Genomic DNA, 50,181 nt, shown 5'->3' on the forward strand with positions numbered 1-50,181 from the left:
CCGACCCGGACAGACCTCGCATGCTAACCCGCCGGGGCGAATTGCGCGGTCACCACTTGGCGGTGAGCTTCTTCAGCGCCTCGCGCGCCTGGGCCCGGCCCTCGAAGACCTGCCGCTCGGGGTCGACGTCGACGAACACCGACACGGTGACGGCACCCTTGCGGGCGATCACGTACGAGAACGGCCGCGGGTCGGTCCGGCCGCCGTCGGTGGTGTCGTACACGGCGAGGCCCTCCTCGGAGTACACCTCGTCGGCGCCGGCCACCTGCGGCGACTCGATGTCGTGGACGGTCTGGAAGGCGTCGTGGGTCTCGACGTCGGTGTAGTTCTCGCAGCGCTTGGTGTTGTCCCGGCGCTCGGCGACGTCCTTGGCGGCCGCGTCGGCGGTGCCGAACACGCTGGCCGCGGTGTTGGCGAAGGTGCTGTCCTTCTCGTGGTCCTGGCGCACGAACCGGTAGGTGTTGGCGACCAGGCCCTTGACGGCGGTGCCGTCGGACTTGAACTTGCAGGACTTGTCCATGACCTGGTTGCCCCGGTCGGTGTTGTCGTCGCCGTCGGCGACGAAGGCGTTGTCCCACTCCTTGGCGCTCAGCGCCAGCTTGTCGGCCTTGGCCTGCGCGGCGGCGTCGCCGCCCGCGGTGCTGCCGCTCGGACGGTTGCTGGGCTTGGCGGGCTCCTTGGCCTTGCCGCTGGCCGGTGCGGACGCCGGGCCGAGGCCGCCGCGCTGGGCGAAGTCCCGCCGGCCGCGCCGGTGGCGGCGTCGTCCTCGTTGCAGGCCGTCAGGACCAGGCCGGTCGCCATCAGCGCCGCGACCCGCAGACCCAGCGTGCGCGTACGTACTGTCATCCCCGTCAACTCCCCCGTGCAGTACTTGGCTTCGGCCCCCCTGGCCGCCGCCGATCGGTCGATCACCCTACCCAAGGGCTCGGACGCGCGCCCACCGGGGCGGCGGCGGCCGGGGCGACGGCCGACGGGCCGTCAGCCGCCCAGGGCGGTGCTGACGGTGTGGATGAGCAGGCCCGCCAGGGCGCCGACCACGGTGCCGTTGATCCGGATGAACTGCAGGTCACGGCCCACGTTGGCCTCGATCTTGCGGGAGGCGTCGTCGGCGTCCCAGCCGGCCACGGTGTCGGAGATCAGCGAGGTGATCTCCTGCCGGTAGGTGGAGACCACGTACTCGGCGGCGTCCAGCAGCCAGCCGTCGGTCTTGGCCTGGAGTTTGCCATCGGTGGCGAGGCGGCGGCCGAGCGAGCGCAGGCCCTCGGTGAGCCGGCGGCGCAGTTCGCTGTCCTGGTCCTCGGCCGCGTTCAGCACCAGGGTTCGCACCGCGGACCACGAGGAGGCGATCAGGTCCTGCACCTCGGGGCGGTCCAGCAGGTCGGACTTGGCGCGCTCGACCCGGGCGATGGTCTCCGGGTCGTGTTGGAGTTCCTGTGCGAAGTCCGCGAGGAAGTTGTCGAGGGCACCACGCGCGGGGTGCGCGGGGTCGTCGCGGACGTCGGTGACGAAGCGCAGCAGTTCCTTGTAGACGCGTTCGCCGACCTGCTGGTCGAGGAACCTGGGCGTCCAGCCGGGGGTCTTGGCGGTGACCCGGGCGATCACCTCGACGTGGTGCTCGACCAGCCAGTCGCGGGCCCGGACCGCGACCAGGTCGACCACGCCGCGGTGCCCTCCGTCGGCGACGATCTTGCCGAGCATCCGGCCGGCCGGTTCGGCGACCGAGGTGGCGGCGGCCCGCCGGGTGATCGCCTCGGCGACCACGGCCTGCACGTCCTCGTCGCGCAGCACCGCGAGCACGCCGCGCAGCGCGGCCGCGGCCTCGTGGGTGACGCGTTCGGCGCTGCCGGGCGCGGACAGCCACTCGCCGAGCCGCCGGGCCACCCCGATCCGGCCGAGCCGGGCCCGGACCACCGGCGCGGACAGGAAGTTGTCGCCGACGAAGTCGCCGAGCGAGCGCCCGAACGCGTCCTTCTTGGTGGGGATGATCGCGGTGTGCGGGATCGGCAGCCCGAACGGGCGGCGGAACAGCGCGGTGACGGCGAACCAGTCGGCGAGCGCGCCGACCATGCCGGCCTCGGCCGCGGCCGCCACGTAGCCCGCCCAACTGCCCGCGCCGGCCGCGCCCGCCCAGGTGGCGAGCGCGAAGACGACCGTGGCCAGGCCGAACAGGCCGGTGGCGATGGTCTTCATCCGCCGTACGCCCTGGCGCTTGGCCTCGTCGGCGGCGGTGAAGCTGACTCCTGGTGCCGTCTCGTCCACACTCACCCCGTCAGATTGGCACACCGGTCGCACGAAATGACCGCCGCCTCGCGAATCCACCGGCGGGACGCGCCGTTCACGGGTCGGAGCGGGCCGGTCAGCGGTCCGGTCAGCGGGCGGGTTCGGCGGCGCCCGCGTAGATCCGGGCGATCACGTCCTCGATGGCGGGTTCGCGCACCGACAGGTCGACCAGCGGGTAGCGCTCGGCGACGGCGGCGACCAGCGGCGCGGCGCTCTGCCGGGCCGGGAACGCCAGCCACTGCCGGGGGCCTTCGACCTTGACGGTGCGCACCCCGGGCAGCTCGATCGGCGGGTGCGCGGCGGCCAGGTCGACCACCAGGGTGCGTTCGCTCTCGCCGGCCGCGTGCAGCTGCTCCAGCGGGCCGTCCAGGACCAGCCGGCCGTGGTCGATCACCATCACCCGGCCGCACAACTGCTCGATGTCGGTGAGGTCGTGGGTGGTGAGCAGCACGGTGGTGCGCCGGTCCCGGTTGGTCTCGCGGAGGAACTCGCGGACCTTGGTCCTGCTGATCACGTCGAGTCCGATGGTCGGCTCGTCCAGGTAGAGCACGCTGGGGTCGTGCAGCAGGGCGGCGGCGAGGTCGCCGCGCATCCGCTGGCCGAGCGAGAGCTGGCGCACCGGGGTGTCCAGCAGCGCGCCCAGGTCGAGCAGTTCGACGCACCGGTCGAGGTTGGCCCGGTAGCGGGCGTCGGGGATCCGGTAGATCCGGCGGGCCAGTTCGTAGCTGTCGCGCAGCGGCAGGTCCCACCACAGGGTGGTGCGCTGGCCGAACACCACGCCGATCCGCCGGGCCAGCGCGGCCCGCCGCGCGGCGGGGTCGACGCCGGCCACCCGCAGGCGTCCGCCGCTGGGCACCAGGATGCCGGTGAGCATCTTGACGGTGGTGGACTTGCCGGCCCCGTTCGGGCCGATGTAGCCGACGCACTCGCCCTCCTCGACCTGGAAGGTGAGCCCGTCCACGGCCCGCACCTCGCGCTTCTCGCGCCGCCAACGGCCGTTCCCGGTCCGGACGGTGAAGCTCCGTCGGACGTCCTCGACCTCGATCACCGCCATGGGCTCCTCCTCCTTCGGTGTCAGCTGCCGGTGGAGCGGTAGGCGCGCAGCCCGGCCCGCCAGGCGACCGCCGCCGCCAGCATGCACAGCGCGGCCGCGAGCGGCGACGCGAACCGGAACGCGACGGGCAGCCCGAGCGGGTCGGGCCGGCCCAGGATGTGCAGCGCGGGCAGCCAGTTGACGAACGCCAGCGGCACCCCGAACACGGTGCCCGCGACGACCTCCTTGGCGAACACCGTCGGCGGGTACTGGAGCAGCGTGGAGCCGCCGTAGGTGACGGAGTTCTGGAGCTCGGCGGCGTCGCCCCACCAGAACTGCACGCAGGAGCAGCCCACGAAGACCGCGCAGAAGATGACGGAGCCGCAGAGCAGCAGCGCGGGCACCATCAGCACCCGGTCCCAGGTCCACCGCACGTCCAGCGCGGCGAGCGACCAGCCGAGCACCGCGAACGCCTGCACCAGCCGGCCCAGCCGCCGCAACGAGAAGCGCTCGGCGGCGAGTTGGGACAGCGCCGGGGCGGGCCGGATCAGCATGGTGTCGAGCGCCCCGGACCGCACCCGCTCCCCCAGCGCGCCGACCGAGCCGACCAGGAAGTTGGCCGTCCCGAGCGCCACCGAACTCGTCCCGTACAGGAACCCGGTCTCCGGCAGCGTCCAGCCGGCCAGTTGGCGGGTGTGCCGGAACATCAGGATCAGCACCGCGAAGTCCAGGAAGGTGATCAGCACGTTGGCGGCCAGGCTCAGCACGAACGACGCCCGGTAGGTCAGCATCGACCGGGCCCACATCGCGGCGATCAGCCACCAGGACCGCACCGCCCACCCGGCCCGGGCGGCGAGCGTCTCGTCCTCAACCACCCTGCACCACCACCTTGCGCACGGCCAGCGCCTGCACCGCCCGGCCCGCCGCCAACAGGACGGCCGCCCAGGCGAGTTGGAACGCGTACAGGTTCAGCAGGCTCTGCCCGGTGCGCCGTTGCAGCAGCACGTCGGCGGGCAGCTGCACCATCGCCGAGAACGGCAGCACCCGGGCCAACTCGCCCAGCAGGCCCGGGAACAGGGCCAGCGGCAGCAGCGTCCCGGAGAAGAACATCGACACCACCATCATGGCCGCCCGCACCCCTTCCGCGTCGTGCAGCCAGAACCCGGTCAGCGAGACCAGGAACCGCAGCCCGAAGCTCACCAGCAGCCCCAGCGCGACGGCGAGCAGGAACTCCGCCCACACCAGCGGCTGCCGGGGCAGCGTCAGGTCGAACGCCAGCGCCCCCACCGCCATCGGCACCGCGCCCCGGGTGACCAGCTGGAACGCGGCCCGCCCCACGTCCGACGCCAGCCACCACCCCTGGAAGTCCACCGGCCGGTACAGGTCGATCGCAATGTCCCCGCTCCGGAACCGCGCCTGCACGTCGTCCTGGAACCCGCCGCCCCACACCGCGACCGTCACCAGCAGCGCCTGGCTGATCCAGATGTACGTGACGGCCTGCCGCGCGTCGTACCCCCCGAGCCCGGGCCGCGCGTGCCACAGCGCCAGCATCGTCGAGGCCAGGATCCCCCCGAACACCGTGTTGGTGACCGCCCCCGCCACCGTCGCCGCCCGGTACGTCGAGTACCGCCGGAACGCACCTCCGGCGACGGCCGAGTAGACGCCGAGCACTTCACCGCCTCCTCGACGGGGCTACCGGACAGGGTGCGCGAAGCAGGGGCGCGGGGAACTGCGCGAAGCGGAAGGCACCCGACCGCGGGATCGCGGCACCGGACAGCGACTTGCACGTGCCCGCGACCTTACGGACGCTGTGCGCGCTTGTCGCGCGATTTCCCGCGCCCCGGCTGTCTCCCTTACAGGTACAGCCCCGTCGACCCCTCCAGGTCCCCGAAGCGGCCTGCGGCCACCGCGTGCAGGTCGCGCTCCCGGAGCAGCACGTACGTCGCCCCGCGGACCTCGACCTCCAGCTTGTCCTCGGGGTCGTAGAGCACCCGGTCGCCCGGTTCCACGGACCGGACGCTCTGGCCGACGGCCACCGCCTCGGCCCATGCGCAGCGGCGGGACAGTTCGGCGGTGGCGGGGATCAGGATGCCGCCGGTGGAGCGGCGTTCGCCTTCGCCGGTCTCGGTCCTGACCAGGACCCGGTCGTGCAGCATCCGGATCGGGAGCTTCTCCCCGAGCCGGTCGTGCCGTCCTTCGTCGCCGTGCCCGGCCGTGTCTCGCGCGTCGTTCTCACTCACGCCCCGACGGTACCGGACACCGAAAACGGCGGGGCCCCGGGCTCCCGGCCCGTGACCCCGCCGTCGCGGCGGTCGGTTCAGCCCTTGCGGCGCCGCTTCGCGGAGGCGATCAGCAGCACCACGCCGACGCCGACCAGCGCGACCGGCACGATCCGCTCGGGCCGGAGCCGGCCGTCCTCGTCCACGAACCTGGACTTGACCTGCTCGACGGCGCCGCTCGCGGCGACGTACGCCTTGCCGGCCTTCTGCTCGACCGTCGCGCGCAGCTTGGCCTTGGTCTGGGCGGCGACGGTGGCCGGGTGCACGCGCATGGCCAGCTCGTCGAGGGTCGCGGCGAGCCTGTCCCTGGTCCCGGCGATGTCCGCCTCGATCTGGGCCGTCGTGCGTGGTGCCGACGTGTCCTTGCTGCTCGCTGCCACTGGGGCCACCCCATCTCTGTCACCGCTGGGTACTTCTCTTCACCGACAGTCTGTCAGCTCCGTGTCGCGCTCGCGCAGCGCCACCCACCGACGGAGGTAGGTTGGCTGGCAGTACGACCACCCCCGTCCTGGCTCAGAGGAGAGAAGCACCATCGTGAGCGAGCGTCTGCAGGCGGGCGACACCGCCCCCGCCTTCACCCTGTCCGACGCCGACGGCAACCAGGTGTCGCTGGCCGACCACCTGGGCCGCAAGGTGATCGTGTACTTCTACCCGGCGGCGCTGACCCCGGGCTGCACCAAGCAGGCCTGCGACTTCACGGACAACCTGGAGGTGTTCGCGGGCGCGGGCTACGACGTGATCGGCATCTCGCCGGACAAGCCGGAGAAGCTCGGCAAGTTCCGCGAGAAGGAGGACCTGAAGGTCACGCTGCTGTCGGACCCGGAGCACGCGGTGCTGGAGGCGTACGGCGCGTACGGCGAGAAGATGAACTACGGCCGCACGTACCAGGGCGTGATCCGGTCGACGGTGATCGTGGACGAGCAGGGCAAGGTCGAGCGGGCGCTCTACAACGTCCGGGCGACCGGCCACGTGGCGAAGCTGCTGAAGGACCTGAAGGTCGGTCAGTAGGGCCCGGAGACGGCAGCGGTGGCGGCCGACCCCCCGACCGGGTCGACCGCCACCGCCGTTCATGGGCTCGGGATCAGCAGGCCCCGAGGTCCGTCCAGACGCCCCAGGCGCCGCTCAGCGACGGGTCCTCGCCCGCGGTCCACCACTTGTTCTGGTAGTAGTGGCCCTTCCACGACACCTTGGTGACGGTGGCGTAGGTGGTGCCGGCGCTCCAGCTCGGCGCGCCGGAGCAGTTCCCGGCGGACGCGGACGGCGAGGCCGACTGCGAGGCGGAGGCGCTGGCCGAGGCGGACGCCGACGGCGAGGCCGACTGCGAGGGCGAGGCCGACGCGGAGGCGGACGCCGAGGCCGAGGCCGAGGTGCTCGGCGACGGGGAGCCGGTGCCGGCCGTGGTGCCGCGGGTGTAGTCGCCGGCGATGCCGTACAGGGTGCCGCCGACGTTGACGGTCCAGTTGGCGGGGGTGGAGACCGGCAGGTAGTAGACGAAGGCGACGTCCACCGAGGCGCCGGGCGCCAGCGACTGCCAGGTCGGCAGCTTCAGCGAGACCCGGTTGTAGGTGCCCTTCAGACCGCCGACGTTGCTGCCGGTGTGGTCGGCGCGGATCACCTTGGAGCCGAAGCCGGACTGGTCGGCGGCGTTGCTGGGCGCGGAGTTCGCGTAGTCGAACTGGAACTCGGTGCCGCCCGGCAGGGTGACGGTCGAGTTGTTGACGATGTGGATCTTCGGGTTGATCGGGTAGTTGTTGTCGCCCAGCGCGAAGTTGGTGAACGACACGTCGATCGGCAGGGTCTGCTGCGGCAGCGCGACGGTGGAGCGGGTCGCGCCGTACGCCGCGGCCGACTTGAACTTGTCGTACAGCAGCGAGGTCATCGTGGAGCCCTGGACGTACTCGCCCTTGCCGCCGTTGGCGGTGGCGTCCCACTTGTAGTCGCCCGCGAGCTCCCAGATCATCGCGCCGCCGACGCCCTGGTTGACCAGGTAGTCGGCCTTGGCGCCGATGGACTGCTCGTCCTCGGTGGACAGGAACACCTTCTTGTCGGCGTTCCACAGCCACGGCGCGACCAGCGAGGAGCTGTAGTTGCGGGTGTAGGTGCCGTTCAGCGCGGTGTCCTTGACGCCGTACTTGGCGAGGTAGTCCGGCAGGACGCCCTTCTCCAGGTTCTTGGCGTGCCACATCGGGTTGGAGCCGGCCGGCGACTCCTTGCCGTTGTCGTCCAGGTCGTGCCAGATGTTGTCGATGCCGACGGCGCCGTCGCCACAGGTGGTCAGGCCGGAGCCGGCCGGACAGTTGGTGGTGGAGGCGGTGCCCCACAGGCCGTTGGTGCCGCCCTGCACGTTCTGGAAGCCGCGGGTGTAGTACGGCACGCCGAGGTTGATCCGGCCGGCCGGCATCGCGCCGCGGAAGTAGTGGTAGGCCCAGTCGCCGTTCAGGTAGCCGATGCCGCCGTACTGCGAGGTGCCGTACACGTTGGCGGCGGCGAGCTCGCCGTCCTTGCCGTCGTCGTACAGCGCGGCGTTCGGGCCGACGTACTTGTTCCAGGCGCCGTGCAGGTCGTACGACATGATGTTGACGTAGTCCAGGTACTGGGTGACCTGGAAGGTCTCCATGCCGCGCAGCAGGTAGCCCGAGGACGGGGCGGCGACCGACAGCAGGTAGTACTTGCCGTCGGCGGCGGAGGCCCGGTCGAGCTTCTCCCGCATGGTCTTCATCAGCGCCGCGTAGCCCTTCATCAGGGACGCTCGCTTGGCGTTGGAGATGGAGTAGTCGAGCGGGTTGCCCGCGTCCTTCATCGAGGTCGGGTACTCGTAGTCGAGGTCGACGCCGTTGAAGCCGTACTTCTTGATGAAGTTGACGGCGGAGTCCGCGAAGGTGTTGATGCCGGCCTGGTTGACCGACCCGTCCGCGTTGACGGTCATCGAGTAGAAGCCGCCGGAGTTGACCCGCTTGCCCGAGTCGTCGAAGTAGCCGCCGGTCTCGGCCCAGCCGCCCACCGAGACCATGGTCTTCACGTTCGGGTACTGCTTCTTGTACTTGGTCAGCAGGTTGAAGTGACCCTTGTACGGCAGCGACGGGTCCATCTCCGCGCCCGCCACGCCCGGGAAGGTCATCCCGGTCGAGGCGTTGTCCGCGCTGTCCGTGCCCACCGAGAGGGTGTTGTCACTGGCGACGTGCGCGAACGCGTAGTTGAGGTGGGTGACCTTGTCCCACGGGATGTTGTTCACCAGGTAGGCAAGCGTGCCGTCCTTGCCGGTGCGCCAGCTGGTGAAGTAGCCGATGACGCGGCGCTGGTGGTCGGCGCCCATCTGCTCGCGGCCGCTGGTGTCGTAGACGTTGCAGTAGGGGACGTCGACACCGGGCGTGGTGTACATGCCGTCGGGACGGCAGGCCTGGTTGTCGACGGCGGCGGCGGACGGCGCGACGCCGAGCGTGCCCATGAGCAGGCCCGCCAGCCCCGCCGCCGCGGTGGCGGCGAACGCCACCTTGCGGCCGGTCTTCTGACGGCCCGCAGCGGTGGGACGCTGCGCCGTCGTGTGTCGGATCAACACTCGGTCCTCCGGGAGAGAGTGTCGCGTGCACGCCTGTGGGAGGGCGTGCACATGTGGGGGAAAGTTCCGCCGAACTTAAAAGGTCTGGACCATCTACGTCAACAGGTCTGTACCAACTTGGCGAGAAAGGCCGCACCGTCCGCACTCGGACGATCCGGCCTTCCCCAGGGAGAGTTGACGCTACTTCACGCTTCCGGTCATCGCGTTGACCAGCGTTCCGGCCGGGTCGTCGCCCTCCAGCGAGTAGGCGAAGATGCCGCCCAGGCCCTTGCTCGTGGCGTACGCGCCGCGCGCCGCGATGGCCTGCGGGGTGTCGCCGGTCCACAGGCTGGTGCCGTCGTAGATCCACGAGCTCTGCGTGGTCGGGTCCCAGTGCACGGTGGAGCCGGTGGTCTTCCCGGCCGCCGCCAGCTCCTTCCAGAACGCCACGCCGGCGGTCTGGCTGGTGCTCTGCGCCCCGGCCGGGCCGGTCGCGGCCTGGTACAGGCCGTAGGTGGAGCCGGCCTGCACGCCGGTCCAGCCGCGGAAGTAGAACGGCACGCCGAGCGCCAGCTTCTTGGCCGGGAACCCGCCCTTGATCCCGTACGCGGGGGCGCCGTTCAGGTAGGCGTTGACCGCGTTGTCCACGGTGTACTTCTGGGTGCCGGGGGCGACCACGGTGCTCGGGTCGTTCGGGCTGTCGTACAGCGGGTCCTGGAGGTTCGTCGGACCGGTGGCGTCCCACGCGCCGTGCATGTCGTAGGACATCACGTTGCCGTAGTCCAGGTACGTGCCGATCTGGTCGGTCTGCAGCAGCGCGATCTTGTCCTGCCCGCTCGGCAGCGCCGCGGTGAGCAGGTACTTCTTGCCGACGGTCTGCCCGTAGGCGTCCAGCTGGTTGCGGAACTCGGCCAGCAGGGCGGTGAAGTTGGCGGTGTCGGCGGCCGTGTAGTGGTTGCCGGTGTGGCCGCCCGCGGAGGCCGGGTACTCCCAGTCGATGTCGATGCCGTCGAAGACGCCCATCGCCGCCGCCGCGCCGCCGGTGATGTCGCCCTGGATCGAAGGCAGGTTGCCCTTGATGAACATGTCGATGCAGGAGGAGACCAGCTTCTTGCGCGAGGCGTCGGTGGCCGCGGCGTCCGAGAAGTACTTCGAGTAGGTCCAGCCGCCCAGCGACATGGTGATCCGCAGGTTCGGGTACTTCGCCTTCAGCTCCCGCAGCTGGTTGAAGTTGCCCTTCAGCGGCTGGGTCCAGGCGTCGGTGGTGCCGTCCACCGAGATGTCCGAGGTGTAGCCCTTCTGGTAGTCCGCGAACGCGTCGCCCGCGCCGTCGCCGGCGCTCGGGTTGTTGTCGTTGGTGTCCGCGGCCTTGATGGTCTCGAAGCAGCTCAGCGTCGACGGGTTGATGTTGGCGAACGCGTACGTCATCGTGTTCAGTCCGCTCGCCGCGCCGGTCGCCGCCATGGTGGACGGGTAGTACTTGTTGCCGTAGATCCCCCACTGCGCGAAGTACGCGGACTTCAGCGGCCCGCTGGGCGCCGCGCCCGTGGTCACCGCGACCGGCGCCGAGTAGCCGCTGCTGTGCCCGTCCTTGTCGTAGCCCTGCACGGTGAAGGTGTACGCGGTGTTCGGCAGCAGCGAGGAGACGGTCACCGCGGTGCCCATCGAGGTCGCGGTCTGCACGCCGCCGGAGAAGATCCGGTAGACCGCGCTGTTGCCGTTCTGCGCGTTGTCGGTGGAGGCGTTCCACTTCAGCGTCACCGCGGTGCCCGCCACGCTCGCGCTCAGCCCGGTCGGCGTGGTCACCACCCCGTCCCCGCCCGGCGTCCCCGTCGCGGACGAACTGGCCGACGGCGAGGCGCTGTTGCTCGCGGACGCACTCGCGGACGCACTCGCCGAGGCGGAGGCGGACGCGCCGGTGCTCGCCGACGGGCTGGCGGAGCCGGAGCCGCCGGGGCCCGTCAGGGTCAGGTCGTCCGCGTAGTAGGCGCCCTGGCCGTACCAGCCGTGCGTGTAGACGGTCACCGAGGTGGTCGACGCGCCGGTGGTGAAGGTGGTGCTGCGGCTGGTCCAATCGGCGCTGGAGCCCCAGGAGTTGGTGTCGGTGGTCCCGGTCCCGGTGACGCCGAGGTAGGTGTAGTTGCCCTTCAGCCAGCCGCTCAGGCTGTACGTGGTGTTCGGGCTGACCGCGACGGTCTGCGAGCACTGCGCGGTGTCGGAGGCGGAGGCCGCCGCCTGCAGCGCCTTGGCGCCGCCGTGCGGGGCGGCGGCGGTGATCGAGCCGAGGCCGCCGGAGCAGCTCCAGCCGGACAGCGTGCCGGTCTCGAAGTCGCCGTTGGCCAGCAGGTTGACGGTGGCGGCCGAGGAGGCGCCGCCGATCACGGTGACCAGTCCGGCGGCTCCGGCCACCAGGGCGGTCGCGGTCGCCAGCGCGGTGCCGGCCTTCAGCGGGCGCCGGCCTGCGGGGCGCGCGGATGTGGCGCGTTCGGGCATGGTGTCGCTCCAATGTTCGCGCCCGGCAGGGGGACCGGACGCCGTGGGGGAGGAATGACGCGGCGCGAACGTACGTGGTCTGGACCACACTGGTCAATAGGTCTGTACCAATTCTCAGCCACCCCGGCGAGTGCCCGAACGCCGCCCGAAAGGGTGGTGCACGCCGAGGTGACGGACAAGTAGCATGACGGGGAAGTCGTTGCCTGCGGTCTTGGCGGAATTGGCAGACGCCCGGGTTTTAGGTGCCCGTGAGAGAGATCTCGTGAGGGTTCGAGTCCCTCAGGCCGCACCGGATTTCACACGCGCGAGGCCCGCCCGGAATGTTCCGGGCGGGCCTCGCGCGTGTGCGAACGCGGCGTCTCAGCCGAGCAGTTCGGCGACCACCGGGGCGAGCGAGCGGAACGCCTGGCCGCGGTGGCTGATCGCGTTCTTCTCCTCGGCGCTCAGCTCGGCGCAGGTCCGGCTCTCGCCGAGCGGCTGCAGGATCGGGTCGTAGCCGAAGCCGTTGGCACCGGCCGGCTCGGTGCGCAGCGTGCCGTGCAGCCGGCCCTCGACGACCCGCTCGGTGCCGTCCGGCAGGGCGAGCGCGGCGGCGCAGGCGAAGGAGGCGGCGCGGTGCTCGGGCGCGATGTCGCCGAGCTGGGCGAGCAGCAGGTCGAGGTTGGCCCTGTCGTCGCCGTGCCGGCCGGCCCAGCGGGCGGAGAAGATGCCGGGCGCCCCGCCGAGCACGTCCACGCACAGCCCGGAGTCGTCGGCGACGGCAGGGAGTCCGGTGGCCTTCGCCAGCGCGTGCGCCTTCAGCAGGGCGTTCTCGGCGAAGGTCACGCCGGTCTCCGGCACGTCGGGCACCTCGGGGAAGGCGTCGGCGCCGACCAGTTCGACCTCCAGTCCGGCCGCGCCGAGGATGTCGCGCAGTTCGGCGACCTTGTGCTGGTTGCGGGTGGCGAGAACGAGTCGCTTGGTCATGCCCGCAAGCCTAACCACCGGCCGGGGTCAGCCCGTGCACACCTTGCTGACCCGGCCCGCGGCGTCGCCGAGCGGCCCGAGGTCCGGCACCTGGTTGCTGTCGACGGCCGTCTGCACCTTGTCGACCTGGGCCTGCAGGTCGCCGACGGCCTTGGCGAGGTCGGCGTCACTGGAGTTGCGGCCGATCTTGTCCAGGTCGCCCTTGATCTTCTTCAGCGCCTCGCCGGCGGCGGCCGGGTCCTTGTCCGCGTTGTTGTACGCGGATCCCAGCTGCGCCACGTCGGTGGAGATCTGCACCGCGGTGTTGGCGCAGCTCACCGCCTTCTCCGCGGCGGAGCAGCTGACCGCACTCAGCGGCAGGATCAGCACCAGCGCGGCGACGGCGAGCGCGGTGGTGCGGTTGATGCTGAGCGGCTGCTGCATCGGCGAGTCCTCCAGGAGGGTGTGCGGGCTCACAGCGAACGTTAAGGGTCTTCCCGCGCGGCTGTACAGCACACGCGGGTCACCCTTCGGTTCTGACGGCCGTTCAGCCCACCGCGGTTCCCGGCGGGTTCAGAGTTCCAGGGCCTTGCGCTGGATCTCGTCCAGCTCGGCGCAGCCCAGGCTGCCGAGGTCGAGCAGCTGGTTGAGCAGCTCCCGGTCGAAGGGGGCGCCCTCGGCGGTGCCCTGAACCTCGACGAAGCGCCCGTCGGAGGTGCAGACGATGTTCATGTCGGTCTCGGCCCGCACGTCCTCCTCGTAGCGCAGGTCGAGCATCGGGACGCCGTCGATGATGCCGACGCTGACCGCGCTGACGCCGCCGGTGATCGGCTGGCCCTTGGCGCGCAGCAGCTTCTTGCCGCGGGCCCAGGAGACCGCGTCGACCAGCGCGACGTACGCGCCGGTGATCGCCGCGGTGCGGGTGCCGCCGTCGGCCTGGAGCACGTCGCAGTCGAGCACGATGGTGTTCTCGGCGAGCGCCCGGTGGTCGACCACGGCGCGCAGCGAGCGGCCGATCAGCCGGCTGATCTCGTGGGTGCGGCCGCCGATCTTGCCGCGCACCGACTCGCGGTCGCCGCGGGTGTTGGTGGCCCGGGGCAGCATGGCGTACTCGGCGGTGACCCAGCCCTCGCCGCTGCCCTTGCGCCAGCGCGGGACGCCCTCGGTGACGCTGGCGGTGCACAGCACCTTGGTGTCGCCGTAGGAGACCAGGACGGAGCCTTCGGCGTGCTTGCTCCAGCCCCGTTCGATGGTGATGGGGCGGAGCTGGTCGGGGGTGCGGCCGTCGATGCGTGACATGCGAACGAGCGTATCCCGTCCGGGTCCGGGCCCCGCGTCCGGACGTGCGAGGGCCCGCCGCCGGGAGTCCGGGGCGGGCCGTCGAGGTGGGGCGAGCCGGTGCGGGCTCAGCTCACATCATGTCCTCGATCTCGGCGGCGATCGGGTCGGCGTCGGTGCCGATGACGACCTGGATGGCCGTGCCCATCTTCACCACACCGTGCGCGCCGGCCGCCTTGAGCGCGGCCTCGTCGACCTTGGAGGCGTCGTGGACCTCGGTGCGCAGCCGGGTGATGCAGCCCTCGACCTCGTCGATGTTCTCGATACCGCCGAGACCGGCGACGATCTTCTCAGCCTTGCTGGCCATGGTCTTTCTCCCTCTGTCTCGGCGCTTCGGCGGTCGGTCGCCGGGTGCCGTACTGCGTGTGCGGTGGTGCCGGCCGGAAGTGACTCGGGATCAGTCTGCCGCGCCCTCCGACGGCGCGACCAGCATCACCCGATTCCGGCCGATATGCCACGTTAGTCCACTTTCGGACTAGCTCCGCGCGCGGCCCGCGTGCGGGCCGCCCGAGGATGACGATCATCGGGTCCTCGGACCCGGCGGACCGCGACCGGCCTCGAAAATGGTCTACACCAATCGTAGGTGTACTCCGGACAACGCCGGACGGTCCGCCGGTGTTCCTGGCCCCGGACACGGACGGACGAGACCGGGCACGGAACGCGGAGGGCCGACGAATGAGTTCAACAGGCGCCACGGCTCATCAGAGCACCTGGTGGCACACCTTCTACGGCGGCCTGCAGAAGATGGGCCGCAGCCTCCAGCTGCCGGTCGCCGTCCTGCCCGCCGCCGGCATCCTGAACCGGCTCGGCCAGCCCGACATCTTCGGCGCCGACGGCCTCGGCTGGGACAAGGTCGCCACCGCCATCGGCGCGGCCGGCGGCGCGCTGCTCAACTCGGCCCTCGGCCTGCCGCTGCTGTTCTGCATCGGCGTGGCGATCGGCATGGCCAAGAAGGCGGACGGTTCGACGGCGCTCGCCGCGGTGGCCGGCTTCCTGGTCTACTACACCGTCCTGCAGGCCTTCCCGGAGGGCTGCAAGGCCGGGGCGGTGCTCAAGGGCAACCAGTGCGTGGACTTCACCGCCGACGTGGCCGAGAACGCCGCCTTCCAGAATCCCGGCGTGCTCGGCGGCATCCTGATGGGCCTGTTCTCGGCCTGGCTGTGGGTGCGCTTCCACCGGGTCCGGCTGGTCGACTGGCTGGGCTTCTTCAACGGCCGCCGCCTGGTCCCGATGATCACCGCCCTGGTCGGCCTGGGCTTCGGCTCGCTGATGGTCTGGGTCTGGAAGCCGATCGGCACCGGCCTGAACGACTTCTCCCAGTGGCTCGCCGACCTCGGCTCCGGCGGCGCCGGCATCTTCGGCGTCGCCAACCGCGCGCTGCTGCTGATCGGCATGCACCAGCTGCTGAACACCTTCGTCTGGTTCCAGTTCGGCAGCTTCACCAAGCCGGACGGCCAGGTGGTCAACGGCGACATCAACCGCTTCCTGGCGGGCGACCCGACGGCCGGCCAGTTCACCTCCGGCTTCTTCCCGATCATGATGTTCGCGCTCCCCGCCGCCGCGATGGCCATCGCCGCCGCCGCCAAGCCGCACCGGCGCAAGGAGATCTACGGCCTGATGACCTCGGTCGCGCTGACCTCCTTCGTCACCGGCGTCACCGAACCCATCGAGTACTCCTTCGCCTACGTCGCCCCGCTGCTGTACGCGGTGCACGCCCTGCTCACCGGCGCCTCGATGGCGATCACCTGGGGGCTCGGCGTCCACGACGGCTTCAGCTTCTCGGCCGGACTGCTCGACTACGTCATCAACTGGGGCCTGGCGACGAAACCGTGGCTGATCATTCCGATCGGCCTCTGCTTCGCGGCCGTCTACTACGTGCTGTTCCGGTTCATCATCGTCAAATTCGATCTGAAGACGCCCGGCCGCGAGGACGACGACGAGGTGGAGGACGTCACCAAGGCCTGACGCATTCGCCTCCGGCGCCCCCGGTGGGAGACAATTCCCGTCCGGGGGCGCACTGCTGTCCCCGTGCTGACACGACGTCAACCACCGGAAGGTTTCGATTCCGCAGCGCTTGTCCTCGGCAAACCCCAAAAGGTTCCGGAGCCCGTTCGGCGCGTGCTAGAAACTGGACCGGGCCACCAGTGGTCTAGACCAGAATCGCGCTGCCGTGAGGAACCGTCCGCTATGAGTACGACCGCACCGAACTCGCAGGCGGCACCGGGCGGACGGGCCCTGCGCGCACGCGTCTTCCCCGCGCTCCAGAAGATCGGCCGCAGCCTCCAGCTCCCCATCGCGGTGCTGCCCGCCGCCGGCATCCTGCTGCGGCTCGGCCAGGACGACGTGTTCGGCCCCAAGGGCCTCGGCTGGACCAAGGTCGCCGAGGTCTTCGCCGCCTCCGGCCACGCCGTGTTCGACTGGATGCCGCTGCTGTTCTGCGTCGGCATCGCGATCGGCTACGCCAAGAAGGCCGACGGCTCCACCGCGCTCGCCGCACTGGTCGGCTTCCTGACCTACCACCAGGTGCTCACCGCCTTCCCCAAGACCGCGTACGTCCCGCTGCCCGGCAAGGACCTGCCGGCCACCTACCAGGACCCCGGCGTGCTCGGCGGCGTGGTCGTCGGGCTGCTCTCCGCGATCCTCTGGCAGCGGCTGCACCGCACCCGGTTGGTCGACTGGCTCGGCTTCTTCAACGGCCGCCGGCTGGTGCCCATCGTGATGGCCTTCGTCGGGACCGGCCTCGGCGTCCTGTTCGGCCTCTGCTGGGGCCCGATCGGCACCGCCGTCGACGACTTCAGCAACTGGGTGATCGGCCTCGGCGCCCTCGGCTCCGGCGTCTTCGGCCTGATCAACCGGGCGCTGCTGCCGTTCGGCCTGCACCAGATAGCCAACACCTTCTTCTGGCAGCAGGCCGGCACCTACACCGTCGGCGACCGCACCTTCCAGGGCGACCAGACCCGCTTCTTCCAACTCGACCCCGACGCGGGCCAGTTCATGTCCGGCTTCTTCCCCGTCATGATGTTCGGCCTGCCCGCCGCCGCCCTCGCCATCGCCCACTGCGCCCGCCCCGAACGCCGCCGCGCCGTCCTCGGCATGATGGTCTCGCTGGCCCTGACCTCCTTCGTCACCGGCATCACCGAACCCATCGAGTTCGCCTTCGTCTTCATCGCCCCCGCGCTGTACGCCGCCCACGCCGTCCTCACCGGGCTCTCGATGGCCGTCACCTGGGGCCTCGGCGTCCACCACGGCTTCACCTTCTCCGCCGGGGTCATCGACTACGTCCTCAACTGGGGCTACGCCACCAGACCTTGGCTGATCGTCCCGATCGGACTGGTGATCGCGGCGGTCTACTACACGACCTTCCGCTTCGTCATCCTCCGCTTCGACCTGAAGACCCCGGGGCGCGAGGACGACGACTTCGAATGACGCCGGGCCGACCGAGGGCGCTTCAGATCCAGCCCAGCCTGGTCGCGTGCACCCCCGCCTGGAAGCGGGACTGCGCACCCAGGGCCGTGGTGAGGTCGGCGACCAGGCGGCGCACCGTCCGGTCCGAGATCTCCAGCTTCCGCCCGATCGCCTGGTCCGTCAGGCCGGCGGCGAGCAGCCGCAGCACCTCGCGGTGCCGGTCGTCGGGCGCCGCCCGGCCCAGCAGCTCCGAGGGGACCCAACTCCCCGCCCAGAACTGCTCGAAGAGCTCGCGGACCACCGACACCACCGCCGGGTCGCGGACCACCACGGCCGCGGTGCCGGGCGGCTCGCCGGGGGCGGGCAGCACGGCGAGGCGGGTGTCGACCACGATCAGCCAGAGCGGCAGCGTGTGCGCGACGCGGATGCTCGCGCCGGCCGCGGTCAGCGCCTGGACGTGGGCGAGCACGGCCGGCTGGTGCAGGGCGGCCGCCGGGTACACGGTGCGCAGCGCCACCCGGTGGGCGAGGGCGATCCGCTCCCGAGCGAGCTTCTCGGCGAGGCCGCTCTCCGACTGGTCCTGCCCGGGCCGCAGCGACAGCGCCTCGGTGCGGGCCGAGCGGGCGGCGTCCTCCAGCAGGACGGCGATCCGCTCCGGGCCGCGGACGAGTTCGTGCGCGGCGGCGGTGCGCAGCGGCAGGTAGTGGCTGTGCAGGTGCTCGACCTGCTCGCGGGTGCGGCGGGCCTCGCCGAGCAGCGCGGCGAGCCGGCCGTCGGAGTCGGCGAGCAGGTCGCGCACCGCGCTGTCGACCGGGACGGCGGCCACGCCGCTGCTGGTGGCGGTGGTCGGCCGGAGCAGTCCGAGGGCCCGCAGCTCGTCCAGTGCGCGGGCGAACTCGGCTTCCTCGCAGGCGAGTTCCTCGCGGAGGCCGGACAGCGTGCAGCCGGGGTCGGCGAGCAGGCGGGCGTACACGGCGGTGCTGGTCTCCACCCTCCGGAGGGTAGGGCCGCGGCCGGTGGGCGGACCGGCGGTTTTCAGCATGCGAGACGGGCGCGCCGGTGGCGGCCATGGCCCGATCCGGCGGGCCCGGTGCTCTTCGCGGGGCGGGCGGAGGTCTCCAGGATGGGCGGCATGGCGATTCCCGAGTCTTCCGTGATCTGGTTCGACGGCGCGCTGGTGCCCTGGCAGGAGGCCCGGGTCCACGTGCTGACGCATGCGCTGCACTACGGCACCGGGGTGCTGGAGGGCACCCGGGTGTTCGACACCGCGGACGGCCCAATGGTGTTCCGGCTGGACGAGCACCTGGCCCGGCTGGACCGCAGCGCCCGCATGCTGCGCATCGAACTGCCCTACCGGCAGGACGAGTTGGCGGCGGCGACGGTGGCGCTGGTGGCGGCGAACGGCCACCGGGAGTGCTACCTGCGGCACCTGGCGTTCCTCGGCTACGGCTCGATGGGGCTGGACATGCGGCACTCCCCCACCAGCGTGTCCATCGCGTCCTGGGAGTGGCCGGCCTACCTGCCGGCCGGGCGCGGGCTGCGGCTGACGACCAGCAGTTGGCGGCGCACCGACCCCAACTCGGTGCCGCCGGCGGCGAAGGCGACCGGGCCGTACCTGAACTCGGCGCTGGCCCGCCGGGAGGCGACCGAGGCCGGCTACGACGAGGCGCTGCTGCTGGCCCCGGACGGGACGGTCAGCGAGTGCAGTTCGGAGAACGTGTTCGCGGTGCGCGGCGGGGTGCTGCGCACCACGCCGGCGAGCGCGGGCGCGCTGGAGGGGATCACCCAGGACACCGTGCTGACGCTGGCCCGGGACTTGGGCGTCGAGGTGCGGGTGGAGCCGCTGCTGCGCTCGGACCTGTACGCGGCCGACGAGCTGTTCGTCTCCGGGACGGCCGCCGGGGTGGTCCCGGTCGCCTCCCTGGACAACCGTGAACTACCGTCGGGCGAGGGCGAGTTGACCAAGCTCCTGGGGCGGGCGTACCGGGCCGCGGTGCTCGGGGAGGACGCCCGGTACCGGCACTGGCTGACGCCGGTTCACAGCTCGTAGACGGCTCCGGCGCGGGCCAGGTCGACCGGGCCGGGGAAGGCGGCGGCGGCGTCCCGGCGGTTGTGCTCGGCGTCGGTCCACGGCGGGATGTGGGTGAGCACCAGCCGTTCGACGCCGGCCCGGGCGGCGTGCTCGCCGGCCTGGCGGCCGTTGAGGTGGATGGAGTCGAAGGTCTCCTTGCCGTGGGTGTAGGCCGCCTCGCAGAGGAACAGGTCGGCGCCGCGGGCGAGTTCGACCAGGTCGGGGCAGACCCCGGTGTCGCCGGAGTACACCACGCTGCGGCCGGCCGCCTCGATCCGGAAGCCGTAGGCCTCGCAGTCCAGGTGGTTGACGCGGGCCGCGGTGACGGTGAACGGGCCGAGGGACAGCCGGGCGCCGTCGCCGAGGTCGCGGAAGTCGAAGACCTCGGTCATGCCGGGCTTCTCCGGCATGTCGTAGGCGCGGGCCAGCCGGTCGGCGGTACCGGTGGGCCCGTACACGGGCAGCGGGTCGGGGCAGCCCTCGACCCGGTAGTTGCGGGCCACCCAGTAGGCGCACAGGTCGATGCAGTGGTCGGCGTGCAGGTGGCTGAGCAGCACCGCGTCGACCTCGTACAGGCCGGTGTGCTGCTGCAGGTTGCCGAGCGCGCCGTTGCCGAGGTCGACGACCAGGCGGTAGCCGTCGGCCTCCACCAGGTAACTGGAGCACGGGGAGTCCACGGACGGGAAGCTCCCCGAGCACCCCACCACGGTCAGTTTCATGCCGAGCCCTTCCCGCCCCGTCGGGCCATCGTCCGCGGCCGTCCGCGCCGCCGGGGGCGGAGCGGGTTCTTTGAGTGTCGAGGGTAAGGGCCGGTCGGCACTTTGCCCCCTCTCCCGTGCCGCGCTGTGGGCGGAATCACCAGGACGGGGCGGGGCGTCTCAGCGCCTCCCGGGGCGGCTGCGGGCCCAGTGCCGGATGGTCTCCGGGTACCAGCGGGGGCGGTAGCCGGCGTCCACCCGGTCGGGGTGCGGGAGCAGGCCGTGACGCTTGTAGGTGCGGACGGTCTCGGCCTGCACGCCGATGTGACGGGCGATCTCGACGTAGGACCAGAGCTTCCGGCCGGGCATGGCTGCCCACCTCCACGGTGACGGTGAACCAAGTGGTGCGCCGTCAGCCTCACGGGGCGGGTGCGCGGGGCGGGCGCGCGACCCGGGGCGGTGGCGGTTCCGTGACAGAGCGGTCACCGGGAACGGACAAAGAGCCGGATGTCACAGCGGGCCGATGATCGGACGAGCCGACCGCACGGACGCCGACGGCGCGGCACCCGGAGGGGTGCCGCGCCGTCGGACCGACGTTCCGTCAGGCCCAGAGCTGGCCCTGCAGGGCCTCGACCGCGGCCTCGGTGGACTCGGCGGTGTAGATGCCCGTGGACAGGTACTTCCAACCGCCGTCGGCGACCACGAAGACCACGTCCGCCCGCTCGCCGGCCCGGGCGGCCTTGCGGGCCACCCCGATCGCGGCGTGCAGGATCGCGCCGGTGGACACGCCCGCGAAGATGCCCTCCTGCTGGAGCAGTTCGCGGGTGCGGGCGACCGCGTCGGCGGAGCCGACCGAGAAGCGGGTGGTCAGCACCTCGGCGTCGTACAGCTCGGGGACGAAGCCCTCGTCGAGGTTGCGCAGGCCGTACACCAGGTCGTCGTAGCGCGGCTCGGCGGCGACGATCTGCACGCCGGGGACCTTCTCGCGCAGGTACCGGCCGACGCCCATCAGGGTGCCGGTGGTGCCCAGGCCGGCCACGAAGTGGGTGACGGTGGGCAGGTCGGCGAGGATCTCCGGGCCGGTGCCGTGGTAGTGCGCGCCCGCGTTGTCCGGGTTGCCGTACTGGTAGAGCATCACCCAGTCGGGGTGCTCGGCGGCGATCTCCTTGGCGATCCGCACCGCGGTGTTGGAGCCGCCGGCGGCCGGCGAGGGGATGATCTCCGCACCCCACATCCGCAGCAGCTCGCGGCGCTCCTCGCTGGTGTTCTCCGGCATCACGCAGACCATCCGGTAGCCCTTGAGCTTGGCCGCCATGGCGAGCGAGATGCCGGTGTTGCCGCTGGTCGGCTCCAGGATCGTGCAGCCCGGGGTGAGCCGGCCGTCCGCCTCCGCGCGCTCGATCATGTGCAGCGCGGGGCGGTCCTTGATCGAGCCGGTGGGGTTGCGGTCCTCCAGCTTGGCCCACAGCGTGACCAGGCCGTCGTCGTTCCCCGGCACGGCGGCGGAGAGCCGCGGCAGCCGTACCAGCGGGGTGTTGCCGACGGCCTCGATCGGGCTGTCGTAGCGCATTACTTCATACCGCCGGCCACGGCGGGGAGGATGGTGACGCTGTCGCCGTCGGTGACCGCGGTGGCCACGCCGTCCAGGAAGCGGACGTCCTCGTCGTTCAGGTAGACGTTGACGAAGCGGCGCAGCTCGCCGCCGTCCAGCAGGCGGGCGGCGATGCCGGGGTGGCGGGCGTCGAGGTCGGTGAAGAGCTCCCCGAGGTTGGCGCCGTTGCCGTCGACGGCCTTGGCGCCGTCGGTGTAGGTGCGGAGGATGGTCGGGATGCGGACCTCGATGGCCATGGCTGCGCTCCTGTGGAGTGGGGTCGGTGTGCCGGGCCGGGCGGGGCGCGGCAGGAGGAAGGGCCCCGGGGCGCCCGGGGCGGGAGGGTCGAGAAAGCTGTCGAGAGGCTTGCCGCCGGCTCGGCCGGTCAGCGCGCGGCGGTGCCGGGACAGATCGCGCTGGCGAGCCGGCACAGGTCGACGTGCAGGCGTGCCACGAGGCGGGTGCCTGGGGCCTGAATGCTCACATCGACGGAACGCATGGACTCATCGTATAGATTCCCGCCCCCGCTTTGACATGCTCGTCTCGCCATCCGGGCGTCCGCGTTCCGAGGGATGGGAAAACGGGCCCGCCCGCCGCTCGCGGAGCGGCCGGGTCGGGCCCGTCGTGGGGCTGCGGGGGCTCAGTCCTGGTACGCCTCGACCACCTGGACGTCTTCCTCCGTGATCACGCCGTCCACGATGCGGAACGAGCGGAACTGGTACGGGTCGTCCTCGCCGGTGCCCTCGGCGGTGGAGACCAGGACGTAGTGGGCGAACGGCTCGGAGGCGTAGCTCACGTCGGTGCGGGACGGGTAGGCCTCGGTGGCGGTGTGCGAGTGGTAGATCACCACCGGCTCCTCGTCCCGGTCGTCCATCTCGCGGTACAGCTTCAGCAGGTCGCCGGAGTCGAACTCGTAGAAGGTGGGCGAGCGGGCCGCGTTGAGCATCGGGACGAACCGCTCGGGCCGGCCGGTGCCGGCCGGTCCGGCGATCACGCCGCACGCCTCGTCCGGGTGGTCGGCGCGGGCGTGGGCGACCATCCGGTCGCGCAGTTCTCGGGTGATGGTCAGCATGCGGCCAGGATAGCGAGGCGTCAGTCGCCGCTTCCGGCGTGCAGGTGCCCGTGCGGATCCCCGTGCACGGCGGCCGGGTTGCGGCGGCTGAGCACCCGGAAGCCGACGACCAGGATCAGCGCCCAGCCGGGGAAGACGTACAGCGAGATCCGGGCGGTGGGGTCGAGGGCGATCAGCACGGCGACCATCACCAGGAAGCCCAGCGCCACCCAGCGGCTCCAACTGCCGCCGGGCGCGCGGAAGGTCGGCGCGGGCAGCCGGCCGGCCCGCCAGGCCCGGCGGTAGCGGAGCTGGCTGGCCAGGATGACCCCCCAGGTCCACAGGCCGCAGACCGTGGCGACCGAGGTGATGTACTCGAACGCCCGCTCCGGGACGAGGTAGTTGAGCACCACGCCGGCACCCATCAGCAGGCAGGAGACGGTGATCGCGGCGGCGGGGGTGCGGCTGGCGGTGAGCCGGGTGAGCCGCCGGGGGGCCTGCCGGCGCAGCGCCAGGTCGCGCAGCATCCGGCCGGTGGAGTACATGCCGGAGTTGCAGGAGGACAGCGCGGCGGTGAGCACCACGAAGTTGATGATGCCGGCCGCCGCGGGGATGCCGACCTTGCCGAACGCGGCCACGAACGGGCTGACGCCGGGCTCGAACTCGGACCACGGCACCAGCGACAGGATGATCAGCAGGGCGCCGACGTAGAACAGCGCGATCCGGGCCGGCAGGGTGTTGATCGCCCGCGGCAGGGTCTTCTCCGGGTTCTCGCTCTCGCCCGCGGTGACGCCGACCAGCTCCACGCCCAGGTAGGCGAACATGACGATCTGGAGCGACATCACGGCGGCGCCGAAGCCCTTGGGGAAGAAGCCGCCGTCCTTCCACAGGTGGGTGATCGAGGCGGTGTCGCCGGCCGCGGAGAAGCCGAAGACGAGCACGCCGATGCCGATCAGGATCATGCCGACGATCGCGGTGACCTTGACCATGGAGAACCAGAACTCGATCTCGCCGAACAGCTTCACCGAGATCAGGTTGGCGGCGTACAGCAGCACCAGGAACACCAGCGCCGTCCCCCACTGCGGGACGCCCGGCTCCCAGAACCGCACGTAGACGGCGGCGGCGGTGGTCTCCGCCATGCCGGTGACCACCCAGAACAGCCAGTACGTCCAGCCGGTGACGAAGCCGGCGAACGGGCCGAGGAACTCCCGGGCGTACTCGGCGAAACTGCCCGACACCGGGCGGTAGGTGAGCAGTTCGCCGAGCGCCCGCATGATCACGAAGATCACCACGCCGGCCACCGCGTAGGCGAGCAGCAGGCCGGGGCCGGCCTTGGAGATGGCGGTGCCGGCGCCGAGGAACAGACCGGTGCCGATCGCGCCGCCGATCGCGATCATCTGGATCTGCCGACCGCCGAGGCCGCGCTGGTAGCCCTCCTCGTCGGGGACGGAGTCGGTCGCCTCGTTCGTCTCCTGCGTCATCTGCCCGCCTCGCCTCACGGTCCGCGCCGACCGGTCGGCCGGCCCGCCCCGTCTTCCCTCGGAAGCAGCAGTGAACCATGCGGAAGCCCCGGAACCAGGTGATTCCGGGGCTTTCACAGAACAATCGGACAATACGAGCGAATCGGCGGGCCGGAGGCTCAGCCGATCATCGCCTCCAGCAGGCTCTCCTGCATCGCGCCGAGCCACAGGTAGGCGATCACCAGCGGCTTGCGCGGGTCGTCCTCGGGCAGCCCGTACAGGCCGTCCTCGTCCTCCTCGCTGACCTCCAGCCGGGAACCCAGGGTCAGCCGCAGGTCGTTCAGCGCGCCCAGCCAGCGCGGGCAGTCGGCGGCGCCGACCGCGACCACGCCGCCCTCGCCGCCGAGGCCGTCCAGCGCCCGGACCACCGCCAGCGCGTCCTCGCGCTTGCGGGCCCGCAGGTCCAGCTCGGTGTAGCGGCGGAACTCGGACGCCATCTCGGCGGCCTCCGCGTCCTTCGGCGCGCCCGGGCCGCCGTACGCGTCGGGGAACAGCCGCAGCAGCGCCGGGTCCTCGGGCGCCTCGCTCGGACCCTCGGCGAACAGCGCCGCCAGCGGGTCGTCGCTCTCCCCGCCGGGCGGCGGGCCGATCAGCTCCAGCATCTGCACTTCCAGCGAGCGCAGGATGGAAGCCTCGAACTCGTCCAGCGGGATCGCCGCGCCGCCGTCCGCGGCGCTCTCGAACAAACCGGCCATGTGTTTCGGATCAGTCCCTCGTGGGTGGTGGGTGACGGGCCGTCAGTCGTGCTGCAGGGTGGCCCAGAGGCCGTAGCCGTGCATCGCCTGCACGTCGCGCTCCATCTCCTCGCGGGTGCCGCTGGAGACCACCGCCCGCCCCTTGGTGTGGACGTCCATCATGAGCTTGCGCGCCTTGTCCTTCGGGTACCCGAAGTAGCTCTGGAACACGTACTGCACGTAGGTCATCAGGTTGACCGGGTCGTTGTGGACGATGGTCACCCAGGGAGTGTCCGGCTCCGTGACCGGAACCCCCTCCACCTCCGGGCGCTCGATCTCCACCGGCGCGACACTCACAGTCCGTCTCTCCTCGTCGACCTCGATCTTTTCCCCGCGCTCCATGCTTCCATCCGAGGGACCGCGGGGCGAATCAGGGTCGCCCGACACGAACGCCGGAGGGAAATCGTCAATCTGACGCTAAGTGGTAGTAGCATCAATCCCATGGACGCCATCACCGCGCACCGCAGCTCCGCGCTGCTCACCGACCGTTACGAGCTGACCATGCTGCAGGCCGCGCTGCGCAGCGGCGCCGCCCACCGCCGCTCGGTCTTCGAGGTGTTCACCCGACGCCTGCCCAACGGCCGCCGCTACGGCGTGCTGGCCGGCACCGGCCGGGTGCTGGACGCCGTGGAGAACTTCCGCTTCACCACCCCGCAACTCGACTGGCTGGCCGACCAGCAGGTCGTCGACGACGACACCCTGCGCTACCTCGCCGACTACCGCTTCACCGGCGACGTCCACGGCTACCCCGAGGGCGAGGTGTACTTCCCCGGCTCGCCGCTGCTGACCGTCGAGGGCAGCTTCGCCGAGGCGGTGATCCTGGAGACGGTGATCCTGTCGATCCTCAACTTCGACTCGGCGATCGCCGCCGCTGCCTCCCGGATGACCGCCGCCGCCGGCGACCGCCCGGTGATCGAGATGGGCGCCCGGCGCGCCCACGAGCAGGCCGCCGTCGCCGCCGCCCGGGCCGCCTACCTGGCCGGCTTCGCCGCCACCTCCGATCTGGAGGCCGGCTTCACCTACGGCATCCCGACCACCGGCACCGCCGCGCACGCCTTCACCCTGCTGCACGACAGCGAGAAGGACGCGTTCACCGCGCAGATCGAGTCGATGGGCCGCGCCACCACGCTGCTGGTCGACACCTACGACCTCGCCGAGGCGGTCCGCACCGCCGTCGAGGTGGCCGGGCCGGACCTCGGCGCCGTCCGGATCGACTCCGGCGACCTGACGCTGCTCGCCCACCGGGTCCGCCGCCAGCTCGACGAGCTCGGCGCCACCGGCACCAGGATCATCGTCACCTCCGACCTCGACGAGTACGCCATCGCCGCGCTCGCCGCCGCCCCCGTGGACGGCTACGGCGTCGGCACCAGCCTGGTCACCGGCAGCGGCCACCCGACCTGCGCGATGGTCTACAAGCTGGTCGCCCGCGAGTCCGCGCCCGGGGGCGAGCTCGTCCCGGTCGCCAAGCGCTCGGCCGGCGGCAAGACCAGCGTCGGCGGCCGCAAGTGGGCCGCCCGCCGCCCCGACGCCGACGGCGTCGCCGAGGCCGAGGTGGTCGGCACCGGCCCGGTGCCCGCCGAACTGGAGCCGCACCTGCTGCACGTGCCGCTGATCAGGGCCGGCGAGGTGGTCGGCCGCGAACCGCTGGACGCCGCCCGCGAACGCCACCGCCGGGCCCGCGCCACGCTGCCGCTGTCCGCCACCCAGCTCTCGCGCGGCGAGCCGGTCATCGGCACCGAGCGGCACACCGGCTGAACCCTTCCGCCGCCGCCCGGCACTGCCTAGAGTGCCAACCGCCGTACCGTCCGGGCCCGCCCCGGCGCCCCTCCCCCGACACCTGCGCGGCCACCGAGACCCCCGGGCCCTGGACCGCACCACCCAACGAGAGAAGCCAGCCATGCACCGGGCCCTGATCGTCGTCGACGTGCAGAACGACTTCTGCGAAGGCGGCAGCCTTCCCGTCGCCGGCGGGGCCGAGGTCGCGGCCGCGATCACCGACCTGATCGCCGACGCCTCCCCCGGCTACGCCCACATCGTCGCCACCCGCGACCACCACATCGACCCCGGTGCGCACTTCGCCGCCGAACCGGACTACGTCCACTCCTGGCCCGCGCACTGCGTGGCCGGCACCGAAGGCGTGGGCTTCCACCCCAACTTCGCGCCCTCGGTGACCTCCGGGGCGGTCGAGGCGGTCTTCTCCAAGGGCGCCCACGCCGCCGCCTACAGCGGCTTCGAGGGCCTCGACGAGCACGGCGGCACCCTCGCCGACTGGCTGAACGAACGCGGCGTCACCGACGTCGACGTGGTCGGCATCGCCACCGACCACTGCGTCCGCGCCACCGCCCTGGACGCCGCCCGGGAGGGCTTCGCCACCCGCGTCCTGCTCGACCTGACGGCCGGCGTCGCACCCGCCACCACCGAGGCCGCGCTTGCCGAACTCCGCACCGCCGGCGTCGAGTTGACCGGCACGCCGGTGGTCCGCAGCTGACGCTTCGTCAGCCGCCCCGCGCTCACCGCTCGGTGACCACCAGCTCCACCACGTCCTCGCCGCCGAGCCCGTACGCCTCGGCCAACTCGCCGCCGACCGCGTTCCGTTCGGCGGCGAGCCGGGCCGAGCCGACGTACACCACCCGCACCCCCAGGTACTCCATCCGGTGCTGGCCGGCCCGCATCCAGGCCGCCTCGCCCTCGCTGACGCAGCGCAGCTCGGAGTCGACCTCCACCGCCACCGCCGCCTCCGGCCAGTACAGGTCCGGCACCGCGATGTAGGTGCCGCCGCGCATCCGCAGCTCGGCGCCCGGGAGCGGCAGCGGCAGCCCCTGCTCGACGGCCAGTTCCACCAGCGAGGCGAGCGCCGACTCCCGTTGCCCGGCCAGCAGTTCGTCCACCGCGGCGCGCACCTGCGGCTCCCCGAGCAGCTCCGCGTCGGCCAGCTCGGTGAGCAGCTCGGACGCGCCGCAGCCGCCCTCGCGCGCCAGCGCCTCGCGGAGCACCGCCCGCAGCAGCCCCGGGCGGCCCGCCGCCCTCGGACGCGCCCGGCCCGGACCACTCGCGGATCGCGTCCGCCACCGCCCGGGCCACCGGCGCGCAGGCCAGCCCGTGCACCGTCCGGGCCTCCAACTCCCGTTCGGTGCGCCGGATCCGGACCTGTCCGGCGTCCCGCAGCCGGCGCTGCCGGGGCACCAGGACATCCACCCCGAGCACCGCGGGCAGCCGCGGCACCGAGACGAACCCGTACAGCGCCAGCGCCGCCGCGCCGGTGATCACCGCACGCTCCCGGCCGCCCTCGGCCCGGCCGCTCTGCGCCGCGTACAGCAGCGCCGCCCACATCCGCTGCTCCGGCGTCGGCGGCCCCTCCTGCAGCAGGTACACCCGCGGCAGCAGCCGCTGCCACGGACCGCCCCGCCGGCAGTGCTCGCTCACCAGGCGGGCCGGCACGCCCCGGGCGCGCAATTGACTTGCCGTCACCACATTCTGCTGGCGCCGGGCCAGCTCTTCGAGAGAGACGGGCTGCTGCGGAATCCGGTAGCTCATGTCGACCACACTCCCCCGCGCCTCCGACACCGGGGGCCGGACCTGACGACCTGTTACCCAACCGTCGTCAAACCGGGACTGCTCCGCACTAAAGTCCTCATACCCTCACCCATTCGGCGGATCGGACGTTCGATCCGTTGCCGGATTAGATCGGACTTGCCGCCTACAATCCGATTTTCATTGGATCGACACAGCATTGCGATCCGGTCGGACCCGGCCCGCCGACCTGCGCGATCTGACCGACCGTGATCGATCCCACACGCAGCGGCACCCCCCGGGGCGTCGGCGGCCGTTCCGAATTGCCTACCATCAGGCACATGTCCCGCGACGAGTCATCCGCCCAGCGCGCTGCCAGACTGCGCCTCGGCCGCCTGCCCGGCTACGTCCGCCAACCCGATCCCGCCCGCCGCGGCGGAGAGGACGGACGTGCGTACAAGAAGGGCTGGGAAGTCCGTTTCACGGCACGCAGCGAAGAGGAGATAACCGAGATCCGCGAGCTGGTCACGGCCGCCGGGTTCGCCCCCGCGCGGCCGTTCTTCAAAGGCCACCAGCTGATCCAGCCGGTGTACGGGATCGCCGCGGTGCAGGCCTACCTGGCCGCCCGCGAGGCCGTCGAGGAGACCGGCCGGATCCGCCGCACCACCGCCGGCATCCCCGAGCAGCTGCGGCGCGAGCCCGACAGCGTGGCCGCCGCCGCCCGGGCCGCGGAGGCGGCTGCCGCCGAGGCCGCGACGGAAGCCGCGGCGGCGGCAGCCTCGGCGGCGACCGTCCCGGCGGCGACCGTCCCGGCGGCCCGGGACGGGGCTCGCGGGGCGGATCTCGGTACGGATCTCGGTACCGATCTCGCTGCGGGTCGCAGCGCGGGTCGTAGCGCCGGTCGGAATGCGGGCCGCTCGGCCGGGGGCGGCGCGACGGCCGGTCCGGTGGTCGGGGCGGCGGTCGATGTGCCGGTCGAGGTGGCAGTCGATGCGCAGGCCGGCGTGCGGGTCGGGGGCGCGAGGGGCGTTCTGCGGGCCGTTCGGAAGGCGGGTGGCCCCGAGGTCCACTGACCGCCCCACAAGGTCGCCAGGGAGCCCTTCCGGGCTCCCTGGGGCGGTTTTTGACGGAGCGTCAGAGGTTCGGGGCGGCCGAGCGACCGGTCCGGGCCTCGGCCGGAGCGTGGTCGATGTGCACGGTGGCCGCCAGCAGTCGGGGGACGGCGTGGATCAGCGCCCGCTCGGCGGCCACCGCGACCTGGTGGCCGGCCACCACCGTCAGGGTGCGGTCCACCACCACCTCCGCCTCGGCCCGCAGCGCGTGCCCGATCCAGCGCATCCGCACCGCACCGACCCCGCGCACCCGTCCACGGCGGCCAGCTCCCGCTCCGCCGCGTCCACCAGGGCCGGGTCGACGGCGTCCATCAGCCGTCGGCCCACCTCGCGCACGGCGCCCCGCAGCACCATCAGGATCGCCACCGTGATCAGCAGCCCCACCACCGGGTCGGCCGACCGCCAGCCCAGCGCGCTGCCGCCCGCGCCGAGCAGCACCGCCAGCGAGGTCAACCCGTCGGTGCGGGCGTGCAGTCCGTCCGCGACCAGCGCCGCCGAACCGATCCGCCGCCCGGTGGCGATCCGGTAGCGGGCCACCCACTCGTTGCCGACGCACCCCGCGACGGCCGCCGCCGCCACCGCCCACAGGTGCCCCACCGGCTGCGGGTGCAGCAGCCGGTCGATCGCCGTCCAGCCCGCGACCAGCGAGGACGCCGCGACCGCGAGCACCACCGCGACGCCCGCCAGGTCCTCGGCCCGCCCGTACCCGTACGTGTAACTGCGGTTCGCCGCCCGCCTCCCGAGCAGGAACGCCACCCCCAGCGGGACGGCGGTCAGCGCGTCGGCGGCGTTGTGCACGGTGTCGCCGAGCAGCGCGACCGAACCCGACAGCACCGCGACCACCGCCTGCGCGGCGGCCGTCGCGCCGAGCACCAGCAGCGAGATCCACAGCGTGCGCAGGCCCTCGGCGGACGACTCCAGCGCCGCGTCCACCCGGTCGACCGCGTCGTGCGAGTGCGGGCGCAGCAGGTGGGTCAGGCGCTGGACCGGGCCGTGGCGGTGCGGGTGCGGGTGGTCGTGCGCGTGATGGGGGCCGCGGTCGTGCGCGTGGTGGAGGCCGTGGTTGTGAGCGTCGGGTGCGTCGTGGGGCGCTTCGCGGGGCGCTTGGTGAGGCGCCTGACCGGGCCTCAGGTCGTGTGCATGTTCGTGCCGGTGGCCGTCTTCGTGCTCGTGTTCGTGCACGTGCGGGTGGTGGTGCGGAAGACCGGGACGGTCCGGGTGGGTTCCGTGGTCCGTGTCCGCGTGTCGGTGTGCGTGTTCTTGGGGGTGCTGCCGGTTCGATGTGTGATGGTGGTCATGCCTGTGGTCCGGGTTTCGCCCGTGAAGGTGAGCCCCGTTGCCGTGTCCGCGTTCACCCATGAGGCCTACAGTGGCACACCAACTGCCTTGCAGCCACTGCCGATCTACCACCCCTGACCAGGTGCGATGTGCTCGCAGCTGCGTCCGGCGGGCGGCGGTTGCTGACGATGCGTCACACAGCGCCCGGAAACGGGTCCAGCCCCGGGCATCTCAGCAGACTTGTCACCCACAGCACCCGCCCGAGGGCCTAGAGTGAGCGCTGACGCTCCCCGTCCGGACCCAGATCGAGAGGCAGCTGATGTGACCGACCGTCATATCCCGGCCGCAGGCTCGGCATTCGCTGATCGGTCCGATGAACTTCCTCGCGTGTCCGTCGAGTTCGCCGCATTCTGCGAGCTGCACGAGCCGCGGTACCGGAGCTACGCCCGGGTCTGGTTCCAGGAGCCGGGCGCGGCCCACCGGGTGGTCCGGCTCGCCCTGCGCACGCTGGCGGAGGTGTGGCCCGCCGTGCTGGAGAGCCCCAACCCGGCCGCCGCTGCCTGGCAGATCCTGCGCGACACCGTCACCGAACAGCACGCCCTGGCCGGCGCCGAACGGCTCCGCCCGGACGTCGACGCCGACGAGGACCTGGCGATCCTGCACTACGTGGTCGGGCTGGCCACGCCGGAGATCGCCGACGTGGTGGGAGTCGACACCGCCAACATCACCAGCCAGCTCCGGCAGACCCACCGGCGGCGCGCGACCGACTGGTGAACGGGCCGACCCCTGCCGGGAATGGGGCTCGGGTGAGGGGCGGTGCGGTATGCGGTGCGCATCCGGTGCGGTGCGGCCGGTTCGGGCCGCGGCGGGGCGAAGGCGGGCGCGCGGCGTGGGTTGCGCGCCCCCGTGTCGACGCGACCGCCCCGCGCGTGCACCGTGCGCGGCTCTCGTGGGCGGCTCTGGTGCACGGCTCTGGTGGGCGGCCAGCCGGTCGCATCCGCACCACCCGTGAGCGAGATCACGCCGGAGCCGCTACCGGCAGCCGTGCGGGAGGCGAAGGATGACGTTCTGTCGCCCCTGGTACGGAGGAGTTCCCGGATGCCCATCGACCATGCCGTGGCCATGTTCCAGCACCAGGCCGAGGCCTGCGCGGAGCTCGGCTCCCCGCTGTCCGCCGCCCTGCTGCGCCGGGCCGCCGAGGACCTCGCCGCGGGCGGGCCGTGCGCCGCGGCGATCGCCGGTCACGAGGACGCCCCCGGCCCGTCGGCCGTCGCGCTGCGCCTGCTCGGCGCCGTCCACGCCCTGGTGATCTCCGGCCGCGCGCCCGCGCTCGCCGCCCACTACCCGAGTGCGGGCGGCGCCTTCGACCCGGCCGACCCGGACGCCCCCTGGCCGGCGTTCCGCGCCACCGTCGCCGAGCAGCTGCCGTGGATCCGCGAGTGGCTCACGCGTCCGCCGCAGACCAACGAGGTCGGCCGCGCCAACCTGCTGCTCACCGGCCTGACTTGGGCCCAGCAGCAGCTCGCGGCCGAGGCCGGCGACGGCCCGCAGCCGCCCGTGCGGCTGTTCGAGCTCGGCTCCAGTGCGGGCCTCAACCTCCTGGCGGAGCAGTTCCGTTGCGTGTCCTCCGGGTTCGCATACGGGCCGGCGGACTCCCCGGTGGTGCTCGCCGACGCCTGGCGGGGCGAGCCGCCCGCCTGGCTGCGGGGTGCGCCGCTCCAGCGGGTGGTGGAGCGGGGCGGCTGCGACCCCGCGCCGATCGACCCGCGGTCCGCCGACGGCGCGCTGGCCCTGCGCGCCTACCTCTGGGCGGACCAACTCCCGCGCGTGGAACGCCTGAACGGCGCCCTCGCGCTCGCCGCCCGGCTGCCCGCCCCCGTCGAACCGGTCGGTGCGGCAGACTTCCTGCGCGGCGTCCGGGTCGCCGACGGGGCGCTCACCGTGGTCTGGCACTCGATCATGCGCCAGTACGTCCCGGCCGAGGAATGGCGTTCCGCAGAGGCCGAGTTGGACCGCCTGGCAGCCGAGTCCGGCCCGTCCGCGCCGTTCGTCCACCTCGCCCTGGAGCCGCGCCGGGTCGGTGCCCGGCACCGCTTCCTGCTCACCGCCCGGCTCGGCAGCGGGCCCACCGCCGTCCTCGCCGAGGCGATGCCGCACGGCCTGCCCGCGTGGACGCTGGGGCAGGGCGACCCCGCGCTCGCCGCGTTCTGACCTCTCGTCAGAGCTGTTCGTGCTGCCGACCGGTGGCGTCGTAGCGGTGGTGCACCGGGTCGTGGATCAGGTAGCGGGCGAAGGACTCCACGGTGAACCGGGCACCGTCGCTGCGCAGTCCGGTCCGGGCCCGGGCGGAGTCCGGCACCGCTTCGAAGGAGCGGGCCAACTGCTCGGCCTCGGCAGCGAGTTCGACGGAGACGATGGCCGGGTCCTGCTCCTCGTAGCGCTCCTCGACGGCGGTGGCGTCCTGGTCCCAGTTCGCGAACAGCGGGTTGTCCTCGGTCAGCATCAGTCGCAGCCGCACGTCGAACAGCCGGAACACGTCCCGGACGTGGCAGGCGTACTCCAGCACCGACCACACCTCGGGCCGCGGACGCTCGCGCAGCGCCGCCGGGTCACCGGCCAGCAGCTCCGTCCAGGCCGCCGCGTTCGCCCGGATCATGCCCGGGACCTGCGCGAAGCCGACGGCCGGCGTGTCCAGACCGCACTCGGTGCAGGGGCGCTCGAGCACCCAGGTCCAGTCCTTGGTGTCAGGGATCATCATGCGGCCCAGCATCGCCCGCCCCGACCCCGGCCGAACAGGGGCAGCACCGCCAGCGGCCGTCGAGATCCCGCCACCCGTCCGCGAGCGGCGCGCTCAGCTGACGGCCCGTTGGCCGAGCACCGTCGGCGGGGGCGTAGCATGCTCCCGACTCGCGGGCCGGTCGCCTTGCGCAGACCGGGTCGCTCGTACACATACGGGGGGATTTCATGACTGTTCGGGCTCCGCTGCGCGCCGCACTCTGTCTGCTGTCGGCCGCCGCCGTCCTGGCCCCGGTCGCCGGCTGCGCCAAGAAGTCCACGACGGCGGGCGGCCCGCGCACCGACACGGCCGCCACGGCCGAGGCGTCGCCCAGCCCGACGGCCGCCGCCTCGCCGTCCGGATCGGCCTCCGCGTCCGCGTCCGCCGCGCCGTCGGCCTCCGCCTCGCCCAGCGCCTCGACCGGCTCGAAGCCCTCGCGCAGCGCCACCCCCACCCGCACCGCGAGCCGCCCGCCGTCCGCGGCCCCGCCCCGGTCGCCAAGGCCGGACCGGTCGCACCCCCGCCGCCGGCCGTCCCGCCGCACACCCCGCCGCTGCAGAGCTCCTGCAAGCCGTCGTACACCGGCACCAACGAGCCCAAGTCCGCGGTCGGCGACGCGCTCACCGCCGCGGCGGCCAAGTCCCGTACCTTCACGCTCAGTTCCCCGTCCGGCGGCCGCACCACCGACACCCTGCCGCCGCTGCCGGCCGCCCTGGTCAAGGCGATCGCCTGGCAGGAGAGCGGCTGGCAGTCGGCGATCCTCGCCTGCGACGGCGGCATCGGGACCATGCAGGTCATGCCCGGCACCGTCTCCACCATGAACGCCAAGTACAGCAACACCTCCGACCCGCACACCCTGGCCGGCAACGTCCAACTCGGCACCGAGTACCTGGACTGGCTGGTCGCCTACTACGGCGACTCCTGCTTCGGCGGCGACTACGACCTCTCCCCCGACCCGGTCAGCGGCAAGACCCCGCTGCTCGACCTCGTCATCGCCGCGTACAACGCCGGCGCGGGCAACGTCCACTACAACCTCACCACCGACCCCGCCACCGGCGCGCAGATCGGCGAGTCCGTCATCCCGAACCCGTCGTACGTCGCCAACGTCAAGGCCCTGATGAACAAGGCGCCCTGGACCAACGCGAGTTGACCGCTCGGCGGTGGGGTCGGGGGCTCGGCTTCGGCGTGGGGTGCCTACCTGGTGCGTCGAGGTGTCCGGGTGTCCGGGTTCAGCGTGGGACGGCGGCGGGTTCCAGCGCGGCGGCGATCCGGGCGGCGATCTCGTCCATCCGTTCCTCGGTCACCGCCCGCTCCCCGGCGCCCAGCAGTCCGAACACCCGCGGGCCGCGCAGCTCCACCTCCAACTCCGGGCTGCGCGGCACCACATGGAAGTGCAGGTGCGCGAACCCCTGCGCCTCCCCGAACTGCGCCACGTACGCCTTCGCGCAGCCCGTCACCGCCTCCACCGCCCGCGCGAGGCGCACCAGCCACCCACCCAGCGAAGCCGTCTCCGCCGCGGTCAGCCCGGCCATCGACTCCACGTGCCGCCGGGGCAACAGCACCAACCACCCCGGCAGCGCGCAGTCCACCGCGTGCACCACCCGCCAGTCCTCGTCCACCACGATCCGCTGATACTGCGGCAACGAGGCGAACTCCGCTTCGCGCGCGCACGAGTAACACTCCGTCAGGCTCATGCCGCGAGCCTAGACGACCCTCGCCCGGCTACCCCGCCTGATGCACCTCGCACACCATCGACGTAGGCACCAGGCCCTGGAACACCATCCCCAACAGCTTCGAACACACCTTCTGCTGCTCGGCGTTCTGCACCCCCTCCGCCGAGGCGACACCCGCCCCCACGACCCCCACCGTCACCACCGCGACCATCCCCGCCACCGCAAGCTTCCACCGCACCACAGCAACCACCTCCGGGTATCCGAGAACCGCACTCCCGTCATCTCCTACCCGACCCCCGCCCCACCCCGCGAACACCTACCGCCGTCCGTGAGCGTGTCCCCCGCCCGAGACACACCGACGGCCCTCTCCCGCACGGCTTCCTGCCGTTCGGGAGAGGGCCGTCAAAAGTCCCCCACTCAGCGCTGGTACGGATTCCCCCCGGCCGGCGGCTGCTGCGGCGGATACGGCGCCTGCTGCTGCGGATACGGCGGCTGCGGATAGCCCGGCTGCCCCTGCGGCTGGCCATAACCACCCGGCGCCTGCGGCGGATACCCATAGCCCGGCCCACCCCCCGGCCCACCAGGCCCGGCCGGACCGCCGGGGCCACCACCGTTGCCGTTCTTGGAGCGGCGGACGAGCAACACGATCACCACGACGACGATCAGCGCGACGACGCCACCGCCAACGGCGATCAGCACCGCACTGCTGCTCTTGGAGTCACCACTCGCCTGCGGAGTAGCGGCATCGCCACCGGCCGCGGGGGGCTTCGCCGGGTTGGAGGCTCCTGCGCTCGGGGGCGTGGAGGAGGAGCCTGCCCGATGGAGCAGCGGGTTCTCCTTCGGGCCGTTGTCCACCTCGGGGTTGGCAGCCAGGGCTGCGGACGGGGATGCAATGCCGTAACCGTACTGGGGGTTCGGGAACGAGCCCTTCCCCGCCGGCTTCACCGCGCTCTTGATCATCCGGTTGATCACCTGCCCCGCCGACAGATTCGGGTACTTCGCACGCACGAGTGCCGCGATCGCGGACACGTATGACGTAGCGTCAGAGGTGCCGCCTCCGGTGCTGTAACCCTTCTTCTGGTTCGCGTGGTAGATGTCTTCCGCCGGACCCGCAAGCGTCACCTCGGAACCGGTGGCCGACTTCGGCCAGAGGTCACCACTCTCCGTGACGCCCGAGACCACTACCACTCCCGGAAACTTCGCCGGGTAGTCGAGCGGCAGGTCAGGGTCGTTTCCACTGGCCGCAACGAGTACAACGTCCTTCTGAACGGCGTATTCGACTGCAGCCTGATAGCCCTCGTCGTGGGGATTTCCAGCGCCGAAGGACATGTTGATGACCTTCGCCCCCTGGTCAACCGCGTAGCGGATCGCCTTGCCCACCTCGACTCCATCGAGAGGCTTCGGCGCGGTGGCACTGCCGAGGTTGACCTTCACCGGCAGAATCTTCGCCTTCGGCGCGAGGCCCATGATGCCCGCGCCGTCGCCGTGTCCGTGCCCAGCGATGAGGCTGGCCATGCCGGTTCCGTGACCGATGCTGTCGGACCGCCCATCCGCGCCGCCGGTGAAGTCGGTGCCGGGGAGGACCTGACCGGTCAGGTCGGGGTGATTCGCGTCAACGCCAGTGTCAATGATTGCGACGATCACCCCATCGCCTTCACTGACCGGCCAAACCTTCTCGGCGGCACTGTACTTCTTCAGCGTCCACTGCCCGTCGCGAATCTCGTCCGCCATCGCGGGCCCGGCGCTGACACCCCACACCAGGGCTCCCGCAGCGAGCGTGGCCAGACCGCGCACGGTTCGGCTGGTCGTCAAGCCTCGTCACCCCACTCGTTGAAGCGGCCGTCCCGCAGACCATCGGATCTGCGGGACGGCCGGTCGTCTTCGACTGTCCTACTGGCCGAACGTCATTCCACCACGTTCGGGTTGACCGGATCGCCGGATGCCCAGGTTTCCTCGTCCTCGACGAGGTAGTCCGGACGGTCCTTGCCCCGCTTCTTGTCCTTCTTACCGGCCTGGCCGTGTCCGCCCATGCCGCCACCCTGTCCGGCACCAGCCTGGCCCGGGCCTCCGGCCTGGCCGCCTGCGGCGCCCTGGCCGAAGCGGTTGCGGCCGATGCCCGAACCGCCTTCGGTGAACGCGCGTCCACCGGCAGTCGCGTGGGTCGCCTCGCCGATCACGCCGCCGGCCTTGCCGCCCAGGCCGCCCGAACGCGCGCCAATGCCGCTGCCGCCCGCGCTGCCGCCGCCGCCAAGACCACCGCCACCGGCGCGTGCGCCGGCACCGCCGGCACCGCCCAGACCGGAACCGCCCCCGGACCACCACTGCCGCCCAGGCCGCCGGCGCCGAAGGTGCCGGCCTTGGACACACTGTTGCCGCTGAACCCGGCGCGGCTGCCGCCGATGCCGGTACCACCACCGAGCAGTCCGCCCTCGCCGCGGCCGATCAGACCGCCCGTTCCACCGGTCGTCCCGAGCCCACCGGTGCCGGTGGGACCGTGCACCGTGCCGGCGCCACCGGTACCGCCGATCGTTCCGGCGCCACCGCGAACACCGCCGCCGCCCTGGATGCCGTCAATGCCCGTACCCGGGCCCTTCGGCTGCGGGAGCGGATTGGCCGTGCCTCCGGAGATGCCCGCATCGGTCGGACGGATCACGACGGGCTGCAGCTTCGGTGCCTGAGGCGTTCGGCTGGTCACCGACCGCTGTCCGGACGCCTGCGACCCGGATGAGCCACCCGTCCCCGCGCTGCCCTGGACGAGGCCGGTGCCGATGCCCGCGATCAACGCACCGAGGGCACCGGTACCGCCGTTGTCCGGCGGAGACAGCTCGCGGTCGCCGTCACCACGACCGGCCTGAGGCGGCTTCAAGTAGCTCGTGGTGGCGCGGTAGCTGGCCGCCAGCGTCTGCATCACGGTGACCGCTTCTTGCTTACGCGAATCCGCGACAGCCGTGCGAGTCTCCTCGTTGTCGATGCCGACCGACTGCTGGGCGGTGTCGCTGATCGCGTCGCCCACCTTGTCCAGGAGGCCGGGCTCCTCTGGCATGTCACGCTTGGCCTTGTCGATGGCCTCGGACATCATCTCCAGCGCGCCTGCGGCGTCGTTCGCGTATGCGGCAACGTTGTTGACGCTGTTGGCGAGCGTGGTCATCCGCGAGTAGAAGGCGTTGCTGGTGTCACCCTGCCAAGAATCACTGGCGTCCGCCGCAGCGGTATTCAGCGCCGTACGGATCTGCTTCAGAGTGTTCGTGGCCCGACGCCAGGGGTCGGCAGCAGCCATGACCGATCCGGAGTCCATCGACTGGACCATGTCGCGCATCTGGCCATGGCTGTAGGAGTAGAAGTTGGTCATGTCGGTCACGATTGGCTCCCCTCACGCCGAACAGTGCCTCGGCCGTCCTGCGGTTCCGCTGTCTTGAGGACGGTCACCATCCCGACCCCGGTTCCCCACTGCCGGCCGGCGAGACGTTGCCCGTCGGCGGCTTCGCCTGGGGGGCCGCCGCGGCCGTGCGCACGTTCGCAGTCCCGGAACTCGGGCCGACCGTGGACCAGCCGTCACTGGCCAGCCTCAGGTGCTTGCTGGCGTCGTGCTCCTGCTCCTCGTAGTTCATCGCGGTCCGGTCAGCATTGCGCTGTGCCTCGTCGATCGACTCCTGGATCTGATCGAGGACCCGCTTCAGCCCGTCCCGCATCTCGCCGTACTTCGCGTGCAACGCCTCGGCCTCCGGGAACGTGCCGAAGGCCGTGGCTGCCAGACCCGTCTGGCCGTGGACCTTGGCGCCGCCTGCGCCGTCCTCGAACTCCTTGAGCAGTCCTCGGACTTGCGCCGCGAACGCGCGCAGGCTCTCGACCTCTACCTGGTAGCCCTTGCCGCCTGTGCTCATGTATTCGTACCTCCCCCGTACCTGCTGCCCGCTGGACTGCCCGCTCGACCGCCTGGGGCCCGATGAAAAGTTGGCTCCAATCCATATGTCTAACACATGGAACGGTCCGTCAAAACGCCCCCTGGTGACGGAAGGTGGGGTCAGGGAGTGGGGGCGGTGGCGGCGAGGGCCTGACGGCAGAGGGAGTCGGCCCGGCGGGTGGTTTCGGGGAGGCGGTAGGAGGGGGTGAGTGCGAGGGTGACGGCGGTGGCCTCAGGTAGACCGATGCGGTGACCGACGGAGAGGAAGACCGGTTTGACGCCCTGGCGGGTGCGGACGGCGCGGCCGACCGTCTCGGGGCCGTCGAGCAGCGGGGACCAGTCGCCGCGCAGGGCGCCGGGCGGCTCGTGGGTGAAGGTGAACGGCGTCTTGGCGATGCCGAGGGTCGGCAGGCCGGTGTGGACGCCCAGGTGGCTGGCGAGGCCGAGGCGGCGCGGGTGGGCAAGGCCGTAGCCGTCGCAGACGATCAGGTCGGGGGTGCGGGTGAGCCGGGACAGCGCGTCGAGGACGGCGGGGAGTTCGCGGAAGGCGAGCAGTCCGGGCAGGTACGGGAAGGCCACCCGGCCGACCGCGGTGACCTGTTCGACGACGTCGAGGGTCGCGTAGTCGAGGAGGACGGCCGCGGCGGCGACCACGTCCCGCTCGTCGTCGTAGGCGACGTCGACGCCGGCGATCAACGTGCCCTGGCGCCGCGGGGGTTCGGGCCCCTCGGCGACGACCAGCGGGCGCAGGCGTTCCTGTTCGGCGCGGGCGGCTTCCGCGGTGGTGGGCCAGTCGGTGGGGACGGTCACGGCGACTCCGGGCGGGTCGGAAACAGGTGGCGCGGGGCGGGCACCCACCCCGGTGTTGTCCGTGTGCACGCTATCGCCCGCGGTCGCGGCGCGAGGAACGGCGGTACGGCCCGGGCCCGTGAGCCCGTGCGCCCCCTGTGCCCCGGGATGACCCAACTCCCAGCGATTAGGCTGGACTTACCCACCTCGGCCGTTGCCACCACCCAGTCCTAGCCACCCCAGGGGCCGTAGGCACCACCCGCCCCCGCGAAGGCTCAGCGCCAACCCGCGCCGCCCGGCGCCACCCCCAGGTCCGGATTCCCCGCGCGAAGGGTCGACCGCCATGACGCGCCTCACCGCCCCGCCCCGTACCGTCCGTCGCCCGGCCGCCGCTCGCCCCGGGCCGGCCCAAGTGGCTGCCGGCACGCTGATCGCGACGGCCGCCACGGTGGCCCTGCTGGCCGTGTCCGGGGAGACGGGTGTGTGGCGGGTCGCCGTCCTGGTGGCGTTCGCGGTCGCACTGGGGACGCTGTCCGCGGTCCTGCTCACCGCCCGCCGTCGCCCACCGGTGGCCGCGACGAGCAACCCCGGCGCCCCGATGCCGACCGCTGCCCGACGACCCGAGTACGCCCACCAGTCCCGGTAGTCGGAAGCGACGCCCCGAATACACCCAGCCAGTCCAGGTAGTCGGGAGCGACGCCCCGACGACGCCCACCGGTCCGGGCAGTCGGGAGCGACGGCCGGGGCGCACTGACTCCCGGGTCCGCGGCAGGTCGATGGCTGCCACGGGCCCGGGGCCCAACCGGAGTCGAGTGGCCGTCAGGCGGTGGAGACCACCACCGTCTTGGCGGCCTTGTCGTGGATGCACTGGCGGTAGGGCTTGTCGAAGACGCCGAACAGGCCGTCGACGGGCCACCACAGGCCGCCGCAGCAGATCAGCGCGGGGGCGACGAAGGTGGCGGCGCGGGTCCAGGCGGCGCTGGGCGTCGGGGAGGAGCCGTCGGCGAGCATGGCGACGCGGATCTTCATCAGCTTCTTGCCGACGGTCTGGCCGTCCCGGCTGAGCATCAGGCCCTCGTAGACCAGGTAGAGCACGTAGCCGAGCCAGGCCGAGCCGACCCAGCCGTCCTGCTTGCCGAAGTTGGCGAACGGGAGCAGCACCAGGACGGCCACCGCCTGCACCATGATCCAGTCCATCAGGCGGGCGAGGATCCGGGCGCCCCAGCCGCCGAGCGCGGGCATCCCCGGAACCGGGCCGGGGCCAGGTGTGCCGTACGGCGAGCCGTACTGGCCGCCGTTGGGCGCGCCGTACGGGTCGCCGGGCGGCGAGGTCTGGCCGGGCGGAGGACCGTAGCCGGGGGGCTGGTTGTCGTAGGGGGAGCCCGATCCGGGCGGCGCACCGTACTGGCCACCGTAACCGGGCGGCGAGTCGTACGGGCTGCCCGCCGACGGCGGCTGCTTGTCGAAGGACGGCTTGCCGCCCTCCTCCGGCTCGGTCCCAGAGGGGTCGTGGGTGCTCATGCCACGAGTAGAACACCGCAATTACTACGATGTTGGGATATTCGCCCCGTTTCTGTCCGTTTCGACGGCATTTGACCGCACGTCAGGGGCGCGTCCGCCGGTCGACCGACAGGGCGTCGCTCGACGGACGTACCCTCAACGCCGCGCCGGCCGCGCGACCTTGACGACCCTGGTCCTGGCCGCCCGGTCGTGCCAGCCGCGCCGGGCGGAGCGGTCCAGCAGCGGCGCGACCAGGCCGAGCAGCAGGACGGTGCCCAGCCCGCCGACCAGCCAGCGCAGCAGGGAGCGCCCGAAGCCCGGCGGACGGCTGCCGCCCGCGACGACCACCCGGACCCGGGCCAGCCGCTTGCCGAAGGTCTGGCCGGTCCGGGCGATCGGCAGCACCTGGTACAGCAGCGCGAACAGCAGCAGCACCCCGACCACCACGCCCAGCCGGCCCAGCACCACCTGGTCGAGCAGCCACACCTGGTGCTGCCGGCCGGTCAACTGGGCGGCCCGCTGCGCCTGGTCGATCTTCTGCTGGACGTGCGCCGAGACCGTCGCGGCCATCGGCACCGCGACGGCCGCCCCGACCACCACCGTCACCGCCGCGTCCACCAGCCATCCGAACGCGCGCGCGGCGAGCCCCGCCGGAACGGGCGCCGGAGCGGCCCGCCGCGACTCCCCGCCACCGCGCACCCGCGCCGGGCCCGCTCCGCGGCCGACCCGGCAGCGGTGGGCTTCGCCTCCCCGCGCGGCGGCCGAACCCGTTCACTGGTGACATGCGCCGCCCGCGGCTCCCGAACCACCTGCTCCTCGGGCGAGGATGCCTCGTCCGCCGAAACCTTTCCCGACGCAGCCCGGGCGGCCACCGGCCCGGCGGGCACCGGCCCGGCAGCGACCGGCTCAGCGGGCTCCGACTCGACGGACGCCGACTCGACGACACCCCAGGACACCCGCCGCGCGCCGTTCCCGGTGTCCATCAGCCCACGCTGCGCCCGTGGATCCGCCCGCCAAGCCGACCCGGCGGCCGGCTCGGCGGCCCGCGACTCCTCCGCCGCCTCCGTCACCTTCGGCCCGCCGCCACGCGGCCCACGCGTCGCCTCACGCTCGGCACGCTCGACGCGCGGCACGAACGGCCCCCGCGGTTCGTACAGCGGCCCCGGCGTAGCCGACATCCCCACCGAACCGTCACCGCCCATTCCACCGCCCACTCCAGCGCCGGCGCCGACCCCGGCCGCCCCCGCCGCTCCCCCGTGCCAGGGCGTGCCGCCGAGCGGCTGCGCGGGTCGCGGCCCGACCTCCTCCACCACCACCGCCTCGGGCTCGACCACGGGCTCGAACTCGACTGCCGGGACGTCCGACTCCCCGACCCCGCCGCCGCCCCGCTGCGGTGCGACGGTCACGGGTTCCGGGACGGGGCCGAGCCGCAGAGCGGCGGCGGTGGCCCAGGACTCGGCGGTGACGGGCTGAAGCCCGTTCCCGGCGACCGCCCAGGGCGCGGATTCGCCCGGGCGCAGCGGCGACATCCCGGTGCCGCCGGTGCTGCCGGCGCTCCCGCTGCTCCCGCTGCGGGGGCGGACGTCGACGGCCACGGGAGGCGGCTCGGCCACGTCGGGGTGGACGGGCATGTTGAAGGCGGTGTGGGCGCCGGTCTCGTCGAGGTAGATGGGGCCGGTCTCGATCAGCGGGCCGGTGGGCGCGGTGTGGGCGAGGCCGGGCGGGATGCTGTACGGCGGCGGGCCGAGGTAGCGGGCGACGAAGCGCGGGGGCTGGAGTTGTTCGCCGGGTGCGGGGGCGGCCCGGCTGGTGCCGGGCACCCAGGCGTGGCCGGCCCAGTAGCGGACGAAGCCGGGTACCGAGGGGTCGGGGTAGTAGCCGGGTGCTCCGGCGTCCGCGGGCACGGTCGCGCCGAGCATCGGTGCTGCGATGGGGGGCCGGTCCGTCATTGCCTCTTCCTTCGTACCGGCACCGCGGCGTGCAGGCGTGTGCGGACGTACGCAACAGGGCCGCGGGCGGAGAGTCGCCGGGCAGTCACAAAGGGTAGTACCTGGAGCGTCCCGGTCCGCCTGGTTCGACGTAACTCGTGGAACCGGTGGAACGGGATGGACCCGAGTGGTACGGCGCGAGTCCTGGGAGTCCGGTGGGCCGGGCCGGCCGGGGCCGGAGTCCCGTCCGGAACAACCGGGGCGGCGGGGAAAAGGTTCTGGAAAGTCCGCCGGAAAGTTCTTCGGAAACCCGTGTAAGAGTCCGCGGTGCTCCTCCTCTCTCCAGGTGCGGGGCCGATGGGCGGCCCAGCGGAGGCGAAGAGGGTGAGCGGCCATGGCCGGACAGTCGACCGGAGTGGTGGAGCAGGAGCTGGAGCTGAACCTGGTGCTGTCGCCGGAGCGCAGCGTCGCGGTGCCGGCGCGGCTGTCGTACGGGAGCCACGACCCGTTCGCGGTGTACGTGACCTTCCACCTGGACAGCGGGACGCCGGTCACCTGGGTGTTCGCGCGCGAGCTGCTGGTGGAGGGAACGTTCCGCCCGTGCGGTCAGGGCGACGTGCGGATCTGGCCGACCCGCTCGGGGCGGCGGAGCGTGCTGTGCATGGCGCTGAGCTCGCCGGCGGGCGACGCGCTGCTGGAGGCGCCGCTGGCGACCGTCGCGGCGTGGCTGGAGCGGGCGCACCGCCTGGTCCCGCCGGGCGCGGAGCTGGAGGCGATGGACATGGACGGCTCGCTCGCCGAACTGCTGGCGTGACGCCGCCCATTCCGGCCCGAACGGTGATCCGCACGACGGCCCCTCCGGCGGCCCGTAGCACCGCGCTGGCGCCGGCCGCCCCGACCCGTCCGCCGGGACGCCCGCCGGAGCGCCCCCTACCGGGCGTCCGCGCCGTGCACGGAAGGCATCGCGGGCCGGGCGCGCGAAGCACCCGGCAAGCCGGAAAGCGCTCTCCACTCCCCTCCGGAAAACGCTTTCCCGCCGGTCCCCGGAAAACGCTTTCCAGAGTTCTTCGGAAAGCGCTTTCCAACCCCCTCAGGAAAGCGCTTTCCACCCCACCCCGGCATCCGCACCCGCACCCGCACCCGAGACCGGGTCCACGGCCGGGGCCATGTCGGGGTCCATGTCCGAGCCCAAAGAACCAACCCCAGCCACAGCTCAGTGGGCCGCGGGGGCCTTCTGAGTGAGCCCGTCGGGGCCGGTGCGCGGCGCGGGCAGGCGTACCAGCGGGGCGCCGGCGGCGCGGCGGCGGGAATGCACGCGCAGGGCGGCGACGGCCAGGAAGCAGAGGCCGAGCAGGGGGTAGACGGAGGCGGGGGCCTGGCTCAGCAGGGACAGGTGCAGGTCGAGGTCGCCCTTGTGCGGGACTATCCACATCGCGAACGAGAGGAAGCCGAGCAGGGTGAGGCCGAACACGATCCGCCAGCGCAGGCGCCGGACGGCGGCGGGCCGGGAGCGTTCGTGGGCGGCCTCGGCAGCGAGCAGCACCAGCACGGGCACGCACCACACCCAGTGGTGGGTCCAGCTGATCGGGGAGATCAGCACGGCGGTGACCAGGGCGGCGCAGACGCTCCAGGCGTCGGCCCGGGGCGACCAGCGGGCGCTGCGGTGCGCCCAGACGGCGACGGCGAGGCCGCCGACGGCGACCAGCGCGGCGAGCGCGGTGGCGGGCAGTCCGGGGTTCTCGGTGTGCAGCAGGCGGGCGACGGTGCCGCTGAGCGACTGGTTGTCGACGATGACGGTCTTGCCGACCCGGGTGGAGTCGAACAGGTACTGGGTCCAGAAGCCCCGGGTGGCGTCGGGCAGCACGAGCCCGCCGATCAGCACGGTGCCGGCGAAGGCGGCGCCGGCCACCATCGCGGCCCGGATCCGTCCGGTGATCAGCAGGTAGACGGCGAACAGGCCGGGCGTGATCTTGATGCCGGCGGCCAGGCCGATGGCGAGGCCCTTGGAGCGGGCGTGGTCGGGGCGGGTGAGGTCCCAGAGGATCAGGCAGGCCAGGGCGAGGTTGATCTGTCCGTAGCGCAGGGTGGTGAAGACGGGTTCCAGCCAGACGCCCAGTCCGGTGATCAGGACGACGCCGATCGGCCGCAGTTCGCGGCGTGGCCAGCCGACCAGCTTGAAGGACAGGTGGGCGAGGGTGGCCAGCAGCAGCAGGTTCCCGAGGGTGACGGCGATCCGCAGGAACGGGATGCCGACCCAGGTGGTCGGCACGAACAGCATGGCGGCGAACGGCGGGTAGGTGGCGGGCAGGTTCCACTCGGTGACCCGCAGCGCGTACAGGTCCGTGCCGTGGGCGACGGCGGCGCCCTCGGCCCGGTAGACGATCATGTCGACCATCGAGGTGCCGGCCAGGTGCCGCACGACCGCGTAGCCGAGCAGGGAGACCAGGGCGAGCGCGCCGGCGACGGCGAGCGGCCGCCGGGGCGCGGCGCGCAGGGCCGCGGCGACGGCGGTGAGCAGGCGGAGCGGTGCGGTCAGCGTGCGCTGCCAGGCGGGAACGTCCGGCTGCTCGGGGCCGCCGGAGGATGTGGCGCGTTCCGCTTGCACCGTGGTCACTGTGTTGCTCCGTCCGCCGTCGACCTGCGCTGGGCCAGCAGCCGACACTACCCGACCTGCCGGTTTGCGCCACCGGTCGCGGTCGCCCCGGGCTCCCCTCCGGGGCCGGCCGTCGGCCACGGGGAAGTGTGGCCGTCCGGGTCCGGCCCGGGCCCGGGGCGACCGCTGGTTCGGGCGGCCGGTCCGCGCCCGGCGGACGGCCCGCCGCCGCGGACGGAGAGCGGCGGAGGGCGGAACCCGGGCGACGACGTGCGACGAACTCCACACAGCAGACCGCGGACCACGGGCTGCGCATCACGGAGCGCGGCCACAGACCACAGACCACAGGTCACGGAGCAGGGAAGGGACCGGCGGACCGGCGGACCGGCGGACCGGCGGACCGGTGTGCGACGAACGGCGTGCGGCCGACCCTAGCCAACCCGGCGGCCCGGAACGTCGCGCCAGGGGCGGCATCAGCCCCTGCTGAGGACGTACTAGGGAGTACTTAAGGAAGGGGAGCGACACCCGAGCTGTCGCCCCCGCGGTAACAGCTGCTGTGTCGTCATCGTCGGTCCGTCAGTCCTTGCGGATCAGTCGGCCGGGGCGGCGCCGTTGCTGGCGCGGCAGTTCGACTTGGGTGCGGGTGTTGATCCGCACGGCGATCTCGGCGCCGCCGAGGGCGGCCGAGCTGCCGAGGGCGACGTCGCCGCCGGTGCCCTCGGCGAGTTTGCGGACGATGTCCAGGCCGAGTCCGGTGGAGCCTTCGCCGCCGTGGCCGGCGCCGCGGCGGATCGCCGGGGCCGGGTCGGCGAAGCCCGGTCCGGCGTCGCCGACCCGGACGGTGACGGCGTCCTCGGTGGCGGTCAGGTCGACGGCGAAGGCGGTGCCGACGGCGGTGTGCCGGAACACGTTGCCGAGCAGGGCGTCGACGGCGGCGGCCAGGTCGCCGCGCTGGACGGGCACCGGCGCCGCGTCCTCGTCGCCGTTGAGCTGCCAGGGGCGGCCCTCGTCCTCGGCGAGGGCGGACCAGAACGCGACGCGTTCGCGGACCACTTCGACGGCGTCGCAGCCGAGGACGACCGGTGGGGCGTCGACGGGGTGCCGGCGGGCGGTGCGGATGATCTGGTCGACCTCGCGCTCGAGTTGGGCGACGGCGTGCCGGGTGGCGTCGGCGGCGTCGCCCTCGCCGAGTGCGGCGGCGTTGAGCCGGAGCACGGTGAGCGGGGTGCGGAGCCGGTGCGAGAGGTCGGCGGCGAGTTCCCGTTCGGCGGCGAGCAGGTGGACGACGCGGTCCGCCATCGCGTTGAACGCGTAGGCGGCTTCGCGGAGTTCTTCGGGTGCGCCCGCCGCTTCGGGGCCTTCGACCGGGACCCGGACGGTGAGGTTGCCGGAGCCGAGCGAGCGCGCGGCGGTGGCGAGGCGGCGGGCGGAGCGGATGATCCGGGTGCCCATGCGGTCGGCGACCGCGACGGAGCCGGCGACCAGGGCGAGCGCGACGCCGGACAGCACCAGCCAGGCGGTGCCGACGCCGCGCGACAGATCCTCGTCGGGGACGAACACCTCGACCATCGCGGTGCGTCCGTTGTCGACGGCGAACGGCTGGAGCAGGGCGTAGCCGCCGGCGGTGCGGACGGTGCCGGCCCGGCTCCGGCCCTGGTCGGAGGTGAGCGGTCCGGGGTCGACCCGGGCGTTGCCGACGGTCGGGCCGCCGGGCAGGTGGACGGCGAGGCGGTCCTGGGCGCCGGCGTCGGTGGAGGCCAGGGCGCGGGAGATCGCCTCCTGGTCGGTGGTGATGGCGAGGGCGGGGCCGAGCGCGGCGGCCTGCCGCTGGGCGGTGGTGAAGGCCCGGTCGCGGGCGGTGTGCTGGACGACCAGGCCGAGCGGGATGAGGAACGCCAGGGCGACCATGACGGTGCCGGCGATGGCGGCCTTGACCATCGCCCAGCGCAGCGAGCGGAGCAGGCGCTTCATGTCGTGCACCCGACCGGTTCCGAGGGGGCTTCCAGCCGGACGCCGACGCCGCGCACGGTGTGCAGGTAGCGCGGGCTGGAGGCGGTCTCGCCGAGTTTGCGGCGCAGCCAGGAGAGGTGGACGTCGATGGTCTGGTCGCCGCCGTAGGTCTGCCGCCACACCTCGGCGAGGATCTCCTTGCGGGGGACGACCACGCCGGGCCTGGCGGCGAGGAAGGCCAGCAGGTCGAACTCGCGCCGGGTGAGGTCGAGGCGCTGCCCGTCGAGCAGGGCCTCGCGGCGTTGCGGGTCGATGGCGAGGCCGCCGACGCGCAGGATCTGAGGGGCCATCAGGGCGCCGCCGCCGAGTCTGCGCAGGACGGCGGTCATCCGGGCGGTGAGGTGTTCGCCGGAGAAAGGTTTCACCAGGTAGTCGTCGGCTCCGTCGTTGAGCAGCCGCACGATCTCCGCCTCCTCGTCCCGCGCCGTGGAGATGATCACCGGCACGTTGGTCAGTCCGCGGATCATCTTGAGCGCCTCGCTGCCGTCCAGATCGGGCAGTCCCAGATCGAGGATCACCAGGTCGCAGCCGACCTGGGCGACTTCGCGGAGCGCCTCCAGGGCGGTGCCGACGGAGCGCACGGCGTGGCCGGAGTCGGCCAGATGGCGGATCAGGGCGGAACGCACAAAGGGGTCGTCCTCGACCACAAGCACTGTTGCCATGGGGCTGCACGGTACGGCATGCCGACCCATTGGTCTGTACCTCGGGGGCCCGGGCCGTCCGGCCGCGGGCCGCCGCGCGGAGCTGACGGGTCGTCCGAAACCGTGATCCGCAAGGTTGCTGGGTATTGACCGGGGCCCTGACCTGCTCGTGACCTTCGTACGGCAGGATGGGCCCGCGATGCGGAGCGGATGGGTTCAACTGGGCGCCTGGACGGCGGCCACCGGGGCGGCGGTGGCGCTGTCCTGGCTCGGTGTGCACGCGGTGCTCGCCGACACGGTGTTCGAGGGGCCGGTGGCGCTGCCGCCGCCGACCACGGCCTCGGCGGCGGCGCCGGCCCGCCGCCGCGGCGACCGCTCCGCCCTCGTCGGCCTCCGCCCCGCCGGCCGGCTCGGCCACCCCGCGCCCGGCCCGGATCCCGACCCGACGCCGACCCGGGGCCAGGCGTCGCCGTCCCGCAGCACCTCGGCGGCCCGCCGCACACCGAGCCCGACCGGCACGGTGCACAGCTACATCCTGCCGGGCGGCCGGGTGGCGCTCGATCTGCGGGCGCACGACGCCGAGTTGGTGTCGGCGACGCCGGAGGCGGGCTGGGCGATGCAGGTCTGGCACGGCGACCAGTGGATGCGGATCGTCTTCAGCAAGGACGACCGGGCCTCGCAGGTGTACGTGACCTGGAACGGCTACCAGCCGGACGTGCAGGTCGTCCCGGGCTGACCCGCCGCCGTGCGCGCACCGCCCCCGGGGCCGAACGCGCAGGTCGTCCGGGCCGGCCCGCGGCGGTTCGGGGCTGACGGGCGGGCCGCGGCGACCGCACAATGTCCGTCGACGCCCGCACCACCGAGGAGCCGCCCGTGCCCCCGCACCCCGATGCCATCGACGCACTGGACGGACGGCTGATCCGGCTGCTGGCCGAGGAACCGCGGATCGGGGTGCTGGAGTGCTCGCGCCGCCTGCAGGTGGCCCGCGGCACGGTGCAGGCCCGGCTGGACCGCCTGCAGGCGCGCGGGGTGATCGGCGGGTTCGGGCCGCAGGTGGACCCGGCGGCGCTGGGCTACCCGGTGACGGCGTTCGCCACCCTGGAGATCTCGCAGGGGCAGGGCGCGGACGTGCGGGCGCACCTGGCGGCGGTGCCGGAGGTGCTGGAGCTGCACACCATCACCGGGCACGGCGACATGCTGGTGCGGATCGTGGCCCGGTCGAACGCGGATCTGCAGCGGGTGATCGACCGGGTGGTGGGCTTCGACGGGATCGTCCGGGCGTCCACCGCGATCGCGCTGGAGAACCCGGTGCCGTACCGGGTGCTGCCGCTGGTCGAGCAGGCCGCGGGGGCGGCGGCCGGGGCATGACATCCGGCCGTTCCCGGCCGCTTGGCGTGTCCACGGGTGACGCCGGACGATTTTTGGCATATGCCTATGGCTCGTGCACGCAATGAACGCAGCCTTGAGCCCACGGACCACCCACCCTCAGGGTCCGCC

The 50,181-nt window shown here is 72.6% G+C and carries 53 protein-coding genes, 1 tRNA gene and 1 pseudogene; 16 read left to right on the forward strand and 39 right to left on the reverse strand.

Going from position 1 to position 50,181, the window contains the following annotated elements:
- Positions 1 to 49: 49 nt before the first annotated feature.
- The 7 genes from KCH_RS13815 to KCH_RS13845 all read right to left on the reverse strand — a co-directional run bounded on the left by KCH_RS13815 (position 50) and on the right by KCH_RS13845 (position 5,972).
- Positions 50 to 520, reverse strand: a complete 471-nt coding sequence (locus KCH_RS13815; protein WP_035863027.1) for a sensor domain-containing protein — start codon at positions 518 to 520, stop codon at positions 50 to 52.
- A gap of 458 nt (positions 521 to 978) precedes the next feature.
- On the reverse strand, positions 979 to 2,259 hold the full coding sequence (locus tag KCH_RS13820) for a DUF445 domain-containing protein (RefSeq protein ID WP_208866055.1): 1,281 nt from the start codon (positions 2,257 to 2,259) through the stop codon (positions 979 to 981).
- A gap of 109 nt (positions 2,260 to 2,368) precedes the next feature.
- Positions 2,369 to 3,334: an ABC transporter ATP-binding protein gene (locus KCH_RS13825; protein WP_035863030.1), complete on the reverse strand. Its 966-nt coding sequence runs from the start codon at positions 3,332 to 3,334 to the stop codon at positions 2,369 to 2,371.
- Between the two features lie 20 nt (positions 3,335 to 3,354).
- Positions 3,355 to 4,188, reverse strand: a complete 834-nt coding sequence (locus KCH_RS13830) for an ABC transporter permease (RefSeq protein ID WP_051653052.1) — start codon at positions 4,186 to 4,188, stop codon at positions 3,355 to 3,357.
- A complete protein-coding gene (locus KCH_RS13835; protein ID WP_035863032.1) occupies positions 4,181 to 4,984 on the reverse strand; it encodes an ABC transporter permease in 804 nt (267 codons plus the stop codon). The genes KCH_RS13830 and KCH_RS13835 overlap by 8 nt, the downstream gene beginning before the upstream one ends.
- Positions 4,985 to 5,166: 182 nt before the next feature.
- Positions 5,167 to 5,469, reverse strand: coding sequence for a GroES family chaperonin (locus KCH_RS13840; protein ID WP_051732111.1), 303 nt, complete (start codon positions 5,467 to 5,469; stop codon positions 5,167 to 5,169).
- 161 nt (positions 5,470 to 5,630) lie between these two features.
- Positions 5,631 to 5,972 (reverse strand): DUF3618 domain-containing protein, encoded by a 342-nt coding sequence (locus KCH_RS13845; RefSeq protein ID WP_035863038.1) that lies wholly within the window; start codon positions 5,970 to 5,972, stop codon positions 5,631 to 5,633.
- Between the two features lie 154 nt (positions 5,973 to 6,126).
- Here KCH_RS13845 and bcp point away from each other — a divergent pair, with 154 nt between their 5' ends.
- Complete coding sequence (gene bcp, locus KCH_RS13850; RefSeq protein WP_035863040.1) at positions 6,127 to 6,600, forward strand: thioredoxin-dependent thiol peroxidase; 474 nt, start codon at positions 6,127 to 6,129, stop codon at positions 6,598 to 6,600.
- Between the two features lie 73 nt (positions 6,601 to 6,673).
- Here the strand turns inward: bcp and KCH_RS13855 are convergent, their stop codons facing one another.
- Positions 6,674 to 9,037 (reverse strand): chitinase C-terminal domain-containing protein, encoded by a 2,364-nt coding sequence (locus KCH_RS13855; protein WP_244305643.1) that lies wholly within the window; start codon positions 9,035 to 9,037, stop codon positions 6,674 to 6,676.
- Between the two features lie 291 nt (positions 9,038 to 9,328).
- On the reverse strand, positions 9,329 to 11,620 hold the full coding sequence (locus KCH_RS13860) for a glycosyl hydrolase family 18 protein (RefSeq protein ID WP_051653053.1): 2,292 nt from the start codon (positions 11,618 to 11,620) through the stop codon (positions 9,329 to 9,331).
- Between the two features lie 205 nt (positions 11,621 to 11,825).
- Between KCH_RS13860 and KCH_RS13865 the strand changes: the two genes are divergently transcribed.
- A tRNA-Leu gene (locus tag KCH_RS13865) sits at positions 11,826 to 11,909 on the forward strand.
- A 71-nt stretch (positions 11,910 to 11,980) separates the two neighbouring features.
- Here KCH_RS13865 and rdgB read toward each other — a convergent pair.
- From rdgB to KCH_RS13885, 4 genes are all read right to left on the reverse strand, one after another.
- Positions 11,981 to 12,586 (reverse strand): RdgB/HAM1 family non-canonical purine NTP pyrophosphatase, encoded by a 606-nt coding sequence (gene rdgB, locus KCH_RS13870; RefSeq protein WP_035863041.1) that lies wholly within the window; start codon positions 12,584 to 12,586, stop codon positions 11,981 to 11,983.
- Between the two features lie 27 nt (positions 12,587 to 12,613).
- Complete coding sequence (locus tag KCH_RS13875; RefSeq protein WP_051653054.1) at positions 12,614 to 13,042, reverse strand: hypothetical protein; 429 nt, start codon at positions 13,040 to 13,042, stop codon at positions 12,614 to 12,616.
- A gap of 96 nt (positions 13,043 to 13,138) precedes the next feature.
- On the reverse strand, positions 13,139 to 13,864 hold the full coding sequence (rph, locus tag KCH_RS13880) for a ribonuclease PH (protein WP_035863044.1): 726 nt from the start codon (positions 13,862 to 13,864) through the stop codon (positions 13,139 to 13,141).
- A gap of 112 nt (positions 13,865 to 13,976) precedes the next feature.
- Entirely contained in the window at positions 13,977 to 14,210 is a 234-nt protein-coding gene (locus KCH_RS13885) for a PTS sugar transporter subunit IIB (RefSeq protein WP_014135942.1), read from the reverse strand.
- Positions 14,211 to 14,578: 368 nt separating this feature from the next.
- Here KCH_RS13885 and KCH_RS13890 point away from each other — a divergent pair, with 368 nt between their 5' ends.
- Together KCH_RS13890 and KCH_RS13895 are read left to right on the forward strand one after the other, a co-directional pair.
- Entirely contained in the window at positions 14,579 to 15,868 is a 1,290-nt protein-coding gene (locus KCH_RS13890) for a PTS transporter subunit EIIC (RefSeq protein WP_035863046.1), read from the forward strand.
- A gap of 222 nt (positions 15,869 to 16,090) precedes the next feature.
- Entirely contained in the window at positions 16,091 to 17,329 is a 1,239-nt protein-coding gene (locus KCH_RS13895; RefSeq protein ID WP_035863048.1) for a PTS transporter subunit EIIC, read from the forward strand.
- Positions 17,330 to 17,351: 22 nt separating this feature from the next.
- Here KCH_RS13895 and KCH_RS13900 read toward each other — a convergent pair whose 3' ends face one another.
- Positions 17,352 to 18,299 carry a helix-turn-helix domain-containing protein gene (locus KCH_RS13900; RefSeq protein ID WP_051653055.1) on the reverse strand — a complete coding sequence of 316 codons (948 nt, stop codon included), beginning with the start codon at positions 18,297 to 18,299 and terminating at the stop codon, positions 17,352 to 17,354.
- Positions 18,300 to 18,440: 141 nt separating this feature from the next.
- Here KCH_RS13900 and KCH_RS13905 point away from each other — a divergent pair, with 141 nt between their 5' ends.
- Positions 18,441 to 19,358: a branched-chain amino acid transaminase gene (locus KCH_RS13905; RefSeq protein WP_035871967.1), complete on the forward strand. Its 918-nt coding sequence runs from the start codon at positions 18,441 to 18,443 to the stop codon at positions 19,356 to 19,358.
- On the opposite strand, the gene KCH_RS13910 is transcribed toward KCH_RS13905, so the two are convergent.
- The 9 genes from KCH_RS13910 to clpS all read right to left on the reverse strand — a co-directional run bounded on the left by KCH_RS13910 (position 19,346) and on the right by clpS (position 25,270).
- Complete coding sequence (locus tag KCH_RS13910) at positions 19,346 to 20,098, reverse strand: MBL fold metallo-hydrolase (protein ID WP_035863051.1); 753 nt, start codon at positions 20,096 to 20,098, stop codon at positions 19,346 to 19,348. The genes KCH_RS13905 and KCH_RS13910 overlap by 13 nt on opposite strands.
- Positions 20,099 to 20,257: 159 nt before the next feature.
- Entirely contained in the window at positions 20,258 to 20,446 is a 189-nt protein-coding gene (locus KCH_RS13915; protein WP_035863052.1) for a MerR family DNA-binding transcriptional regulator, read from the reverse strand.
- A gap of 232 nt (positions 20,447 to 20,678) precedes the next feature.
- Positions 20,679 to 21,647: a PLP-dependent cysteine synthase family protein gene (locus KCH_RS13920; RefSeq protein ID WP_035863054.1), complete on the reverse strand. Its 969-nt coding sequence runs from the start codon at positions 21,645 to 21,647 to the stop codon at positions 20,679 to 20,681.
- Positions 21,647 to 21,925, reverse strand: coding sequence for a MoaD/ThiS family protein (locus tag KCH_RS13925; protein ID WP_035863055.1), 279 nt, complete (start codon positions 21,923 to 21,925; stop codon positions 21,647 to 21,649). The genes KCH_RS13920 and KCH_RS13925 overlap by 1 nt, the downstream gene beginning before the upstream one ends.
- A 128-nt stretch (positions 21,926 to 22,053) precedes the next feature.
- Complete coding sequence (locus tag KCH_RS46590) at positions 22,054 to 22,167, reverse strand: putative leader peptide (protein WP_338015809.1); 114 nt, start codon at positions 22,165 to 22,167, stop codon at positions 22,054 to 22,056.
- Between the two features lie 141 nt (positions 22,168 to 22,308).
- Positions 22,309 to 22,740: a M67 family metallopeptidase gene (locus KCH_RS13930; RefSeq protein ID WP_035863058.1), complete on the reverse strand. Its 432-nt coding sequence runs from the start codon at positions 22,738 to 22,740 to the stop codon at positions 22,309 to 22,311.
- 20 nt (positions 22,741 to 22,760) lie between these two features.
- A complete protein-coding gene (locus KCH_RS13935; RefSeq protein ID WP_051653056.1) occupies positions 22,761 to 24,200 on the reverse strand; it encodes an amino acid permease in 1,440 nt (479 codons plus the stop codon).
- 158 nt (positions 24,201 to 24,358) lie between these two features.
- Positions 24,359 to 24,934: a DUF2017 domain-containing protein gene (locus KCH_RS13940; RefSeq protein ID WP_035863061.1), complete on the reverse strand. Its 576-nt coding sequence runs from the start codon at positions 24,932 to 24,934 to the stop codon at positions 24,359 to 24,361.
- 42 nt (positions 24,935 to 24,976) lie between these two features.
- Positions 24,977 to 25,270 (reverse strand): ATP-dependent Clp protease adapter ClpS, encoded by a 294-nt coding sequence (gene clpS / locus KCH_RS13945; protein WP_035863063.1) that lies wholly within the window; start codon positions 25,268 to 25,270, stop codon positions 24,977 to 24,979.
- Positions 25,271 to 25,414: 144 nt separating this feature from the next.
- Between clpS and KCH_RS13950 the strand changes: the two genes are divergently transcribed.
- On the forward strand, positions 25,415 to 26,728 hold the full coding sequence (locus KCH_RS13950; RefSeq protein WP_035863071.1) for a nicotinate phosphoribosyltransferase: 1,314 nt from the start codon (positions 25,415 to 25,417) through the stop codon (positions 26,726 to 26,728).
- A gap of 142 nt (positions 26,729 to 26,870) precedes the next feature.
- Positions 26,871 to 27,461, forward strand: coding sequence for an isochorismatase family protein (locus KCH_RS13955; RefSeq protein WP_035863073.1), 591 nt, complete (start codon positions 26,871 to 26,873; stop codon positions 27,459 to 27,461).
- A gap of 22 nt (positions 27,462 to 27,483) precedes the next feature.
- Here the strand turns inward: KCH_RS13955 and KCH_RS37275 are convergent, their stop codons facing one another.
- Entirely contained in the window at positions 27,484 to 27,966 is a 483-nt protein-coding gene (locus KCH_RS37275; RefSeq protein WP_051653057.1) for a hypothetical protein, read from the reverse strand.
- A gap of 786 nt (positions 27,967 to 28,752) precedes the next feature.
- Between KCH_RS37275 and KCH_RS13965 the strand changes: the two genes are divergently transcribed.
- Positions 28,753 to 29,556 (forward strand): hypothetical protein, encoded by an 804-nt coding sequence (locus KCH_RS13965; protein ID WP_157032046.1) that lies wholly within the window; start codon positions 28,753 to 28,755, stop codon positions 29,554 to 29,556.
- Positions 29,557 to 29,617: 61 nt separating this feature from the next.
- Here KCH_RS13965 and KCH_RS13970 read toward each other — a convergent pair.
- A pseudogene (locus KCH_RS13970) lies at positions 29,618 to 30,573 on the reverse strand (cation diffusion facilitator family transporter).
- On the opposite strand from KCH_RS13970, the gene KCH_RS44405 reads away from it, so the two are divergent.
- The 3 genes from KCH_RS44405 to KCH_RS13980 all read left to right on the forward strand — a co-directional run bounded on the left by KCH_RS44405 (position 30,550) and on the right by KCH_RS13980 (position 33,084).
- On the forward strand, positions 30,550 to 31,011 hold the full coding sequence (locus tag KCH_RS44405) for a hypothetical protein (protein WP_244305743.1): 462 nt from the start codon (positions 30,550 to 30,552) through the stop codon (positions 31,009 to 31,011). The pseudogene KCH_RS13970 and the gene KCH_RS44405 sit on opposite strands and share 24 nt — an antisense overlap.
- A 249-nt stretch (positions 31,012 to 31,260) precedes the next feature.
- A complete protein-coding gene (locus tag KCH_RS37285; RefSeq protein WP_051653059.1) occupies positions 31,261 to 31,647 on the forward strand; it encodes a hypothetical protein in 387 nt (128 codons plus the stop codon).
- Between the two features lie 324 nt (positions 31,648 to 31,971).
- Positions 31,972 to 33,084, forward strand: coding sequence for a DUF2332 domain-containing protein (locus KCH_RS13980; RefSeq protein ID WP_035863079.1), 1,113 nt, complete (start codon positions 31,972 to 31,974; stop codon positions 33,082 to 33,084).
- A gap of 7 nt (positions 33,085 to 33,091) precedes the next feature.
- On the opposite strand, the gene KCH_RS13985 is transcribed toward KCH_RS13980, so the two are convergent.
- A complete protein-coding gene (locus tag KCH_RS13985; protein ID WP_035871976.1) occupies positions 33,092 to 33,631 on the reverse strand; it encodes a DinB family protein in 540 nt (179 codons plus the stop codon).
- Here KCH_RS13985 and KCH_RS39595 point away from each other — a divergent pair.
- A complete protein-coding gene (locus KCH_RS39595) occupies positions 33,630 to 34,799 on the forward strand; it encodes a lytic transglycosylase domain-containing protein (protein WP_084223600.1) in 1,170 nt (389 codons plus the stop codon). The genes KCH_RS13985 and KCH_RS39595 overlap by 2 nt on opposite strands.
- A 79-nt stretch (positions 34,800 to 34,878) precedes the next feature.
- Here KCH_RS39595 and KCH_RS13995 read toward each other — a convergent pair whose 3' ends face one another.
- The 7 genes from KCH_RS13995 to KCH_RS14025 form a co-directional block, all read right to left on the reverse strand.
- Positions 34,879 to 35,343, reverse strand: a complete 465-nt coding sequence (locus KCH_RS13995; protein ID WP_035863081.1) for an HIT family protein — start codon at positions 35,341 to 35,343, stop codon at positions 34,879 to 34,881.
- Between the two features lie 28 nt (positions 35,344 to 35,371).
- A complete protein-coding gene (locus KCH_RS14000) occupies positions 35,372 to 35,560 on the reverse strand; it encodes a hypothetical protein (protein ID WP_157032048.1) in 189 nt (62 codons plus the stop codon).
- 179 nt (positions 35,561 to 35,739) lie between these two features.
- Entirely contained in the window at positions 35,740 to 37,134 is a 1,395-nt protein-coding gene (locus KCH_RS14005) for a S8 family serine peptidase (RefSeq protein ID WP_244305326.1), read from the reverse strand.
- A 92-nt stretch (positions 37,135 to 37,226) separates the two neighbouring features.
- Positions 37,227 to 37,499 carry a hypothetical protein gene (locus tag KCH_RS41320; RefSeq protein WP_035863085.1) on the reverse strand — a complete coding sequence of 91 codons (273 nt, stop codon included), beginning with the start codon at positions 37,497 to 37,499 and terminating at the stop codon, positions 37,227 to 37,229.
- Positions 37,496 to 38,671, reverse strand: coding sequence for a WXG100 family type VII secretion target (locus tag KCH_RS41325; protein ID WP_425268898.1), 1,176 nt, complete (start codon positions 38,669 to 38,671; stop codon positions 37,496 to 37,498). The genes KCH_RS41320 and KCH_RS41325 overlap by 4 nt, the downstream gene beginning before the upstream one ends.
- A gap of 73 nt (positions 38,672 to 38,744) precedes the next feature.
- Positions 38,745 to 39,203, reverse strand: a complete 459-nt coding sequence (locus KCH_RS14020; RefSeq protein ID WP_035863090.1) for a hypothetical protein — start codon at positions 39,201 to 39,203, stop codon at positions 38,745 to 38,747.
- 140 nt (positions 39,204 to 39,343) lie between these two features.
- A complete protein-coding gene (locus KCH_RS14025) occupies positions 39,344 to 40,033 on the reverse strand; it encodes an endonuclease V (protein ID WP_035863091.1) in 690 nt (229 codons plus the stop codon).
- A 322-nt stretch (positions 40,034 to 40,355) separates the two neighbouring features.
- Here KCH_RS14025 and KCH_RS14030 point away from each other — a divergent pair, with 322 nt between their 5' ends.
- Positions 40,356 to 40,658 (forward strand): hypothetical protein, encoded by a 303-nt coding sequence (locus KCH_RS14030; protein WP_157032049.1) that lies wholly within the window; start codon positions 40,356 to 40,358, stop codon positions 40,656 to 40,658.
- A 173-nt stretch (positions 40,659 to 40,831) separates the two neighbouring features.
- Here KCH_RS14030 and KCH_RS46025 read toward each other — a convergent pair whose 3' ends face one another.
- From KCH_RS46025 to KCH_RS43320, 3 genes are all read right to left on the reverse strand, one after another.
- Positions 40,832 to 41,533: an RDD family protein gene (locus tag KCH_RS46025; protein ID WP_035863095.1), complete on the reverse strand. Its 702-nt coding sequence runs from the start codon at positions 41,531 to 41,533 to the stop codon at positions 40,832 to 40,834.
- Between the two features lie 135 nt (positions 41,534 to 41,668).
- On the reverse strand, positions 41,669 to 42,130 hold the full coding sequence (locus KCH_RS14040) for an RDD family protein (protein ID WP_167574051.1): 462 nt from the start codon (positions 42,128 to 42,130) through the stop codon (positions 41,669 to 41,671).
- On the reverse strand, positions 42,115 to 43,461 hold the full coding sequence (locus KCH_RS43320) for a DUF2510 domain-containing protein (RefSeq protein ID WP_035863097.1): 1,347 nt from the start codon (positions 43,459 to 43,461) through the stop codon (positions 42,115 to 42,117). Before KCH_RS43320 ends, KCH_RS14040 begins: the two co-directional genes overlap by 16 nt.
- 373 nt (positions 43,462 to 43,834) lie before the next feature.
- Here KCH_RS43320 and KCH_RS14050 point away from each other — a divergent pair, with 373 nt between their 5' ends.
- Complete coding sequence (locus KCH_RS14050) at positions 43,835 to 44,254, forward strand: SsgA family sporulation/cell division regulator (RefSeq protein WP_035863099.1); 420 nt, start codon at positions 43,835 to 43,837, stop codon at positions 44,252 to 44,254.
- Positions 44,255 to 44,653: 399 nt separating this feature from the next.
- Here the strand turns inward: KCH_RS14050 and KCH_RS14055 are convergent, their stop codons facing one another.
- The 3 genes from KCH_RS14055 to KCH_RS14065 form a co-directional block, all read right to left on the reverse strand.
- Positions 44,654 to 46,054, reverse strand: coding sequence for a glycosyltransferase 87 family protein (locus KCH_RS14055; protein WP_035863102.1), 1,401 nt, complete (start codon positions 46,052 to 46,054; stop codon positions 44,654 to 44,656).
- Positions 46,055 to 46,609: 555 nt separating this feature from the next.
- On the reverse strand, positions 46,610 to 47,983 hold the full coding sequence (locus KCH_RS14060) for a sensor histidine kinase (protein WP_035871998.1): 1,374 nt from the start codon (positions 47,981 to 47,983) through the stop codon (positions 46,610 to 46,612).
- A 17-nt stretch (positions 47,984 to 48,000) separates the two neighbouring features.
- Complete coding sequence (locus KCH_RS14065) at positions 48,001 to 48,705, reverse strand: response regulator transcription factor (RefSeq protein WP_035863105.1); 705 nt, start codon at positions 48,703 to 48,705, stop codon at positions 48,001 to 48,003.
- 178 nt (positions 48,706 to 48,883) lie between these two features.
- On the opposite strand from KCH_RS14065, the gene KCH_RS14070 reads away from it, so the two are divergent.
- Positions 48,884 to 49,420 carry a hypothetical protein gene (locus tag KCH_RS14070; protein WP_035863107.1) on the forward strand — a complete coding sequence of 179 codons (537 nt, stop codon included), beginning with the start codon at positions 48,884 to 48,886 and terminating at the stop codon, positions 49,418 to 49,420.
- A gap of 101 nt (positions 49,421 to 49,521) precedes the next feature.
- Complete coding sequence (locus KCH_RS14075) at positions 49,522 to 50,052, forward strand: Lrp/AsnC family transcriptional regulator (protein ID WP_051653065.1); 531 nt, start codon at positions 49,522 to 49,524, stop codon at positions 50,050 to 50,052.
- The last annotated feature ends 129 nt before the right edge of the window (positions 50,053 to 50,181 follow it).

Source organism: Kitasatospora cheerisanensis KCTC 2395 (genome assembly GCF_000696185.1).
In the GTDB taxonomy this organism is placed as follows: Bacteria; Actinomycetota; Actinomycetes; order Streptomycetales; family Streptomycetaceae; genus Kitasatospora; species Kitasatospora cheerisanensis.

Excerpts from the sequence above, each read along its gene's own strand:
- KCH_RS13815 (WP_035863027.1), bottom strand. The coding sequence starts at position 520 with ATGGACAAGTCCTGCAAGTTCAAGTCCGACGGCACCGCCGTCAAGGGC.
- KCH_RS13825 (WP_035863030.1), bottom strand. The coding sequence starts at position 3,334 with ATGGCGGTGATCGAGGTCGAGGACGTCCGACGGAGCTTCACCGTCCGG.
- KCH_RS13840 (WP_051732111.1), bottom strand. The coding sequence starts at position 5,469 with ATGCTGCACGACCGGGTCCTGGTCAGGACCGAGACCGGCGAAGGCGAA.
- KCH_RS13855 (WP_244305643.1), bottom strand. The coding sequence starts at position 9,037 with ATGGGCACGCTCGGCGTCGCGCCGTCCGCCGCCGCCGTCGACAACCAG.
- KCH_RS13860 (WP_051653053.1), bottom strand. The coding sequence starts at position 11,620 with ATGCCCGAACGCGCCACATCCGCGCGCCCCGCAGGCCGGCGCCCGCTG.
- rdgB (WP_035863041.1), bottom strand. The coding sequence starts at position 12,586 with ATGACCAAGCGACTCGTTCTCGCCACCCGCAACCAGCACAAGGTCGCC.
- rph (WP_035863044.1), bottom strand. The coding sequence starts at position 13,864 with ATGTCACGCATCGACGGCCGCACCCCCGACCAGCTCCGCCCCATCACC.
- KCH_RS13885 (WP_014135942.1), bottom strand. The coding sequence starts at position 14,210 with ATGGCCAGCAAGGCTGAGAAGATCGTCGCCGGTCTCGGCGGTATCGAG.
- KCH_RS13890 (WP_035863046.1), top strand. The coding sequence starts at position 14,579 with ATGAGTTCAACAGGCGCCACGGCTCATCAGAGCACCTGGTGGCACACC.
- KCH_RS13895 (WP_035863048.1), top strand. The coding sequence starts at position 16,091 with ATGAGTACGACCGCACCGAACTCGCAGGCGGCACCGGGCGGACGGGCC.
- KCH_RS13905 (WP_035871967.1), top strand. The coding sequence starts at position 18,441 with ATGGCGATTCCCGAGTCTTCCGTGATCTGGTTCGACGGCGCGCTGGTG.
- KCH_RS13910 (WP_035863051.1), bottom strand. The coding sequence starts at position 20,098 with ATGAAACTGACCGTGGTGGGGTGCTCGGGGAGCTTCCCGTCCGTGGAC.
- KCH_RS13915 (WP_035863052.1), bottom strand. The coding sequence starts at position 20,446 with ATGCCCGGCCGGAAGCTCTGGTCCTACGTCGAGATCGCCCGTCACATC.
- KCH_RS13920 (WP_035863054.1), bottom strand. The coding sequence starts at position 21,647 with ATGCGCTACGACAGCCCGATCGAGGCCGTCGGCAACACCCCGCTGGTA.
- KCH_RS13925 (WP_035863055.1), bottom strand. The coding sequence starts at position 21,925 with ATGGCCATCGAGGTCCGCATCCCGACCATCCTCCGCACCTACACCGAC.
- KCH_RS46590 (WP_338015809.1), bottom strand. The coding sequence starts at position 22,167 with ATGCGTTCCGTCGATGTGAGCATTCAGGCCCCAGGCACCCGCCTCGTG.
- KCH_RS13930 (WP_035863058.1), bottom strand. The coding sequence starts at position 22,740 with ATGCTGACCATCACCCGAGAACTGCGCGACCGGATGGTCGCCCACGCC.
- KCH_RS13935 (WP_051653056.1), bottom strand. The coding sequence starts at position 24,200 with ATGACGCAGGAGACGAACGAGGCGACCGACTCCGTCCCCGACGAGGAG.
- KCH_RS13940 (WP_035863061.1), bottom strand. The coding sequence starts at position 24,934 with ATGGCCGGTTTGTTCGAGAGCGCCGCGGACGGCGGCGCGGCGATCCCG.
- KCH_RS13950 (WP_035863071.1), top strand. The coding sequence starts at position 25,415 with ATGGACGCCATCACCGCGCACCGCAGCTCCGCGCTGCTCACCGACCGT.
- KCH_RS13955 (WP_035863073.1), top strand. The coding sequence starts at position 26,871 with ATGCACCGGGCCCTGATCGTCGTCGACGTGCAGAACGACTTCTGCGAA.
- KCH_RS13980 (WP_035863079.1), top strand. The coding sequence starts at position 31,972 with ATGCCCATCGACCATGCCGTGGCCATGTTCCAGCACCAGGCCGAGGCC.
- KCH_RS39595 (WP_084223600.1), top strand. The coding sequence starts at position 33,630 with ATGCGGCCCAGCATCGCCCGCCCCGACCCCGGCCGAACAGGGGCAGCA.
- KCH_RS13985 (WP_035871976.1), bottom strand. The coding sequence starts at position 33,631 with ATGATGATCCCTGACACCAAGGACTGGACCTGGGTGCTCGAGCGCCCC.
- KCH_RS13995 (WP_035863081.1), bottom strand. The coding sequence starts at position 35,343 with ATGAGCCTGACGGAGTGTTACTCGTGCGCGCGCGAAGCGGAGTTCGCC.
- KCH_RS41325 (WP_425268898.1), bottom strand. The coding sequence starts at position 38,671 with ATGACCAACTTCTACTCCTACAGCCATGGCCAGATGCGCGACATGGTC.
- KCH_RS14020 (WP_035863090.1), bottom strand. The coding sequence starts at position 39,203 with ATGAGCACAGGCGGCAAGGGCTACCAGGTAGAGGTCGAGAGCCTGCGC.
- KCH_RS14030 (WP_157032049.1), top strand. The coding sequence starts at position 40,356 with ATGACGCGCCTCACCGCCCCGCCCCGTACCGTCCGTCGCCCGGCCGCC.
- KCH_RS46025 (WP_035863095.1), bottom strand. The coding sequence starts at position 41,533 with ATGAGCACCCACGACCCCTCTGGGACCGAGCCGGAGGAGGGCGGCAAG.
- KCH_RS43320 (WP_035863097.1), bottom strand. The coding sequence starts at position 43,461 with ATGACGGACCGGCCCCCCATCGCAGCACCGATGCTCGGCGCGACCGTG.
- KCH_RS14050 (WP_035863099.1), top strand. The coding sequence starts at position 43,835 with ATGGCCGGACAGTCGACCGGAGTGGTGGAGCAGGAGCTGGAGCTGAAC.
- KCH_RS14065 (WP_035863105.1), bottom strand. The coding sequence starts at position 48,705 with ATGGCAACAGTGCTTGTGGTCGAGGACGACCCCTTTGTGCGTTCCGCC.
- KCH_RS14070 (WP_035863107.1), top strand. The coding sequence starts at position 48,884 with ATGCGGAGCGGATGGGTTCAACTGGGCGCCTGGACGGCGGCCACCGGG.
- KCH_RS14075 (WP_051653065.1), top strand. The coding sequence starts at position 49,522 with ATGTCCGTCGACGCCCGCACCACCGAGGAGCCGCCCGTGCCCCCGCAC.